The sequence below is a fragment of the Paraburkholderia sp. 31.1 genome (assembly GCF_014397645.1).
In the GTDB taxonomy this organism is placed as follows: domain Bacteria; phylum Pseudomonadota; class Gammaproteobacteria; order Burkholderiales; family Burkholderiaceae; genus Paraburkholderia; species Paraburkholderia tuberum.
The window spans coordinates 57672-106587 of the sequence record NZ_VZQN01000030.1 but is presented as its reverse complement, the minus strand read 5'-3'; the positions used below and the strand labels follow the sequence as shown (position 1 = coordinate 106587).

Sequence of the window (48916 nt, the reverse complement as noted above, 5' to 3'; positions counted from 1 at the left end):
CTGTGCGTGCAGGTGAAAGCAATGCTTGCCAAGATCGATTCCAATCAACGAGATGGTGTCCATGACGATCTCCCATAAGGAAACAGCCCGATCAGCGTAAGCCGATCGGGCTGTTTCGGTCAGGCTGTTTCGGTCAGGCTGTTTCGGTCAGGCTGTTTCGGTCAGGCTGTTTCGGTCAGGCTGACCATCTCATTAAAGCCCGCAAAGCGGGCTTTTTCACAAACGTCATCAACTAATTGATCTGGATCTATTTTTATGGTGCCCAAGAGAGGACTCGAACCTCCACGGTGTTGCCACCGCTAGGACCTGAACCTAGTGCGTCTACCAATTCCGCCACCTGGGCACGTCTTCAAGCTAGACCGCTATTTTAGCAAGATGATTAAGTTTGTCAATTCCTGCTTCAAACAAACTTGCTTTTCTCATCCGCTCGGTTGAACGCGCAGCGAAGTAATGCAATCGCTACTGAACCACCGTCCTGCTGATCCGGCAATCGAAACACAAACAACGATTTCGACTACCAGGCCTTACAAAAAAAGAGAGCCGCCAAAAGGCGGCTCTACTTTTGAATCTGGTGCCCAAGAGAGGACTCGAACCTCCACAGTGTTGCCACCGCTAGGACCTGAACCTAGTGCGTCTACCAATTTCGCCACCTGGGCAGGTGATGAACAGCAAAGACCGCAATTATAGCGACAGATTCCGACCTGTCAAGCGATTTGCCGAACGCGATTCAACCTCGCGGCGAGCCCGGCGCACTATGCGTCCCAACCACCGCCGCAGGCCCGCGTGGCGCCCGACACGGGTGTTAGAATGCCTCGCAGTAGTTCGTTGGCACGATGCACATCCGGCGTCCCGACGCGAGTGTCACTTGCGATCAGGCAGACGCGCGTCGGCTGGCGTCGAACGAGCCGGACCCAGGCAGTTTCCGGTGCAAATCGCAGTGGAGCAGAAGAGCAGAAAGCAGCAGGTGCAATGACCGAGCCAGCGCAGCCGCCGTGCAGATGCAGCCGAGCGCGACTGCGCGCATTACGCAAACGCCTTGCAGGCCGGATCACATTGCCGACCGACGTCCATGCAACGAGAAAAAATCATCGACAAGCCCTTGAGCAAATTTCCGTATCCGATTCCAAGCCGCGAAGAAATCCTCGGCGTGCTGCGCACGAGCGAAATGCCGCTTGCCGCGAACGACATCGCCGAAGCCCTGTCGATCAAGCGCCAGGAGCGCGAAGGATTTTTCAAGCGTCTCGGCGCAATGGAGCGCGACGGCCAGATCCGGCTCGATCAGCGCAATCTCTATCAACTGACCCATCCGTCGAACTTCGTCGCGGGCCGCGTCCAGGGCCATCGCGACGGCTACGGTTTCCTGATTCGCGACGACGGCCAGGACGACCTGTTCCTGCCCAACGGCGAGATGCAGAAGGTCATGCACAACGACCGCGTGCTCGCGCGCATCGTCGGCTATGACCGGCGTGGGCGGCCCGAAGGGCACATCGTCGAAGTCACCGACCGCGCGAACAAGCGCGTGATCGGCCGTCTGCTCAACGAGAACGGCGCGCTGATCGTCGCGCCCGAAGACAAGCGCATCGGCCACGACATCCTGATCACGCAGAACACCCGCAAGGCGAAAGTTGGCCAGGTCGTGGTGGTCGAGCTGACCGATTTTCCGAGCCGTCATTCGCAGCCGCTCGGCCGCGTGGTCGAAGTGCTGGGCGATATCGACGACCCCGGCATGGAAATCGAAATCGCGGTGCGCAAATACGGCGTGCCGCACGAGTTCGGCGAGGCCGCGCTGGCCGAAGCGGCGAAGCTGCCCGACGAAGTGCGCCCGGCCGACATTCGCCATCGCGTCGATCTGCGCGACGTGCCGCTCGTCACGATCGACGGCGAGGACGCGCGCGACTTCGACGACGCCGTCTATTGCGAGCCTGTGCAGGTGGGCCGCGGCGACGGCTTCCGCCTGATCGTCGCGATCGCGGACGTGTCGCATTACGTGCTTGCGCAAAGCGGGCTCGATACCGACGCGATCGAGCGCAGCACGTCGGTGTATTTCCCGCGCCGCGTGATCCCGATGCTGCCGGAGAAGCTGTCGAACGGACTGTGCTCGCTGAATCCGCAAGTCGACCGCTGCGTGCTCGTGTGCGACATGATCGTCACCGCGCGTGGCGACGTGAAGGCGTATCAGTTCTATCCGGGCGTCATGCATTCGGCCGCGCGGCTCACCTACACCGAAGTCGCCGCGGTGCTGAAAAACACCAAAGGCCCGGAAGCGACCCGCCGCGCCGCGTTGCTGCCGCAACTGCAGAATCTGTATGGCGTCTACAAGGCGCTGTTCGCGGCGCGTCAGAAGCGCGGCGCGATCGACTTCGATACGACGGAGACGTACATCGTCTGCAACGCGCAGGGCAAGATCGAGCAGATCGTGCCGCGCACGCGCAACGATGCGCACAAGCTGATCGAGGAATGCATGCTGGCCGCGAACGTGTGCGCGGCGGACTTCCTCAAGCGCAACAAGCATCCGGGCCTGTTCCGCGTGCATGCGGGCCCGAGCGCGGAAAAGCTCGAGAACCTGCGTACCTTCCTGCGCGGCATGGGCCTGACGCTCGGCGGCGGCGACACGCCGCACGCGAGCGACTACGCCGCACTGATGGCGCAGATCCGCGACCGGCCCGACGCCTCGATGCTGCAGACGATGCTGCTGCGCTCGATGCAGCAGGCGGTCTACAGCCCCGACAACATCGGCCACTTTGGCCTCGCCTACGAGGCCTACGCGCACTTCACGAGCCCGATCCGCCGTTACCCCGACCTGCTCACGCATCGCGCGATCTACGCGATCCTGCAGGGCCGTAAGTATCAGCCGCAGCCGCCGCACGGCGTCGAGCTCAATACCGCACTGTCGCCGCGCGCCCGCGCGATGCAACAGGCCGACGAGGAAAAGCGGGGCGCCCGCGGGCGCGCGAACAACGTGGCGATCTGGGAAGAACTTGGGCTGCACTGCTCGGCGAACGAGCGCCGCGCGGACGAAGCATCGCGCGATGTCGAAGCGTGGCTCAAGTGCTATTTCATGCGCGACAAGCTCGGCGAAGAGTATGGCGGCATGGTCAACGGCGTCACGTCGTTTGGTATTTTCGTGCAGCTCGATTCTCTGTTCATCGAAGGCCTCGTGCATGTGACCGAACTCGGCTCCGACTACTTCCAGTATGACGAGATCAAGAACGAGCTGCGCGGCGAGCGCACCGGCATTCGCTACCGGCTGTCGGATCGCGTGCGCGTGCAGGTGAGCCGCGTCGATCTCGACGCGCGCAAGATCGACTTCCGCCTTGTGCGCGATACGCCGATCAAGCCGCCTGCGGCACGTGGCATCGCGGCGGACAAGGGAGAAGGCGCTGGCCCGCGCGTGCGCGTGATGCCGCCGGTGGAAAGTGGCGCGTCGGTGCCGGGTCCGCGGCGCAAGAAGGCCGCGCCCGCGCAGAGCGCGGCGGTCAAGGAAGCGCGCGTGGCGAGGAAGCACGGTGTCGCGACCAAGGCGGCGTCGAAGCAGGCACGCAAGAAGCGCTGAGGCTTTCACAGCGCCGGGACCGCGCGCAGCGGGCACGTGAGCACGTGCCGGTTGCGCGCGGTCTGCCTTTTGGTTTCATATTCATCACAGTGGCGCGCGTTGAATGCGCGCCCCATCAAAGGTTGTTCAGTCATGGCTCGTCATAAGGTCTTATACGGTTTCCACGCAGTGACCGCGCGTATCCGGCACGATGCGTCGACGGTCGAGGATGTCTATTACGACGCGACGCGCAAGGACCGTCGTATGACCGAATTCCTGCAGGCCGCGAAGGACGCGGGCGTGCGTCTGATCGCCGCCGACGAAACGCGTCTGTGGGGCCTCGCGCGCACGGAACGTCATCAGGGCGTGGTCGCGCGCGCGGGCGATCTGCCGCTTGCGCAGAATCTCGCCGAACTGCTCGACGGCATCAGCGGCTCGCCGCTGATCCTCGTGCTCGACGGCGTGACCGATCCGCACAATCTCGGCGCCTGCCTGCGCGTCGCCGACGCGGCCGGCGCCCACGCGGTGATCGCGCCGCGCGATCGCGCGGTGGGACTGAACGCGACCGCCGCGAAAGTCGCGAGCGGCGCGGCCGACACGGTCCCGTACATCACGGTCACGAATCTGGCGCGCGCGCTGCGCGAACTGAAGGACGCGGGTGTCTGGGTGGTCGGCACGGCCGACGACGCGCAAAAGAGTGTCTACGAAACGGAACTCGACGGGCCGGTGGCGCTCGTGATGGGGGCCGAAGGCGAGGGCATGCGACGCCTGACGCGTGAAACCTGCGATGTCGTCATGAACATTCCGATGGCGGGGACGGTGGAGAGTTTGAATGTATCCGTGGCTAGCGGAGTGTGTCTGTTCGAGGCTGTGCGGCAGCGGGCGGTGAAGAAGTAGTTTTGGTGTCGTCGTTCTTATTGTTGGCCGATTGTTTGCGCCCGGAGCGCGGTGGTGGTTCCGGGCGTTTTGTTTTGAGTGCGGAAAATACAGCTATTTGCGCAGGAGGCACTTTGGTGTAGCCCCACATTTGGCGCAAAAGCCAGTGTCGTATTCCCTTTCGAAAGCGGGATCAAGGTCCATCGGGTGCGCATTCATGAATAGATCAATTTCGCCGATCAATTCGTGATGGCGATGGATGATTCCTGTGTCTCAACGTGTCCAATCGTGTCCGGCAAACAAGCGTGGTCCGCGGCACAAAGCCACCCAAACCCGGCCTTCTCCGCGCCACTCCGGTAAACTACGGGTTTTTCACGCTTTCCCCGCCTCTCCCATGACTCAAGACGAACTCAAGCAACTGGTCGGCCAGGCCGCCGCCGATTACGTGAATGCCAACGTGCCGCAAGGCTCGGTGATCGGCGTCGGCACGGGCTCCACCGCGAACTGCTTCATCGACGCGCTGGCCGCCACCAAATCCCGCTATCGCGGCGCGGTGTCGAGTTCGCTCGCCACCACCGCGCGTCTGCAATCGCACGGCTTCAAGGTGCTCGACCTGAATGAGATCGACTCGCTGCCGGTGTACGTCGACGGCGCCGACGAAATCGATCACAGCGGCGCGATGATCAAGGGCGGCGGCGGCGCGCTCACGCGCGAGAAGATCGTCGCGTCGGTGTCGGAAGTTTTCGTCTGCATCGCGGATGCGAGCAAGGTCGTCGAGACGCTGGGCCATTTCCCGCTGCCAATCGAAGTCGTGCCGATGGCGCGCACCGCGATCGGCCGGCGCGTGACGGCGCTCGGCGGCGTGCCCGTCGTGCGTGTGACGAAAGAGGGTGTGCCGTTCATCACCGACAACGGCAACGAGATCATCGACGTGAAGGGCTTGAGGATCAGCGACCCGCGCACGCTCGAGGCGCATATCAACGCATGGCCCGGCGTCGTCACGGTCGGCCTGTTCGCGGGCCGCGGCGCGAGTCTGTGCCTGCTCGGCACGGACACCGGCGTGCAAACGATCACGTACGGCCAGAATTAAGCGAATTGCGTTTCTGTTCGCTCTGACGCGTGTGAGCCGCTCCAACGGTTCACACGCGTTTTTTGTTGCGGTCGTGCCGCACGATCCCGCTTATACCGCCCGCCGCGGCGGCAATCGCGCGCACCCCCGACACGCGCGCGTCGCCGATCATCCGCGCGCCAGGCGCTTCGAAGCGCACGCGCAACGGACCGTCCGACAGCAGCACCACTGCGTCGCGCGCCGTGCAGCGCACGGCGAATTCCCCCAGGGCCGAACCCGGCCCTCCCAACTGACTGCTCAGATCGCCAAACGGCACGCGAGGCACGGCGGCTGTCGAGGTCGCTCGCCCGTCGCTCGCGCAGCGCTCCGATCGTAAAGGTGTGGGCTGGACTGGCGAGCAGGCGTGGGGCGATACGTCAGGCGTAGTGCAGATACGAAAGCGCCGGAATGAAGCCGTGTTTTTGCAGACGCGAACGGACTCTCCGAATTAGTCGCGTACTGTCGCACGTCGAATGTGGGCACGCGCACGCACAGTCAGGAACGTGGCACATACACTCTTCTCTGAGGCCAGGTGGCGATTCGTGACAGATAGGACGGGATATGAAAGTGGCGATCGTGCACGATTGGCTGGTCGCTCCCGGCGGCGCCGAGAAAGTGCTCGGGCAGATCATCGAGTGCTTTCCCGACGCCGACGTTTTCAGCGTCGTCGATTTTCTCGAGGATCGCACGCCGCTTGCCGGTAAGCCGGTCACCACGTCGTTCATTCAAGGCCTGCCGTTTGCGCGCAGCCGTTATCGCGCCTATTTGCCCTTGATGCCGCTCGCCGTCGAACGGTTCGATCTGTCGAGCTATGACCTGATCATCACCAGTTCTTGCGCAGTCGCGAAGGGCGTATTGGTCGGCCCTCATCAGACGCACATCAGTTACGTGCACTCGCTGATGCGATATGCGTGGGATCTGCAGTATCAGTATCTGCGCGAAGCGAATCTGCTGCGCGGGCCGAAGTCGTGGGCCGCGCGGGTATTGCTGCATTACCTGCGCGGCTGGGACGCGCAGTCGACGAATGGTGTCGATCGTCTGATCGCGAATTCGCAATCGGTCGCGCGGCGCATGATGAAAACCTATCGGCGCGATGCCGCGGTGATTCCGCCGCCCGTCGACGTGAACGAATTCGAACTGCGCACCGAAAAAGACGATTTCTATCTGACCGTGTCGCGGATGGTGCCGCACCAACGCATCGATCTGATCGTCGAGACGTTCAACGCCACGCCGCAGCGCAAGCTGATCGCGATCGGCGACGGGCCGCAGATGGCGTCGATCCGCGCGAAGGCAGGACCGAACGTGACGGTCCTCGGCTATCAGCCATTCGGCATACTGAAGGAGTATCTGGCGCGTGCGCGAGCCTTCGTGTGCGCCGCCGAGGAAGATTTCGGCATCGTGCCGCTCGAAGCGCAGGCCTGCGGCACGCCGGTCATTGCGTTCGCCAGGGGCGGGGCGCTCGAAACGGTAGTGCCGGTCGGCGACCCGCACCCGACCGGCGTTTTCTTTGCGCGTCAGACGGCGGTGTCAATGCTCGACGCGATCGACCGCTTCGAGCGGTTGAGCGCGTACATCACGCCGGCGGCCTGTCGCGCGAATGCCGAGCGGTTTTCGGCTCAGGTGTTCCGACGGGCGTTCATGGCCGAGGTCACGCGCACGATTGCGGCGGTCGCTCAGGGTCTGCCGGCGATGGAGCTGGGGGAGCAGGTGAGGTGGGCGCAGCCCGATCTCGCGACCCGGGAACTCGGCATCGCCAGAGACACGGCGCCGAAAAGCGGGTGGAGGCAATGAGGTGAGGGTCTTTCGCTGTTCTCGCCTCGTGGAGTTTTCGATAGGAGAGAAAGAGGTTTTCGTCGTCATGCAGTGATTTCGCAACGGGCAGTAACGAGCCGTTCTGACCAACGCGTCCGGGCGGCTCTTGGTGTGGGCGCGTCCGCTTCGCGCTTTGTGTCGGCAGCGCGTATCGCGTATCGCGCGATAGGCGCCGCGCGTGCAAGGCCAGCCGCGGCGGGTCATTGTCAAGCAAGCAGTATTGGACTTCAAAAAACGACATCGGGGTGCGCGCCACGCGCTATGGGCGAGATATTCGCTGGCGCGGCATGACTCGCGTGGCCATAACGACCTGAAGCAGACGTTCGCTATCGTGATCGCTGAATTTCCTCACTGCGAAGTTCGCCGTGCCGGCAATTCGGCGTGTCACGGCGATTCACTACAACAGGCAGTCGTCATTCGCGCGTCACCGATTAACGCGCCGACGGCTTTTGGACGAGGACGAATTAAAACTCATGAATGCCGATCGCCTTCCGGGACCCTTTCCCGACATCTCCGCAACGTGGGCTGCGCTGAAGAGCCAGTTGCCGATCACGCCGATTCGCACCGAAGAGGATTATCACCAGATGGTGCGAGTCGCCAATTCGCTGTCCGATCATCTAAGCGGCAACGACAACGATCCGCTCGCCGATCTGCACGCGATCGTGACGGAACTGGTCGGTCATTGGCAAGCGCGCAACCTGACGATTCCAAAAGCGGAGCCGCGCGAGGTCCTGCGCCATCTGCTGATCACGCATGGTCTCAAGCAGAAGGATCTGGCCGGCATCGCGTCGCCGACCGTGGTCAGCGATATTCTCGCGGGGCGCCGCGCGATCAGCAAGAAAGTCGCCAAGGCGCTCGCGGTACGGTTTCAGACCGATGTCAGCGCGTTCCTGTAGAGGCGGTGCCGCGCGGCGGACCCGTCCATGACGTGGTCCGTCGCGGCTGCTCATCTTGCGTCAACCACGGCGGCTGTCGAGCGGGCCGCCGGCGTTGGCGCTTCTATTCGCAGCGGCGTGCACGCGTTGTTGCCCGGTTGGGTATTTTTCTCGAATGGAACGCAGGCGCATTCCGGCGATCCTTCAGCGCGCCGCCTTCAGTACCCGCACTTCGCATGCGCCGCAGTGCCGGCACGATGACCGACACTCCCGGATGCGATTGCCTCGATGGCATGGTCAGAACGCGTTGCGGCCAACAAAGCCCTTGAAAATCGTGATGAAGACGATCTTCATGTCGAACCAGAACGACCAGTTCTGGATATAGAAGAGATCGAACTTCACGCGCGCTTCCATCTTCTCGACCTTGGTGGTCGCGCCGCGATAGCCGTTGACCTGGGCCCAGCCGGTGATGCCGGGCTTGATGCGGTAACGGTGCATGTAGCCGTATACCTGGTCCTTGTACAGGTCATCATGTTCGACCGCATGCGGACGCGGACCCACCACCGACATCTGACCGCGCAGCACGTTCAGAAACTGCGGCAGCTCGTCGAGACTCGTGCGGCGCATGAAGCTGCCGAGCTTCGTCACGCGCGAGTCGTTGCGGGTCGCCTGCGTGATCTGGCCGTGCTCTTCCTCGTGCACGGTCATCGAGCGGAACTTGTAGATGCCGAACGGCTGGCCGTCGACGCCCTTGCGGATCTGCCGGAAAAACACCGGCCCCGGCGACGTGAGCTTGATGCCGATCGCAAGCACGGCGAACACCGGCGCGAGCACGATGAGCGCGAGCACGGCGAACAGGCGGTCGAACATCAGCTTGGGCCACATCTGCGGCGACGAGAATGGCGTCGCGCTCAGATTCAGCGTCGGCAAACCGACGACATCGACGATCGCATGATTGAACAGCGACAGACTGCGCACGTCGGGAATGAAGCGCAGATTGACGAAGTCGTGTCTGAAGGTGCGCGTGAAGCGGTAGATCGTGTGTTCCTCGGAAAGCGGCAACGCGAGCCACACTTCGTTCACGCGGTCATTGCGCACCTTCGTCGCGAACGCTTCCAGATCCGTCAGCACGGGTAGGCGGGTCAGACGCGCGCCATACGCGTCGTGGCCTTGCACGCTGGTGTCGAACACGCACACCGGTTTGAAGCCCGCTTGCGGCGCATGCTCGAGATGCGCGAGCAGCGTGCGCGCAAACCCCGGTGCGCCGACGATCGCGACGGTGCGCGCGTTCATGCCGCGGCGACGTACGAAGCGCAGCACCACGTGCATGATGCAGCGTGTCGCGATGATCAACGCGCCGGAGATCAGCGTCGAGTAGCCGAGCCACAGGCGCGACACCGCATCCGTGCGATGCAGCGTGAACGCGAGCAGGAGCGCGGTCGCGACCACCGTGAGCCACGCGGCGGCGATTCGCGCGAGCACCGGCGCGAGCGCCTTGCCGCGCCACGTCTCATAGACTCCGAAGCCCGGAAACAGCAACAGAACCAGCACACACTTGAACGCGATCAGAAGACGCTCGGTATCGGCGAACGCGATCGGTGCGGAAAAGCGCATCCAGTGGGCGAGCAGACCGCCCGCAATCACGAACAGTGCGTCGAGACATCGAGCAGTAATCCTGAACATAGGAAAATCGACCCCGGTCATCGAGCCGCGTGCCGCTTATTCGACGGTCTCGGCCTGGCGCAGTCGCGGCAGAAGTCGATCGAATTCGCGTTTCACGAGGCCGTAGCATTCGCACGCGCGGGCTTCGAGGCCCTTGCGGTCGAGCACCTTGATATGACCGCGGCTATGATGAATCAGGCCTTCGTCGTGCAGCTTGCCGGCCGCTTCGGTGATGCCTTCGCGGCGCACGCCGAGCATGTCGGCAATCAGCTGCTGCGTGACGGTCAGATCGTTCGACGCCACGCGGTCCACCTCGATCAGCAGCCAGCGGCACAGTTGCTTGTTGAGCGAGTGATGGCGGTTGCACGCGGCGGTCTGCGCGACCTGGGTCAGAAGAGCGTGCATATACAGCAGCATCAGGCGGCGCAGAAAGTCGGACCGCGCGAACTGCTGCTTGAGCGCCTGCGCGCTCATCCGGTAGGCGAAGCCCGCGCATTGCACCTGTACGCGGTTGGGCATGGTTTCGCCGCCCGTGAGGACCGGCACGCCGGTCATGCCTTCGCGGCCGACCGCGGCGATCTCGACGGAGCTGCCGTCTTCCATCGTCGAGAGCATCGAGATGATCGCGGTGGTGGGGAAGTACACATGATGGATCCGTTGACCCGAGTCGCATAGCAGTTGCTCGGTGCGCAGATGAACCAGTTCGAGGTGGGGAGCTAGTGCCTGCCATTCGTGCGACGGCATTGCGCCCAGCAGATGGTTACCGTGCAAATCGGATTGAAGTGTCAACATGATCGGTCCTCGCATGAAAGTCGCGCTTCGCGCGACTCTCTCCGTTTATTTGATCCGATGCCCGCATCCTCGGCAGTGGGCTGCCCGGCGGGCAGCCTGGATGAACAGCATCGGCCCCGTTTTAGGCCTGTCTGCCACCGCCTCTGTTGTTGCGCTCGTGTGCGGTGACACTCTGTTGCGTGGAGGTAGTAGCGAGGACCGTGCCAACGTTAGGGAAAACGCCTGCTGATGCGGCGCAGCGAAGAAACCCGGAGCGCGTCGGGAGAGTAAAAGCGGCTTTTTGTTTCAGTTCTGCACACCCCTGCCGGATGGGGAATGCATCGTATGAAAGCTTTGGGTTTGGGCGAATCCCTTGATATCAAAGGCTTCACGGCCAAAAACAGGGGGCTGTCGAAGCTGTCTCAGATTTGAACCTGGCGCCGCATGCACGTTTTGAAGCGCTCTTCGTGAAGTGCCGGAAATGATTCAGAAGTGTTAAATGGAGTGCGTGCGCTGTCGCACGTAAGGCCTTTCAGAACAGGCAACAGTCGCGTTCGAGCCAACAGTGAGCGAGCCGGGCAGACAGTTCGAGACCTGCGAAGCGAGCTTTCGGGCGCTTCGCGTACGTGCGACTAGTTCGGAATGACCACTAGCCGTAGAAGATGGCGGATAGCGCATTGATTGCGCGGACTTCTCCCTGGGGTGTCCCGCATGTTTCATCCACTTTAAAGGCCGCGTTTGATGCAGGTGCAACGAGTTCTTGCGGCGACGCCGCGAAGGCGGTCGGCAGCAGCGGTTCGAGCGCATGCAGCGGCACGATACAGCGCCGGTTCGGCGCGAGATGGAACCAGTCGCGCGCCGCGCGATAACAGGGGTCAATGATATGAACGAAGCGCGCAAAGCGCTTTGTTTCGATCGCAAGCTGCCAGCCGCTGCCGTCGCCATGACGTTCGACCTCGACGGTCATACCGAGGTCATCACGCGTGTGCACGCTACGCTCGGGCAGATGAAACGCTTCGGACACGATCTCGCCATTCGCGGCATCGTAGAGCGTTGCAATCGTGACATCGTGCGCGCGTGGGCCGAAGCGGTACGCATGCGTGAAATCGAAGAACTGGCCCAGATGCGCGGCCGCACTGATGCGTTGCAGGCTGCGCGGGGCAAGCGTCAGCGCGCGTCGCGCGGACGTGAGCTTCACGCTGCCGTCGCGCAGACAGACCAGCTCGAGTTCGCCGCAAAACGTTTGCGCGCGCTCGTTGATCAGATGAATATCGAGGCCGTTCAGGCCTTCGTCGGTGAGCGTGATCTGCAATGGCTGCAGTGTCTGCGCGAAGCCGTGCAGCGCGCTTTTCGGCCGTCCCGTCGCGTCGATCACGCCCCAGCCCGCGCCCGCGCGCAGATCCTGCAACTGCCACACGAGGCCGCCGCCGCACGACGAGCCCGCGCGCCGCCACTCGGCGAACACGTCGCCGATCAGCTCGGCAACCACCGCGCGCGACAGATCGAGATAACGCGCCGCATCTTCATAGCGCAAGCGCGTCGGCTCGACGCCGTAAAGCGCCTGCAAATAATGATCGCGCACGTCGTCGAAATCCCAGCCTGCGCCAGGATCGCGCGGCACGGCGGCTTTCCAGCGCGGATCGTGCGTGTGGATCGTGCCGAGCGCGTCGTGCAGCGTCGCCTCGTCGGGGACGTTGGCGAATGCCAGGCATTCGGCCGCGAAGCGCACCTGCGCGCGGCGCACGTCGGCGAGCGGGCGCTGATACGCGCCGACGCCGTAGTAGTGCGTGACGCCCTCGTTCGTCGAGAACGGCCACGCGCCGCCCGATGGCGAATTGCTGACATAGGGCACGTCCTCACGTTCGCGCGCGACGAGCGCGGGCAGCAGCTCGGTGAACAACGCTTGCGCGCGCTGCGCCGCGGGCAGTCCGAACATCGCCGCCTGCTGGTCGACTTCGCTGCCGCCGCACAGCACCGTGAGCGAGGCAAAGCGACGCGTGCGGCTCAGGAACTGGCTCGCTTCGCGCTCGATCAATGCGCTGAACGCGGCATCGTTCGGGTAGTCGAAATTCGCCAGCGCGAAGTCCTGCCAGATCAACAGGCCGTACTCGTCGGCGAGCGCATAAAACAGATCGGACTCATAGAGCATCGTGCCGCCGACGCGCAGCATGTTCATGCCAGCGGCGCGCGCGAGCTCGAACGTATGGCGCAATTGCGTTTCGGTGCCTGCTAGCGTGACGAGATCGGCGCTGGTCCAGCACGCGCCGCGACAGAATACGGGCACTTCATTCACGCGCAAGGCGAAACCCGCAGCATCGGCGCCGCGGTCCACTTCGATACGACGAAAGCCGATCGAGCCCAGAGACTGAGAGATCACGTTGCCGTCGACGAGCTGCAACGCCAGAGGATATAAAGTGGGCTCTCCATGCGTATGCGGCCACCAGCGTTTCGCGTGGGGCACGCGCACGTCGCCGGTGAGTGTATATGCATCGTGCCATTGCAAAGACGAAACATGGTCGCCGCAAGAAAGTGTCGCGCGGCAGGCCGCGACGTCGTGGGGGCGTACGAAACGTAAAGTCAACGAAACAACCCCATCCTCTTGCTCGAGCCGGCTGGTCAGATCAATCGTGTCGAATGCGTGCGGCGCGTCGCCGAGCATTTCGATCGGACGCCACGGGCCGACCGTCTGAATCGACGGACACCAGCCGGGCATATGGCCGAGCAGCGTGGTGCGCACATTGCGAAGCGTCGGCGGCGACACGAGCCGCGGCCGCCAGCGCGCACGCGAGCGTTTGGCCGCCAACGCTGGCGTCAGTGAGCGAAAGCACAGCACGAGCGTCGCGCGGCCATCCAGGTCGATATCCAGATCATGGGCGATGAACATCGATGCGGAATCGAGCCGCTTCACATCGTCGAGCCACACTTGCGCGAGCGTCGCGAGTCCATGAAAACGCAAGCGGCGCCGCCCCGTACCGATCAGCGTGACGCGATACCAGTGATCGTCGAATGCGAGCGGTGGCGGGTGATCGACATCGAGCAGACCGGCGGCGAGCCGCGCGCTCGCGACGGTGCCGGGCACCTGCGCGGCGAGCCAGCCTTGCGCGGGCAGATCGGCCGGCGACTCATAGGCGTGCGGCGCGGTGCTCAGACAGGCCCAGCCGGTGTCGAGCCGTTGCGGCCATAGCGAGGGCGCGGCGCGGGCAGTGCCTGCATCATGCACTTGCGCGATCGCGCCGGTCGCGCGCGCACGGCCAGCATCGCCCTCGTCAGCGGGCGGATCGAGTGTCGATACGTCCACGGTCAATTCCCGGAAAAACCGCGCGGCACGAAGTGCGCGCAACCACGCATCACCGTATTAGCGCACCAGAGCGGCCAGCGGTGGCAGCGTTTTTTCATAAGCGCTTTCAAGCACGTCGAAGCAGTCTTCGCAGGTATCGCGACGGCCGCGCGCGATCGCGCGAATGAGCCGGAACTGCATCACCATCGACTCCGACGCGATGCTTTGCGCGGCAGCCGGTATCGTCGGCGGGATCTCGAAGCCTTGCGCGGACAGCCACTGCAGATACTTCGACATGAACTCGAAGTTCGCGCCGAGCTGCCGCATCAGATTGAACGAGTACAGATGGAAGTACGCCTCGTCGCGCTCGAACAGCGTATCGAGATGCGCGGGAAACGCGGCACGCCATTGCGAAATCGGATTGGTCAACGGACGCCGTTCCAGATGCGCGCACAGCAGTTCCGCCGACGCCTCCGCGAGCGCGGTGCCTTCGAGCGCGGGCCGCGCCTGCTTGGCGAACTCGACATAGGGAAACAGCAGATCGGGCTGCGCGGTGAAATGCGGCAGCTTGCGAAACACGCCGTCGTAGTCGTCGCCCTCGAGCCGGTGGTAACCGGTGTTGTGGAAATAGCCGAGGCGGCGCGCGGCGGTGTCGACGAAGTCGATGCCGATCGTGGTCTTCGGATGCTCGCGGCGATACGAGGTCGCGCGCGTATCGGGGAGATAGTAGCCGTCGACCTCGACGAGCACGGTGTGGCCGCGCAGCGTCTGCGCGAGCACGCGTTCTTCGAGCGAGTCGTAGATCGCCAGCTCCTGCACCTGGGTGCCATACAGACGTTCGAGATCATCGAGCGGAAACTTGAAGAACGTGAACTGATCGCCTTCGAAATCCTGCGTGACCGTGAACGCGAGCGCCGCGCGCGGATCGAGCCTGAAGCCGTGCAGCAGCTCGATCCACAGATCGACATAGCAGTTGGTCTCCTGCCACACGCGTTCGCCCTGATGCAGCGCGTGCGCTACGTGCTCGCGCAACTGCGTGCCGGCACCGGGCACCGCGTGGGTCTGCTGACGCGTCGGCGGATCGCCTGCGCGTCGCGGCAGCGACGAGTTGGCGAGCGCGCCGGCAAGCGCCGAAGTCGGCGATGGATTCATGCGCGCTCCCCCGGCGACGGTCGCCGTTGGCGTCGCCTGCGTTGCCTGCAGCGCATCGGCGACGCGGGTCTCGGTATCGCCCCACAGCAGCGCGCGCACGTCGTCGGGCCACGCGTCGACGTCGAGCCCATGATGACGGAACAGCGCGAGCGTGATGCGTTCCATGCCGAAGCCGACACAGCCCGTATGCGCGGTCGCGCCGTCTTCGCAGGCGATCTTCCAGATCGCGCCGAAGTGGTCCATGTGATAGTTGAACGACAGGCAGGCCGTCTTGCCGCGCGGATCGGCGAGCGCGATCAGCAACTCGAACTTGAGCGCTTGCGCGCGCTGACTATCGGCGACGATCTTGCCGCCGCGGCCGAAGAACGGATCGTTCGCGAGATCGACTTCGACCGGCAAGCCTAGCAGCTTCACAAGCAGCGAGCCGCGCTCGATCCACATCTGCCGGAACGCCATCACCTGCTCGGGGTTGCCGAGACGCACGTATTCCCGTTGACGGAACATCTGCATGCGGCCCGGATCGAGCGACGGCTCATGACGGAAGCAGTACGACAGCACGTCGACGGTGCGGCCGTCGGCGGGCAGCGCGCCGCGCCGCGCCATCACCGGATAGATCGGATAGCAGGCGGCCGGCGTCAGCACGACGCGCGTCGGTTTCTGTTGCGCGAGCCACGCGTCGCCGCGGTCGTCGTCGCTGTCGGCCATCGCATCGTCGAGCGCGCGCAGCAGACGGTGGTGGCCCATGTCGTCGCCGCGAAACGAATGGATGGTGCCCGCGAGGTTCGGAAAGCTCTTCAGGTATTCACTATCCTCGAAGTCGGTGCGGCGCATCGCGGGCGGAAAACGCAATACTTCGGCTTGCTGATCTTTACCCAGCTGCGTAATCGCGAGGTTCAGTCGCTCGATCACGTCCTCGAAAACCTGGCTGCGGCCATACAGTCCGTTTTCACCGGTATCGATCAGCAGGCCGGCGGCCAGCATCTCGTCGCGCAGCGTGAGCGAAGGCCCCACGTCCGCGGCGGCGGCGGCCGCGGCGATAGCGGCGGTATCGGTCATCAGCTTCATTCAGGGTCTCCCCGGCGTGGCAGGACGTTGCGCGAGCAGCAGACTCGCGGTGTTCTGCGCGATACGGTCGTTATTGATCATCAAGGGCGCCGAGTGCAGGTCGCGCAGATGGCGGCCGACGCTATAGGGCGTGCCGTTCTTGTAGCCCGCCATGCCGCAGATCATCAGCACTTCCTGTACGACCTGCAGCGCGGTGGTCGAAATGCTGGTTTTGAGCGTGTTCATGTCCGACGCGAAACCGAGCATCGCCGCGAGCGGGGCGTCCGCCTGGGTCGCGCCCTCGCGTGCCTGATGCGCGGCGCGCGCGGCCTCCAGCGCGACCGATAGACGCGCCTGCATCATCTGCAGCAGCCCGACCGCTTCGGCGAGCCGCAGGCCCGCCGGCGGCATCGTGCCGGGCTTCGCGCGCGCCTGCGCGCGGAAGAACGCTTTCGCGCGATTGACCGCGTCGACGGCGATGCCGGTCCATACCGACGCCCACAGCGTGTGCGACACGGGCAGCATGGTCTGATCGGCGATGTCGGCGAACGGCGTCGCGAGGATCTGTTCGGCCAGTCCCGTCGCGACCAGCCGGAAGCCCTCGCTGCAGGTGCCGCGCATGCCCATCGCGTCCCAGCCGCCACGCCGCTCGAGCTGCGTATCGGCGCGCAGCGCGACGATCAGCACCTGGTCGGACGCGGCCGCGTCGGCGGTGCGCCGCGCGGTCACGAGGATGCCGTCGGCGTGCGCGCCGTACGAGATCGTCGGTGCGAGCTTCTCGATCCGAAAACGCGCACCATCGAGCTCCACCGAGCACGCGCTCGTGCGCATGTTGCCGCCGATCGTCTCTTCCGACGTCGCCGACGCGAGCAGCCATTGCTGCTCGGCCAGTTGTGCAAGCAGGCTCGCTTGCCAGGCGGAGGCGCCGCGATGAGAGTCGATGCACGCGACCTGGATCTGATGCATCGCATAGATCATCGCGGTCGATGCGCAGCCCTGCGCCAGCGTTTCGCAGATCGCACCGATATCGGCAAGCGACAGGCCCGCGCCGCCGAAAGCGGTCGGCACCATCGCCGACAGCAAACGCTCGGCCTTGAGCGCGTCGAACGCCTCGACCGGATAGCGCGCCTCGCGGTCCACGGCGTCCGCGTACTGCGCGGCGATCGCCGCGCAACGATGCGCTGCAGCACGCCATTCGGGACCGGTATCGAGCGCGCTCAGCGTCCCGGCGGCAGCGCCCTGGCCGTCGCCGGTCCGGGCGTCAGTAGTCGAGTTCGAGGCCGCCCCGCAGGCCGCTGCGGCGGCCTGATCCAGCAGCGGCGCACTCATGCTGCCGCCTTGGCCTGCTGCAACTCCGTCATCGCGGCGGCCATCGAGTCGATGCTCGAGAACAGACGGCGCGTCAGCATACGGTCAGGAATTTCGACGTTGAATTCGTCTTCCATGGCAAGCATCAGATGCACGGTCGCGAGCGATGAGAGTCCGGCAGCATAGAGATCGGCGTCGTCGGCGAGGCTTTCCACCGGGACATCCAGGCGTGCGGATTCGGACAGGATGCGTCTCAATGCAGTTTTCATGCAGTGCTCCCCTTATGGTCAAAGGTCTGCCGATGGGTGCCGAGGTCGAATGACGTCGGCACCTGATTTTCGTGTGTAGTTTCGTGCGGTGCGAAGACCGCGGCGTGCGTTCGCGATGGTGCAGTGCAGTGTTGCAGGCGGGCCTGCGTGAAGCCATCTGCGCTACCGGGCGAACGTGGCAAGGCTGCGCTTCGTTGGCTCGTATTTAAGGATCGTCAACCCCGAGCGTCAGTGCGATGGCGCACGGAAGCACATCTTTAGCGCACGTTACCGTGTAGTCGATGATGAGGGACCGTCATGGATCGGCCTGCCGTCGTGCACGGCAGGCATCGCCGGGCCCGCCGAAAATTTTGACAGCCGGGGGCGTGATGAACTGGAAAACGCTGGAGTTCGATCAGCTATCTGCACGTGAGTTGTATGTCGTGCTGCGTGCGCGCAGTGCGGTATTCGTCGTCGAGCAGTCGCATGTGTGCCTCGACGCGGACGGTCGCGACGAGCAGGCCTTGCATGTGTTCGCGGTCGAAGACATGGCGCGGCCGATGCCGGTGCTCGCCTATGCGCGGGTGCAGCCCGGCGATTCCGAAGATCCGGAAGTGACGATCGACAAGGTGCTGACGAGTCCGCTGCGGCGCGGCGACGGCACCGCCGAGATGCTGATCGAGCGTGTGCTCGAAGCGGTCGCCCAACGCTGGCCGGGCCGCGCCACGCGCGTGAGCGCACCGCTTGGCTTGCGCGGGTTCTACGAGCAGTTCGGCTTTCGCAAGACGGAGGGACCGTACCTCGAACACGGTATGCCGTTCATCGGTCTCACGCGTCAGGTGCGCGGCGCTCAGGCGCGCTTCGGTCTGAGGCGCCGCGAGCGCGACGGCGCATCGTTCGTCAATACGTTCGAACTGTTGTGATGCCGCGTCGGCTGGGTACGTGTTTTCAGCCTTGGCATTCAGGTCCCGACCGTGAACGAGCGGTGGACCGGCGTCATTGATTGCGCGCGCCGGGACTCAGCCTTGTGCCCGTCCGGACGACGGCGCGCAACGCAGCCAGAGCCTGTAAAGCGCGTCGCGCAACTCGCTCGACCCGCGCAGCGACATGCCGAAGTTCGCCGCGCTCAACGCGAGCGCGACGACGATCGTTAGCAGCAACGCGCTGATCGAATCTGCGAGCGCGAGCGCGACGAGCAGAAACGTGAGATGCGCGAGCATGTTGCGCACGATCGTCCATGCATGCAGCCGTGAGAACGCGAGCAGCACCGAGTAATCGAGCAGCACCTTCAGCACGACGACGACCGCGGCGCCCATGATGCCGAACCAGTGGATGCCGCACCATAACGCGCCGGTAAAGAACGGCAACTGAAGCCAGCTGACGCTCGCCACTGCCACGGGATGAGTCTGCGCCTGCAACAGGCTGCCGAGGATGCTCGACTGGCCGCTCAGCCACACGCCGAGGATCAGCACGCTCGCGACCGGCGCCGCGGTGGCGAGCTGCGGTCCGAGCCACAGCAGCAAAAACGGCTTCAGGGCGAACAGCGCGATGATCACGCATGGCGTAAATGCTCCATTGAGAAACGCGAGCGCGTTGTGCGCGAGCGCATCCGCATCCTCGCGCGACGCCGCCGACAGTCGCGGAAACAGGGTGCGCACCATCGCGAGCGGCAGCAGGTTCAATCGATTGATCAGGTTTTGCGGCGTCGCGTAGTAAGTGACGAAGCGCGCGCCGAGCAGTCCGCCGATGAACACGCGGTCGAGCGTCGACGCGATCATGTTGGCGCCGGAAAACATCAGCAGCCAGCGGCCGTTGCGGAACAGCCCGATCATCAAGCGCCATTGCGGCATCCGGATACGGCGAATGCCGAGCGCGCGAATGGCGGCCACGCCCAGCATCAGGCCGCCGACGAAACGCGCGATCACGGCGGCTGGAATCGCAATCGCCAGTGACGGCGAAAAGCAGAGGACCGCCGCGATCGGCAGCAACTGGAACAGCGCGGTGCCGAGCGTCTGGTTGATGTTGTAGCTCGTGAAGCACTCGACGCCGGTAATCGCGCCCGCGAACACCCAGGTCACGTTCGCGATCGGCACAGCGACCGCGATCCACGGCAGGCTCGCCATCACTTCATGCTGGAACGTCGGCTCGATTTTCACGCCGTAGCTGATGTAGACAATGGCTCCGGCATAGATCAGCGCGCCGCCGATGATGCCGGTACCGAGATTCATGAACCACGCACTCCAGAAGATCGGTTCGATCGAATCGTCGCTGGCCGCGCGAGCCTTGGCGATCTGGTTTTCGGTCGCCAGACTGGTGCCCAGATCGAGGACGCTGAAGTAGCCGATCAGCGCCCACACCAGATTGATCACCCCGTAACGCTCGGCGCCCAGCAGATGAATGTAGGTGGGCACGGTCACGAGGGAAACGAAGGTCGGCGCGACGGCGCCGGCAAGGTTGATGAAGATGTTCCTGACGATGCTTCGTTCCATGTTCCATTGCCGGGCCGGTGAGAAGGGCCGCGCGGACATACGCAGCGGCATCAACGCGTCGCAGGTCTTGCATCTTGCCCCCGGGCGCCGCGTGACTGTGTGGGTGGCCGTACAGATAGCCGCGATCGGGAGGGGGTTAAATGGCAAAGCTCATAGGGTAGCGCGGTGGTTGGCCACGAGCCGGCCGCGCGCACCGCATTGCGGAGCATTCCTAAGCGCGCCCGCGCCGTCTCCATCACGTAATGCTCGCGGCACGCTGCACGCAGCCGCCGGCATCGACCACAGCGCATGAGCGACGTGATCCGCCGCGCGTCGGTCCACGCGCGGGGCATGCTGCACTGCACAGCACGCTCATCGACACACGCCAGCGCAGCGCGATTCGGAACCCAAACTAATGTGGCGCGACGCACATATGCGCGAGAGCACCTTTGTTGTAATCATTTGAAAAGGAAGAGTAAGGAGCGGACCGTGAGACCCATCGTCTTCGACGGCAAATTCGGCTGGTTGCATCCAGCGAACGGCCCGGATGGCGTTGTGATGTGTTCCCCGTTTGGCTACGACACGCTGTGCACGTATCGCGGCATGCGCCGGCTCGCCGAGCGCCTCGCCGCGCGCGGCATGCCAGTGCTGCGCTTCGACTACCCGGCGACCGGCGATTCAGCCGGCGACCCGACCGACGCCGGCCTGTGGCGCGCGTGGATCGACAGCGTGAAGCAGGCGGTCGCGCAACTGCTCGAGGCGACCGGCGTCGAGCGTGTCAGCGTGTGTGGTCTGCGTCTCGGCGGCATGCTGGCCGCGCTTGCCGCGCAGGAACTTGGCGATGTGCACGGTCTCGTGCTGATGTCGCCGGTGCTGTCGGGCAAGACTTACCAGCGCGAATTGCGCGCGCATTACCGGCAGTGGTTGAACGATCCGGCCGCGATGGATTGCGTGGTCGAGCCCGATACCGACGAGTTCGTCGAAGCGTATGGCTTTCGCATGTATCGCGACACGCTGCAAAGCCTGCACGCGGCGGATCTGTATCGCGCGACGAGCCGGCCGGCCGCGCGCGTGCTGCTGCTCGATTCACTGAACCCGGCTCGCGCCGGTGCGCTCGCCGCGCATTACAGCGAACATGGCGTCGAGCTCGAGCGTCACCCGTTCGACGAATACAGCCGCTTCATGATGGAGCCGCTCGAAAGCGAAATACCGCACGCCGCGTTCGAGACCATCGAGAACTGGCTGCTGGCGGGGAACGCGCAAACGGCCCAAACGGTGGCGCGCGTGCCTGAGCGAGGCGAAGAGCCGGCGGGCGGCCACTATGTCGAGCCGAGGCTGCACGAGACGCCGGTGTGGCTGAACGAGGGCAAGGTGTTCGGCATCTACTGCCGGCCCGACGGCGCCGCGGCGGCGCGCGCCCCGGCGGTGCTGCTGCTCAATACCGGCGCGGTGTCGCGGATCGGCAATGGGCGTTTCGGCGTACATTTCGCGCGGCGTCTCGCACGCCAGGGGATCGCGTCGCTGCGCATCGACGTCCGTGGTGTCGGCGACAGCATGCCGTCGTGCGACACGTTGAGCCTCGACGCGCTGTACTCTCAGTCGAGTGTCGGCGACGCCGCGTACGCGTCGCGCTGGCTTGCCGCGCGCGGTCATGCGGGCGCGCTGCTGCTCGGCATCTGCTCGGGCGCCTACACCGGCCTGCATGCGGCGATGCGCGAAGCGGCGGTGGTGGGCGCGGTGATCGTCAACGTGCAGAAGTTCAGATGGCGTAACGTCTGCGACGAACACGGCAAGCCGATGATCCCGGTGTCCGCGTTCGGCTCGACGCGCAACTACATGCGCTCGATGAAGCAGCCGGGCAAATGGCTGCGCGTGCTCAAGGGCGAGACGGGCGGCTGGGGCCTCGTGCGCGAGCTGGTGGTACGCCAGCTCGCGCGGACCGGCGAAACGCTGGCCGACCGGATCGAGCAACTGTGTGGCCTCGAATTCGGCGCGCGTGACGAGCGGCATCTGTTCGCGAACCTGGAAGCACGGGGCGTCGACACGCACCTGGTGTTCGGTGTGCTGGACGAAGGCGTCGAGGAGCTCGAGCGCTACTTCGGCGTGCGCGGCACGCGGCTCGCGCGCTTCACGCGCATTCACGTGGCCTTCTGCAAGCACACCGATCACGCGATCCTGTCGTCGGTGGCGCAGGAAAACATCATGTCGTACGTCGAGAACGTCTATCGCGGCGGCTTCACGAAGCTGCGTCAGCCCGACAGCGCGGCGCTCGACGGCGAGCTGCACAGGCACGATGAACATCGCGCAGCGGGGGCGTTGCGTCCGTTCGGAGAAGCATAGGGAGCACGCGGACAGACAGGGGCGCCCAAGCCGCAGTGTGTGTCGCGCGCATACGACTGAACACGCTTGCGACCACGAGGCACTTGCTGGCGTCATGTCGGCCCGTGAACAGGATCTGGATTCGACAGGATCGCAAATGAATCGAATGGTAGAACCAGGTAATTCGCCCGCGCCGCAGGCTGGGACCGCCGCCGCGCTGCGCGAACTGACCGTGCAACCGGTGATTCTCGCGAGCGGCTCCGGTGCGAGGCTGTGGCCGCTGTCGCGCGAACGCAATCCGAAGCAGCGGAGCGGGCTGATGGGCGACCAGTCGCTGCTCGAAGCGACGCTGCGCCGGCTCGACGATGCGTTCGACCCGGCCGCGCCCGACGCGGCCCGCACCACGCCGCCCGCCGCGCCGCTGGTGGTCTGCTGCGAGGAACTGCGGCTGCCGACGCTCGAGCGCGTCGAGCAGTACCGCAAGCCGGTGCGCATACTGCTCGAACCGATGGCGCGCAACACCGCTCCGGCGCTGACTGTCGCGGCGCTCGCCGCGCGCGCGTCGGCCGCGGCCGGCGACGATCCGATGCTGGTCGCGCTGCCCGCCGATCATCCGATCGACGATCAAGCGGCGTTCGGCGCGGCGCTCAACGAAGCGCTCGCGCATGCTTCGCGGGGCGCGATCGTCACGCTCGGCGTGCCGCCGCAGCGCGCGGCGACCGGCTACAGCTATATCCGCACCGCCGCGGCCTTGGGAAACCGGGGCGCGCGGACGATTGAGCGTTTCGTCGAGAAGCCCGATGCCGAGCTGGCCGAGCGCTACTTCGCGTCGGGCGAGTACTGGTGGAACAGTGGCATGTTCGTGGTGCGCGCGTCGGTGTGGCTCGACGCGATCGGCCTGTGCCGTCCGCTGATCGCGGCGGCCTGCAAGGACGCATTCGCAGGCGCGAGCATCGACGAGGCCGGCGCGCTGCATCTCGCGCGCGACGCGTTCGCCGCGTGTCCGTCCGACTCGGTCGACTATGCGGTGATGGAGCGCATCGGCACCGACGCGCGTCTCGTCGGCGTGACGGTGCCGCTCGACGCGGGCTGGTCGGACCGCGGCGCCTGGGACTCGGTGTGGGACGCGTCGAGCAAGGACGGCGACGAGCGCTTCCTGCTGTCGGAGAATCAGTCGACGTTGATTCCGCTGGGCGTCAGGCATCGGCTCGAAAATGCTGGCAAGACGCCGCTGGAAATTATCGAGGTGCATTCGGACGGCGATCCCGGCGAAGACGACATCGTGCGCTTGCACGGCTGATGGACGCCGAGCTGTTCGGCGTCAGCGTGCTGTCGGAGGCGCAGGAGCCGATCTTTGTTCGCCGGAACACGCAGGCGTCCGACCACGTCCGTGCAAATCAGACAATTTCATCACGCCAACGTGCGAATGCGCACAATTCAAACCCCACAACGCAGGCACGCTTTGACGAGCGAGCTTTGTGCCTGGCGAAACAGATGGCGTTACACGAACGAAACAAATCTTCAGAGGGATAACCCTGTCAGGAAGTGTCCCACTGGCGCATCCGTTTCGAAGCTTGCAACGTATCGAAAAACGATTCTATTGGCATAACAGATACGTACGGGCCCTTCAATCAACAGGCCACGCGGGGTCAACACCGCTTCGGGGATATGTCATGGAACACGCAAACAAGGATCGCTCGTTGGTGAGCAAAGTCATGGACGGGCTGGTCAGCGGCATCGTCGAGGAAAAATACGGCGCGATTCTGCCGCCGCAGGATGTGCTGTCGAAGGAATTCGATGTGAGCCGCACCGTGATGCGCGAGGCGCTATCGATGCTGCTCGCGCGCGACATGCTCGACGTGCGGCCGAAGATCGGCACGCGCATCCGGCCGATGAGCGACTGGCGCATGATCGACGAGGACGTCGTCAATTGGCGTTTCCGTGCAAAGCCCGATCCGATGTTTCTGCGTGACGTGATCGAGTTTCGCATGCTGATCGAACCGCGCGCGTCGGCGCAGGCGGCCGCGCGCGGCAGTGCCGCGGAAGTCGCGGCGATTCGCGAGGCGTTCGAGGCGTTTCGCATGATCCGTCCGGGCGAGGCCGGCTATCAGGAAGCCGACGAGCTGTTCCATACGCGCATCGTGATCGCGAGCGGCAACCAGTTCTTTAAGCAGATGGCGGCGATCATTCGCGGCGCGCTGTCGACCCTCAATCCGGTCGTGCACGACCGGGAAGGGCTGTGGGAGAGTGCGATCGCATCGCATCAACGCGTCATCGAAGCGATCGAGCGGCGCGATCCGAAGGAGGCCGAGATCGCTGCGCTCGCGATGATCGATTACGCGGCCGAGGAGGTCGGCGGGCGGTTTTCCGCGGAGCCGCCGGCGCGGGTTTGAGCGTGATTGCGAGCGCGGGCTGAGCGTATCTGTCAATGTCCGGCGGGAGCGGCGGGGTGGGGTGTCGAAGGTCGGTGCGCGGCAGTGATGCCGGATGGGTCGATCGGCCGGGTTCGCCGCGTTCGCAAGCGGCATCGGTGACAATAGCGGCTGTTCCGAACCGCATGGACCTTTGCACACACGATGACAGATACGACAGCGGCACCGCACGCAGCCAGCACCCAACCGACCGATCGGGCAGCGCAGGACACCGCTTCATCGCGCGAGATCCGCTGGGGGATCGTCGGCACCGGCCGGATTGCGCGCCGCTTCGCGCAAGGGCTCGCGTTCGTGCCGCGGACGCGGCTCGCGGCGCTGTGGTCGCGTCGCGTGGAACCGGCCCAGGCGTTCGCCGATGAATTCGGCGGCGCCGTCTGCGACAGTATCGACACGCTGCTCGCGAGCGGCATCGACGCGCTCTATATCGCGACGCTGCAGGACAGTCACGCCGACTATGCGATCGCCGCGTTGCAAGCGGGGCTGCACGTGCTGTGCGAGAAACCCGCGTGTATCAATCGTCCGCAGCTCGAGCGCGTGCTCGACTCCGCGCGCGCTTCGCAACGGCTCTTCATGGAAGCGATGAAGCCGCCGTTCTATCCGCTCTACAGAAGGTTGCGCGAGCACCTCGCGGCCGAGCCGATCGGCGAGGTCGGGCTCGTGCGCGCGGGCTGCTCGGTGCCGGGCGTGCCGGCCGATCATCCGTCGCTGTCGTTCGAGCATGCGGGCGGCGCGCTGCTCGATATCGGCATCTACGAGATGTTTCTCGCGGTCGACTGGCTCGGCGCGCCACGCGACGTGCAGACCTTCGGCCGGCTTGGCGCGACCGGCGTCGATACGTTCGCGAGTCTGAACAGCCAGCACGAGCGCGGCGGTATCGCGCAGCTATTCTGCGGGCTCGATCTGCATGGCAAGGGCGATGCGCTGCTGATGGCCCAAGGCGGTCACGTGACGCTGCACGAGCCGTGGTGGAACCCGTCGCGCGCGACGATCCGTTATGCGGATGGCCGCGTCGTCGAACTCGACGAACCGTTCGAAGGCGGCGGCTTGAACTACGAGACCGCGCACTTTTGCGAGCTGATCCGCGCGGGTGTGCTGGAGAGTCCGCTGATGCCGCACGACACGTCGCGACAGATGATTGCGATGGCCGATGCGGCGCGCGCGGCGTTGGGGCTCAAGTTCGCTGGGGAATGAGCCGCTGGGGGCAACGAAAGGGAGTGGGCGGCGCTCAGTGCCGCGTCGGCAGCGACAGCCGCCGCTCGTACCAGCGCTGTGCCCACTCGAGCACTTGACACAGCACCCAGTACACGGCCGCGGCCGCAAGATAAAGCGGCAGCGGCTGGTAGGTCGACGCGATGATTTCCTGCGCGCTGCGCAGCAACTCGGTCACCGTGATGACGGACACGAGCGAGGTGTCCTTGATCAGGCTGATCAGGCTGTTCGACAGACTCGGCACCGCGATGCGCAGCGCCTGCGGCGCGATCACGTAGCGCAGCGTCTGACGCCGCGACAGCCCGAGGCTGTACGAGGCGAGCCACTGGCCCTGGTGGATGCCCAGAATCGCGCCGCGCATGCTCTCGGACAGATACGCGGCGACGTTCGCCGACAGCGCGATCACGCCGGCCGGCGTCGGATCGAGCGAAATGCCGAAGCTCGGCAGACCGTAGTAAATCACGAAGATCTGCACGAGCAGCGGCGTGCCGCGCATCACGCTCACATAGACGCGCGCGATCCAGTTCAGCGGACGGCTGTGGCTGATGCCCATCAGCGCGAGCATGGCACCGCCGATCAGGCCGAAGATCATCGACAGGATCGCGAACTTGATCGTCAGCAGCGCGCCTTGTGCGAGCACCGGCACCGATTGGAGCAGCAGGGATGTGATGGACATGGGCAGTGTTCTTATTGACGCACAAAGCGCACATCATAAACTTTGGCGCGCGCTCAGGCGCGGGCCGCGCGATGCGGCTTGGGGTATACGCGGCGCGCGGTTCGGCTCCCGCGGCTCCCGCAGCTCGCGTGGGCCGCAAAAAGCGCGAAGGGCGGCATCGTGATCGATGCCGCCCTTCGTTCGACTCCACGCGTGTTACTTGATCGGCTTGCTGACGTCGATGCCGAACCACTTGTCCGAGATCTTCGTGAAGGTGCCGTCCGCTTCGAGCTGGGTCATTGCGTCGTCGATCGCCTGCGCGAACTTCGGGTTGCCCTTTCTGAACGGAATGCCCGACGGGTTGCCCGGGCCGACGTTCGCGCCGGTGCGCAGCGGCAGGTTCGAGTTCTTCAGCAGGTACGCGAGCATCAGACGGTCGTTCAACGCCGCGTCGAGCCGGCCGGCGGCCAGATCACGCAGGTATTCGGGTGCGCCCGGGTAGGTCTTCACGTCGATGCCCGGCACTGCCTTCGCCATGTCCATGTAGTTCGTGCCGAGACCGACGCCGAGTTTCTTGCCCTTCAGGTCTTCGAGCGAGGTGAACTGGCGCGTGTCGTTCTTGCGCTGGATCAGTTGCGCCGCCGAGTACGTGTACGCCGGCGAGAAGTCGAGCGTCTGCTTGCGGGCGTCGGTGATGCCGACCTGGTTGACGATCACATCGAACTTGCCCGCCTGCAGACCGGCGATGATGCCGCTCCACTCGGTCGTGACGAACTCGGGCTTCACGCCGAGCCTGGCCGCGACCGCCTTGGCGATGTCGACGTCATAGCCGACCAGCTCGCCCGACGGCGCTTTCGAGTTGAACGGCGGGAAGGTGCCTTCGAGACCGATACGCAGCGTGCCGCGCTGCTTGACCTGGTCGAGCAGGTCTTCCGCGTGCGCGGTAACGGCGCTCAGCGACGCGCCGATCAGCGCGGTGGCGAGGAGCTTCTTCAGCAGGCCGAATTTCATCGTGTTCCTTGTACGTCTGATGTTTTGACGGTCGAGAGCATAGCAAACAAGCCTATCGCAACCTAAATACCGTTTGTTTATGTCTATATGCGGCGACGCGGATGCCTAGCGCAACGCCTGCGCGCATTCGGCGACGAGCGCCGGACCGCGGTAGATGAAACCAGTATAAAGCTGCACCAGCGACGCGCCGGCCGCGAGCTTCGCGCGCGCATCGTCGCCCGAGAAAATGCCGCCGACGCCGATGATCGGCACCGCCTCGCCGACTTCGGCGCGCAGCTTGCGGATCACCTCGTTCGACGCGTCGAACACCGGCTTGCCCGACAGGCCGCCGGCTTCGTCAGCATGCCGCATGCCGGCGACGGCGGTGCGCGACAGCGTAGTGTTGGTCGCGATGACGCCTTCGAATTTGTGGCGCAGCAAGGTGTCGGCGATCGACTTGATCTGCTCGTCGTCGAGGTCGGGCGCGATCTTCAGTGCGAGCGGCACGAGCTTGCCGTGCATGTCGGCGAGTCTTTGCTGCTTGTCCTTCAGCGCGGCGAGCAGCGCGTCGAGTTCGTCGGCGCCCTGCAGCTGGCGCAGGTTCTTCGTATTCGGCGACGAGATATTGACCGTCACGTAGCTCGCGAACGGGTACACGCGCTCGAGGCAGTACAGATAGTCTTCAGCGGCGCGCTCGATCGGCGTGTCGGCGTTCTTGCCGATATTAAGACCGAGGATGCCGCGATAGCGCGCGGCCTGGACGTTCTTCACGAACTGGTCGACGCCGGCGTTGTTAAAGCCCATCCGGTTGATCACCGCGTTCGCCTGCGGCAGCCGGAACATGCGCGGACGCGGATTGCCCGGCTGCGCGCGCGGCGTCACGGTGCCCACTTCGATGAAGCCGAAGCCGAGCGCCGCCAGACCGTCGATGCACGCGCCGTCTTTGTCGAGGCCCGCCGCGAGTCCGACCGGGTTTCGGAACGTCAGGCCCATCAGGGTGCGCGGCGAATCCGGCACGCGCGACGCGAGCGCGCCGGCGAGGCCGGTGCGACCGGCGGCGCCGAGCATGCGCAAAGTCAGATGGTGAGCGTCTTCCGCGTCCATGCGAAAGAGTTGGGCGCGAACGAGCGGATAAAGGGAGCTGAGCACGGGATGAAGCCGGACGGCCGGAAAATGGGAACCCGCTATTTTACCGGCTTTGGGCTTTGATGAGACTGGTGGGCCGTTGCTGGCGACGAGCAGGACCCGGCAACGACTCGACGGACGGCGCCTCGACTACGGCCTGAGCGGCCCGCGTCGTCCATGCATCGCGAAATCGACCGGCGGCAGGTCGATGCTGGCCGGATCGAGCACGCGCCACGCGCCGTCGATCAAGCCTTCGAGCGGCCGGAAATTCGCCTTGTACGCCATTTTCGGGCTTTCGCGAATCCAGTAGCCGAGATACACGTACGGCAGGTTCAGGCTGCGCGCCTGCTCGATCTGCCAGAAGATGTTGTAGGTGCCGAAGCTCGCGTGCGGCAGGCTCGGCTCGAAGAACGTGTACACCGACGACAACCCGTCGCCGAGGATATCGATCATGCTGATCATGCGCAGCGCGCCCCGCGCATCAGGTCGCCCGTCAGGTCGCCCATCGGGCTGCAGCGGCGCTGGCTCACGAAACTCGACGAGCCGCGAGTTGATCCGGCTTTGCAGCAGGAACTGCTCGTACTGGTCGCGGCTGTCGCGATCCATGCCGCCGCCCGCGTGGCGCGCCGACTGGTAGCGCATATACAGCGCGTAATGCTCCTCGTCGTAGTGCAGCGGCGCGACGGTCGCGATCAGGTCGCCGTGCTTTCTCCATACACGCCGCTGCGTGCGGTTCGGCTGAAAACGCTCGACCGGCACGCGCACCGGCACGCACGCGCGGCAGCCGTCGCAATACGGGCGATACGTGAACACGCCCGAGCGCCGGAAGCCTGCCTTGACGAGGTCGGTGTAGACGTCCGAATTGATCAGGTGACTGGGTGTGGCGACCTGCGAGCGCGCGATGCGGCCGTCCAGGTAACTGCAGGGATAGGGCGCCGTTGCATAAAATTGCAGCGCGGAAAGCGGAGAAAGAGGCAGCTCGTTGGGGTGAGTCACGTTGGCAGCTCTCGAAGCGTCTCTGGTAATGCAAACCCGGCACGCCCGGCGGTTGATGCCGCTATTCGATGGGCGGCGGACCGGATTCGGCCTGATTTTTCCTACGCCGCCCGCGCGAGGATGTCGAGCAGGGCGGTCTTGTCGAAGCGCCACGGAATGGCCGGCGCGCCGACAGACGCGCGAACATGCGCGACAAACGCCTTGCGCGCTATCTCGCGGCCGCCGAGCGACGCCAGATGCGACGTGTTCTGCTGGCAGTCTATCATTTCTATTTCGTGACGTCGCAAGTGGCCGACCAGCGCGGCCAGCGCCATTTTCGAGCCGTCGGTGACGTCGGTGTACATCGATTCGCCGAAGAACATCCGCCCGAGCGACACGCCATACAATCCCGCTACACGCTTGCCCTCGAGCCAGGTTTCGATGCTGTGCGCGTCGCCCAGGCGGTGCAGCGACGAATAGGCTTCGACGACGTCGGCGGTGATCCACGTGCCGCGCTGACCGTGGCGCGGCGCCTGCGCGCAGGCGCGCATCACGGCGGCGAAATCGTGATCGACGCGGATTTCCCACGCGTCGTCGCGCAACACGCGCTTGAGCGTCTTGCGCAGCGATGGCGACACCTTGAACTCGGCGGGGCGCAGGATCATGCGCGGATCGGGGCTCCACCACAACACCGGCTGGCCGTCCGAATACCACGGGAAGATGCCGCGCCGATACGCGTCGATGAGGCGCGACGGCAGCAGATCGCCGCTTGCCGCCAGCAGACCGGGCGCGCCGCTCGCGGCGCCGAGCGCGCGCTCGACGGGCGGAAACGGGTCGTCAGCTCCGAGCCAGGGAACCATGCGCGCCGCTCAGCCTTCGCGCAGGGAGCGGAAGATGTCGCCGGTATGCAGGCCGAAACTGCCGGCCGCGCGGTCGGCGAAAAAAAAGCGCAGCGTCTGGCCGACGGTCGGAAACGCGATCTCGTCCCACGGAATCTCGTGCTCCTCGAACAGCTTCACTTCGAGGCTTTCCTCGCCGGCGACGACGTCGAGATCGAGCAGCCGCGCCATGTAGAACAGATGCACCTGATGCACGTGCGGCACATTCAGCAGCGAAAACAGGTTCTGCACCTCGACGCGGGCGCCGGCTTCCTCGAGCGTTTCCCGCGAGGCGGCTTCGGCCGTCGTTTCTCCCATTTCCATGAAGCCGGCGGGCAGTGTCCAGTAACCGTAGCGCGGCTCGATCGCGCGACGGCACAGCAGCACCTTGTCGTCCCACACGGGAACGGTGCCGACCACGTTACGCGGATTCTGATAATGCACGGTGCCGCAACTGCCGCATACGAAGCGCTCGCGATTGTCGCCCGGCGGAATGCTCAGACTGACGCCGTGGCCGCAGACAGAACAGAATTTCATTGGAAAGGGGACGAGAAAGGGTGATAGGAGTTTATCACCGGGGCGAGGGATTACTGAGGCGCCGACAGGGGCTGCGCGAGACGACGTCCAAGGCGGCGAGCGCCGTCGTGTCTGACATTGATTGACAGTCGATTTTTGGATGCGCTGATGGCATCGGTCCTGATGGTTGCGATGGAGGCCGTCGCGTCCACCGCAGTCATCTTTTCTCTCTTGTACATTGCCCCGTAGCTTGGCGCATCATTCAGTTGACGCGTTTTTTTCGCCTGAGGGTGGGGCGGTCAAGGGGATCGCCAGACCAAGGCCACAAAAACAAAAAAGGGTTACACGCCAATGCGTTGTAACCCTTCAATGATTTCGGTTGGTTGCGGGGGTAGGATTTGAACCTACGACCTTCGGGTTATGAGCCCGACGAGCTGCCAGACTGCTCCACCCCGCGTCCGTCGAAGAAAAGATTATAGACCAGCCATACGACCAGCGCAATAGCCATGTAAGAATTGGCTTCATTGCGCTTCGCTCTGCCCGCGCGACGTCGCCTATCGGAAAGGCTCTGGAAAGCCGTGCGCGGACGCTGCGCTAGAATTCAGATTCTCCACGCGGCTCGCCGGATCTTCACGACGGCGGCCCCTTTGACTCTGATGCCCCGACCCGTTCTGAACCCCATGGATATCGCTCACGACCTGCAGGTCATCGCCATTCAGGAAAAAACCCTCGTGTTTCCCCGCTTCGATGCCGACCGCGCGTGGCAAGTCGGCGCGTATCTGCACGAAGTCGCGAAAGCGCGCGGCATTGCCGCTGCGATCGACGTGCGCACGTTCGGCCAGCCGCTATTCTTCAGCCTGCTCGACGGCGCGACGCCCGACAATGTCGACTGGGCGCGCCGCAAGGGCAACACCGTCGCGCAATTTCGCCGTAGCTCGTACGCGATCGGTCTGAAAATGCAGCTCGCGGGCGCGACGCTCGCCGACAAGCACGGACTGCCGGCCACCGAGTACGCATCGCACGGCGGCGCGTTTCCGCTGGCGGTGGAAGGGGCGGGCGTGATCGGTTCGATCACGGTGTCCGGTCTGCCGCAGCGCGCCGATCATGAACTCGTGGTCGAAGCGCTGTGCGCGCATCTCGGTCACGACTACGGCAAGCTCGCGCTCGCGAAAAACTGACGCAATGCGCGTACCCCCGTATGCGCTGCTCGCGATCGCGATCGTCGCCGAAGTGATCGCGACTTCCGCGATGCGGGCCTCGGACGGCTTTTCACGGCTGCTGCCGTCGATGGTCGTCGTGCTCGGCTACGGCATCGCGTTCTATTGCCTGTCGTTGACGCTCCGAAGCATTCCAGTTGGCATCGTCTACGCGATCTGGTCCGGCGCGGGCATCGTGCTGATCACGCTGGTCGCGCTAGTGCTGTACCGGCAGGTACCCGACGTGCCGGCGATCATCGGGCTGGGATTGATCGTCGCTGGCGTCGCGGTGTTGAATCTCTTTTCGAAGATGCAGGCGCATTGAGCGCCCGCGCCAGCCGCCGCGATTGCCGCCAGGCACGTAAATCGACTTACTTGCAGCGCACGATCATCGAGCGGCCCTTCACGTTCGCCGACGCCACGTTCGTGACGCTGCCGCCGGCGGTGCCGCCTTCGTCGTTGTCCTTCGACACGATGTCGTAGCCGGTCGCGCCGCAGGCCTTACCCGCTTGCACGTAGCACGAGGCCCAACTCGAGCCGGCGTCGGCGCCGCTGCAGTTGACCGCGAAGCCGGTCTGGCCGTTGGGCAGATTGATCAGCGTGGTCGTGTTCGACGACGCGCAGCCGCCCAGTCCCGCGGCGAGCAGCAGCGCGGCGGGCAAGGCGGCCGACAGCGACGCGCGACGCACGAGGGCAAGCGCGGCGCTGGATCGGAGGCGGTGGAATCGGCCGGCGCGTCGCGGTTGCGTCGTGAATTGCATCGTGTTGTGTCCTTTCATTCAGATAGAGGGGGGCTGCCGGGCCGGGTCGGCCGCTGTGGAGCGCGAGGGCGCGCGTCACGGCTCAGGTCATTTCGACCGTGATGCCCGCCGCGTTGAGGAGCCGCCGGGCTTCCGCGCCTTCTTCAGTGGCTGCGTCTTCCCAGATGCCGATCGCTTTCGGGATGTCGATGCCGTGACTTTCGGCGTACTCGAACCAGCGGTTCGCCGCATCCGGCTCGGGCAGTTCATGATCCTGCAGAAAATATTTTCCCATATTGCGCTCGCTGGCCTCGAAATGGCGTCGTAACAGGTACCGTGCGACGGCATGGAGCATGCCGGTATGGACCGTTCGACCAGCGCGCGCGGCTGAAGTGCGGCGCGGCTCTTCGGCGCGGCTCTTTTGGCGCGGCGCGGGGGGCGCGTCTCGCGAGCAGAACTTATCGCGCTGCAACGCGCCTTATCGTTATGGGACGGGCCGCCCGCACACACCCAGTGCAGCGGCGCGCCGCATGCTGAAGCATCAGGGCGGCGCCGTTGCGACTGGCGCCAGCTCTGCAACCGCAACAGGAGGACGAAGATGGCTGAACGGGTCAGTGGCCCTTATCGCGGCTATTACATCAGCGCCGCCGCTCGCCTCGTGCCAGGGGGCAGCACGTCGGGCCCGTCGGGCGACGCGCACACCAAAGCGGACGGTACTTACGTCGGCACGGTCAGCCTCGCCGAGCTCGGCCCGGACGATCCGCACCGGATGGAAACGCTGCTCGAGCTCGGCGACCGGCAACGCTTCGACAGTGAAGAAGAGGCGCTCGCGTTCGTCGAACGGGCGGCCCGCGAGTATGTCGACCGATTGCTGGATGGGCCGTGAGCGTGTCGGCGATTTCCGTGCAAAGGGCCCGCCGATGGGCTCGCCAAGGCAGCGCGCGATGCCCTGAATCAGGCGCTCGCGCGCGCTGGACCGTGATCCGGCGGCGCGAGTACCATAGCGGGACTTGCGAGGATCGGCGGCGCGCAGGGCCTTCCGCGCAAGCTACGTTCCCGCCGCCAACTTCTGACGAGGCGACCATGAAAATCCGTTTTCCCGAAGACGCGCCTGCTTACCGCGACTCCAACCTGACCGTCGTGTTTTCCGCGCTGGTGGACGGTGAGCCGGTGCCGTGCGCGATCTCGGTGGAAGCGCTCGAGGATCATTTCGGCGCTTACAGCGAGGACCTCGACGGCTGGCTGCGCGCGTTCGATGCGGGCCGGCCGCGCATCGAGGCCGTTGCGCGTGAGCATCTGCAGATCAGTAACGGCACACCCGTGCTGCTCAAGAGTGGCCACTTTCCGCCGGGGCAGATGGCAGGCTAAGCGGACCTGCCGACGGACCGTTGGCGCCAGAGGCCGGGTGCAGGTCCATCTCTGCGGTTTTCATTTCACCTACGCATCGCCAACGCCTTGCCGCTAATTCATGTCGCGTGCCGGCACTACCTCGCGCGCCGCTTCGAAGCACCGCCTGATCCCTTCCTGATACGACGTCTTCCTGAGCGGCCCGATCAACGTCGCCAGCGCCGAATCATCGAGCACGACCGGCTCGGTCATCAGATAGTTCATCTCGACCAACTCGCGCATCAGCGGATTGAATAACCCGAGCACGCGCAGCATGCCCTTGCCGGCCACCATCAGCTTCGGCCCGGAGCCCGCGAGCGCGTAGGCCTCGCGAGCCACCTCGCGCTGCGTGATCGTGCCGGCGCCCGCGAGATGCCACCAGCGGCCGTAGGCTTCGGGCGTGCGCGTAAGTCGTTCGACCACGGGACCGACATCCGGCAGATAGATGAATTCGTGCGGTACGTCGACGGGACCGAGCACCTGCGCGCGCTTGCCGGTAGCGGCGCCAACGAAGACACCGTGCAACAGGCTGCGCTCGACCCCCGGTCCGTAGAAATCGGGCAGTCGCAATACCAGCGTTTCGAAACCTTTCTGGCCATGCGCGGCCAGCACGAGCTTTTCCTGTTCAAGCCGCATGCGGCCCTTGAACGTGTGCGGCTCGCGCGGATGATCTTCGCGGACCGGGTTGCCGCGCGCGCGGCCATACGGATACACGGTGCCGATCAGAATGAAGCGCTCGACACCGGCGGCCGTCACGCCAGCCAGCGTTTTCTCCATCAACCGCGGGTGCTGGGCGAACTGGTCGTAGGGCACGCCGACGAGGTAGATCACGGTCTGCAGACCGGCGGCCGCGGCGCGGATCGAGGCGGGGTCGTCGGGGTTCCAGGTGACGATCTCCGCGTGCGGGTCGTCACCGAAAGTCCGTTGCAATACCTCGCGCGAGCGGCCGACCACCCGGTAATCGCGGCCCGCCGCGCCAAGCGCCGTCGCGATACTTTGACCCGCAGCGCCCGCTGCACCGAATAAACCGACCTTTCCCGTGGTTTGCATGACGACTCCCTCAGATGGCGGCGCGACATCGTCGCGCGCTCGTGGCTGCTCGATTTGACATATGAAAATTTAATGAACATTGTTCAGTAAACGATGTTCAGTTTAAATTGACTTTTCAGTTTGTCAATCTGAAAATTGCGAGTCATGGGAATCGCCGAACGAAAAAACCGCCAGAAGCAGGCACTGCGCGAACGCATCCTCGATGCCGCGCGGCGCATCGTCGTGGGCGAGGGCTTTGCCGCGCTGTCGATGCGCAAGATCGCTGACGCGATCGAATATTCGCCCGCCACGTTGTATCTGCATTTCGCGAGTCGCGACGACATCGCGCGGGCCTTGTGCGCCGAAGGCTACGCGCAGTTGCTCGCGACCTTCGTGCCGCTCGTGCGGATCGCGGACCCCGCCGAACGGCTGAAGGCGCTCGGGCGCGCGTACGTCGCGTTTGGCGTCGAGCATCCTGAAACGTACCGGCTGATTTTCATGGAGGACCCGAGCTATACCGGCGCGGCACTCAGGGGCGGGGTTGGCACTGGCAAACACGACGGCAACACGGGCGACACAAGCGCGAACGCCGGGACCGCTGGTTCGACCGCCTCCCTGGGCAACGCCGCCGGCGGCGTTGCCGACGACGACCCCGACGAGGCCGCGCTGCACATCATGATCGACGCGCTCGACGAGTTGCGAGCAGCGGGGCGTCTGTCGGCGTCGGTCGCATCGATGGAGCCGGCCATCTGGGCCGAGGCGTTGTGGGCGAGTCTGCATGGCATCGTCGCGCTGAATCTCACGTGCCCGGTGTTTCCGAGCGCGCCGCTCGAGACGCTCGTCGGCGTGACGCTCGACGCATGGCTCGGTGTGCCGCAGGCCGTGGCGGCGGGCGCATCGAACAGCGCCGCAGTCCGCGGCAAAAAAACCGTCGCGCGGCGCCACGCCAAGTCGGCCGGCTCCACGGACCCGGCCCCCGAGCTCCCCACCAAACGCAAAGCGGCAGGCCCGTGATAACGTTCGGTTCCACCTCATGCCGCGCCGCCGCGCCCAGTTCTCCATGTCCACGTCCGCCTTGCCCGCCACTAGCGACGAAATCGCGACCCACGTAGCCAACCGCATCGGTCTCATCGAACTGGAGCGGCCGAAAGCGCTGAACGCGCTGTCGACCGGCATGATCCGCGCGATCCACGCGGCGCTCGACCAGTGGCGCGAGAACCCCGAGGTGCTGGCCGTCGTCGTGCGCAGCCGGCACGAGCGCGCGTTCTGCGCGGGCGGCGACATCCGCTTCATGTACGAAGCGGCGCAAACCGGCGACCAGGAGGCGCGCGATACGTTCTTCAGCGAGGAATACCGGCTCAATCACGCGATCTTCGTGTATCCGAAGCCGTATATCGCGTTGATGAACGGCATCGTGATGGGCGGCGGCATGGGCATTTCGCAGGGCGCACATCGCACCGGCGGCCTGCGCGTCGTCACGCAATCGACGAAGATGGCGATGCCCGAAACCCGTATCGGCCTCTTTCCGGATGTCGGCGCGAGCTGGTTTCTCGCGCGCACGCCCGGCGCGATCGGCCGCTATCTGGCGGTGACCGGCGCGACGATCGGCGCGGCCGACGCGCTGTACGCGGGCCTCGCCGATGCCTACATCGACGACGCGGCGTTGCCCGCGCTCGTCGATAGGTTGAGCCGCGAACCGTTCGAGCGCGGTGCTGATGTGGTTGCGTGCGTCGAGCGCGAGACGCTCGCGTATCAGGTCGCGCCGCGGCCCGAGGAGAGCGCGCTCGCGAAGGCGCGGACGTTGATCGACCGGCATTTCGCGCTGCCCGACGTCGCGCGGATACTCAAGTCGCTCGAACAGGAACGCGAGCGCGGTGGCGACGCGGCGGAGTGGGCCGAGCAGACGATCGCGGTGCTGCGCGAGCGCTCGCCGCTGTCGATGGCGGTCTCGCTCGAAGTGGTCACGCGCGCGGAAGGGTCGATGGCCGACGTGCTGCGCACTGATCTCGATCTGACGCGCTCGAGCTTTCTGCGCGGCGATACGGTGGAAGGCATTCGCGCACGCATCATCGATAAGGACAACGCGCCGTGCTGGCGTTTCGCGCGCATCGAGGACGTCAACCGGGCCGATGTGGAGCAGATGTTCGACAGCCCGTGGCCGGCGAACGAGCACCCGCTGGGCGCTCTGCGCGGGTGAACGCGCGGCCTCGCGAACCCGTCCGCGCGAATCTACGCGTTGCGCGAATTCATGTTAGCCGCGCTTATTCCTCTGCCTCGCTCGCCATGAACGCGCGCATGAACACGAGCGCACCCCAGCCCCACATCGCGTTCGCCGTGAAGCCCACCGCGAGGCGCGGCAGCATGTTGCCGCTCGGCCAGATGCCGCGCAGCGGATCGACGACGAACACGCTCGCCGCCGTCAGCACGATGCCGCCGAACACGAACGCGGGTACCCACGGCGCGCGCCGATGCGGCGCAACGCGCAGCAGCCAGGCCATCAGCACGGCCCAGCACGCGCTCCAGATTGCGTTCGCGATGAACTCAGGCAGGCCGAGCGGCAAAAACGGCGCGGTCGAAAAACCGCTGGGGTCGATCATGCCGGCAGCGTGCATCAGCGCCAGCGTCGATTCGCGAAAGAACAAAGAAGCCAGAAAACCGGCGACGAACGGCAGAATAATTTTTTGCATGCATTGCACCGGCAACGTACAGGCGACTCGCAAGACCTGTACCGGGTGATTGGAAACGAGCGCCATTATATCGACCGGGGTTGGGCGGCCGGGGCCGCGTGTATAAAGCGCAACAACCGTATGCGGTAGAACCGGGCTAATCACGAAAGCGGAAATCCTAAGCTCAATAAAATCGTTCAAAAGCCGCGGACCGCTCCATAGACTGTTTCCTCATGCAGACGGCTCGGGTGTCGCCGTCATCCGATAAATCGAGCGCATCACGCGCACGTTGGTCGAGGAAAGCCGTCGCAATGTCGAGCCTCACACCGAATCTCCGTTGTCGCAGGGCTCACGCGCGGTCGTGTTCGCGGTGTCGTCCGCCAGGCGCATAGCCTTCATCGATTTGACGCAGTTGCCGATGGCCTGAGTCCATCGTCCGTTTCTCAATCCTTCAACGCGTCGCAGCGCCTTGCCGGTTGCCGGCTCGATGCGCGCGGCCGGCGCTCGCGCTCACCGTTTTTATTACGTCAGGGACAGACAGGAGTAACAACATGAATGTGTTCTGGTTCATTCCGACTCACGGCGACAGCCGCTATCTCGGTACGTCCCAAGGCGCACGCGCAGCCGACTACGACTACTTCCGGCAGATCGCCGTCGCCGCCGACACGCTCGGCTACGAGGGCGTGCTGCTGCCGACCGGCCGCTCGTGCGAGGACGCCTGGGTCGTCGCGTCGAGCCTGATTCCCGTGACGCAGCGGCTGAAGTTCCTCGTCGCGATTCGCCCGGGGCTGTCGTCGCCGGGACTCGCCGCGCGTATGGCGGCGACGTTCGACCGGCTGTCGAACGGGCGTCTGTTGATCAACGTGGTGACGGGCGGCGACGCGGCCGAACTGGCCGGCGACGGCGTGTTCGTCGATCACGACACGCGCTATGAAATCACCGACGAATTCCTGCATATCTGGCGCAAGCTGCTCGCCGCGTCGCACAGCAACGAAGCGATCGATTTCGACGGCAAGCATTTGCGGTCGAAGGGCGGCAAGGCGCTATATCCGCCGGTGCAAAACCCGCATCCGCCGCTGTGGTTCGGCGGCTCGTCGGCGGCCGCGCACGATATCGCGGCCGAGCACATCGACACCTATCTGACGTGGGGCGAGCCGCCCGAAGCGGTCGCGAAGAAGATCGCCGACATTCGCGCACGCGCCGCGGCGCGCGGCCGGCAGATTCGCTTCGGGATCCGTCTGCACGTGATCGTGCGCGAGACCGAGGAGGAAGCGTGGGCCGCGGCCGACAAACTGATCAGCAAGCTCGACGACGACACGGTCGCGCGTGCGCAGGCGTCGTTCGCGAAGATGGATTCGGAAGGGCAGCGCCGTATGGCCGCGCTGCACGGCGGCAGGCGCGGCGGGCGCGAGCAACTCGAAGTCTATCCGAACCTGTGGGCGGGCGTGGGGCTCGTGCGCGGCGGCGCGGGCACCGCGCTGGTCGGCAGTCCGGAGCAGGTGGCCGCGCGTATGAAGGAGTACGCGGCGCTCGGCATCGAGACGTTCATCCTGTCGGGCTATCCGCATCTCGAGGAATCCTACCGCTTCGCCGAACTCGTGTTTCCGCTGCTGCCGCAACGCTTCAGCAAGGTTGCCAACGGGCCGTTGTCGGGGCCGTTCGGCGAAATCGTCGGCACGAGCTATCTGCCGAAGGCGGCGAGCGCGAGTTGAGTGCGCGCATAGCGTGGGTCGCGCGGCTTGCGCGACACGCGCACGACGATCGACAGGCAAGGAGAAAAGCCAACATGAGTGACACCACTTTGGGCGCGGGAACGGCGGTAACCCCGCAGCCCGCGTCCACGGCGCGCGCTGCCGCGCTGCGCCGTTTCGGCGCGCACCTGCTGCCGTGGCTCGCGCCGATCGCGATCCTGCTCGCGTGGGAAATCGCCGCGCGCAGCGGAGCGCTGTCGACGCGCGTGCTGCCCGAGCCGCTCGCGGTCGTGAAGGCCGCATGGTCGCTGATCCAGTCCGGCGAAATGTGGGCCGACGTGAAGGTCAGCAGCTGGCGCGCGGTGTCGGGCTTCGGGATCGGCGGCGGCATCGGTCTGGTGCTCGGACTGGCGACGGGTCTCTTCAAACCCGCGGAAATCGTGCTCGATTCGACCGTACAGATGATCCGCAACATTCCCGCGCTCGCGATGATTCCGCTCGTGATCCTGTGGTTCGGCATCGAGGAACAAGCGAAGGTGTTCCTCGTCGCGCTCGGCGTGTTCTTCCCGGTCTATGTGAACACGTTTCACGGCATCCGTTCGGTCGACGCGAACCTGACCGAGATGGCGCGCAGCTATGGCGTCAAAGGTTTCGCACTGTACCGCCACGTGATTCTGCCGGGTGCGCTGCCGTCGATTCTGGTCGGCGTGCGTTTCGCGTTCGGTCTGATGTGGGTCACGCTGATCGTCGCCGAGACCATTTCCGCGCAATCGGGCATCGGCTACATGACGATGAACGCGCGCGAATTCCTGCAAACCGATGTGGTGGTGGTCGGCATTCTGCTGTACGCGGCGCTCGGCAAACTCGCGGACATGCTCGCGAAGAGCCTCGAGCGCGTGTCGCTGCGCTGGCATCCGGCCTATCAGCGAGGAGCAAAAGCATGAGCGCAACGACGCTATCGACGACGTTCGGCGGTATCGCGGGCAGCGATCTCGAGACCGAACTCGCGCAGCCGCGGCTCGCGGATCACGACGCGAACGAGGCTGCGCTGGTTGAGCGGGACGGGGCGGCGGTGGCGCATTGCGGCTCGCAACCGAGCTTGCAACCCGCCACCGCCCTGGCCCGCAGCGACGCGCGCCCCGCGAGCGACTACGCGGTGCAATTGCGCGGCGTCGGCAAGCGCTATGGCGAGCGCGAGGTGCTGTCGGGCTTCGATCTGTCGATCGAGCGGGGCAGCTTCGTCGCGATCGTCGGCCGCAGCGGTTGCGGCAAGTCGACCTTGCTGCGGCTCGTCGCGGGTCTCGAAGAAGCCAGCTCGGGTGTGCTCGAAAAGCGCGCCGGGAACGGCGGTCCGCTCGACACCCGCATCATGTTTCAGGATGCGCGTCTGCTGCCGTGGAAAAGCGTGCTGCAAAACGTGATGCTCGGCCTCGGCCGTGGCGCGCGCGACGATGCGCGCGCGGTGCTCGCCGAAGTCGGCCTGCTCGAACGCGCGAACGACTGGCCCGCGCAACTATCGGGCGGTCAGCGGCAGCGCGTCGCGCTCGCGCGGGCGCTCGTGCGTCGTCCGCAATTGCTGCTGCTCGACGAGCCGCTCGGCGCGCTCGATGCGTTGACGCGCATCGAAATGCACACGCTGATCGAAAGGCTGTGGCGCGAGCATCGCTTCACCGCGCTGCTCGTCACGCATGACGTGCACGAAGCCGTCGCGCTCGGCGAGCGGATTCTGCTGATCGAGGAAGGCCGCATCGCGCTCGATCAGCCGGTCGCGCTCGCACGTCCGCGCGCGCGGGCGTCGGCGGGCTTCGCCGCACTCGAAGACCACGTGCTGCAACGCGTGCTGAGAAACGCGCCGAACGACGACACGCTGGCGCATCGCGCGTATCAGCCCTATGACCCGTATGGCTTGCCCGAACCCGGTCGTCTCACGCGGCCGACCGAAGTGCGCTGGGCCGTCTGAGTTTTCCTGGCAAATCGATCCGATCCGTTATCAACTGCTTCTGTGGAGTGATCTGAAATGAGCATTTCCGCCATCAACGTGCGCAATCAGTTCAAAGGCAAGGTCAAGGAAATCATCCGCGGCTCGGTGGTGTCCGAGGTCGACGTAGAGACGCCGTTCGGTATCGTCACGTCGGTGATCACGACGCGCTCGGTCGACGAACTCGAACTGAAAGTCGGCTCGGAGGTGGTCGCGCTCGTGAAGTCGACCGAGGTGTCGATCGCGCGGCTTTGATGACGCTCCGCCAATGCGAGCGGCATGCGCAACGGCTATTTCGCGTTTGCGCCGCTGGCGGGCGGCTCGTGCGACATGTGGTCGTTGGTTGGCTTCGCCGGCCGCTTGATCGGCATGTTGTCCGGGTTGCTCGAACTGCCGGCGCCCGATGCCGCCTCGGGCGGTTTGGCCATCGGCGCATGGCTGTCCGGCGGCGCGCTGGGCGCCGTCTGCGCGACGGCGCTCGCGCCGCTCGCGAAGAGCGCCGCCAGCGCGGCGGCGGTGGCCGTCAACGTGGCCCAATTGCCTCGCTTCATGTCGTTCTCCTTCGATGTCACGTGCCGTCTGCAGACACGCGGCTGTGTGCACGATTAGCTAGTAGCAGGCCGCGTTCCGGGGCCGCTGCTGGCGCGTTGAGGCGTGCTCCTAACGGTCACGCCGGTTTCAGACGCCAATTGCCAGGCTCGACGCTCCGGGGAGCGGGCTCGTCAGGCGCACACCTGCATCCGCCGATGAAACTTGCTACGATGAATTGAGCATTCCGACGGAGACGGCCATGTCGAAGTCCTTGAGTCCTGAAGCGGTCGAAGCGTTGCGGCGTCTGAACGACGTCGGCGTCGGACAGACGGCGCCCGAAGTCGCGCAGTCCGTTGCGGCGGAGTTGCTGGCATGCGACCTGGTTGCCGAAGCGGGCAGCGGTGGGGTCGAAATCAACTGCAACGGCCGGCAGTATCTTTCCGGCGATTGCAACTGATCCGCTGATCGGCGGCCGGCCGCACGGCCGGTGTGTAGAGCGAGGCGGCGCGTCGCGGGTGAGTCGCGAGCAGGTGATTGGCCAGCGCGACGCCAGCTGGACGCGCGTGTCCGGCTACCCGCGATCAGCGAAACCACGGAGACGAGCATGGAGCCGAAGGGCGTCGACATGGGCGACTATCAGGCGCGCTATGGCGACTACGACATCGAGGTGGCGGTGGAACAGGTACTGACCGGCGTCAAGGCGCATTTCCGGGTGCTGCGCGACGATTCGACGGTGGTCGACTGGCAGCTCGTGCATATCGATAGCTTGTGGTCCACCGAGCATGCGGCCGCCGAGGCGGCTTTTCGCGCGGCGCGCGAATTGATCGATGCGGGGCTGGCGAGTTAGACGCGGATAGCCGCGTCGCGACGGAAGGGGACGCCGTGTTCGGATGAGGCAAGGAAGCGGCAGGCGCACGAGACAACGGTTGCAAACCGAACGCTAGCCGGGCAACGTACCGGGTACCACGGCTGCCGTAAATGCAACTGGGCGCCGGCATCGATACTGCATGCGCGGCGCCCAGTTTGATCGCTGCTTTCAGAGGCAGCGGATCTGACGGTACTGCTGGCGGCTTAGTGGCCGAAGAACACCGATTGCGGACCCGACGTGGGTTCGCTGCGCGTGCCCGATTGCGTCGACACGCTATTCACGCCGCCGTATGCATTCGATTGCGCGTTGGCGCGTTCAGCAGCGACGGTCTGCGCGTTCTGGCCTTGTTGCGAAGCCGGCGCGCCAACCGACGGACGGTAGTACGGTGCCGGACCGTAGCCGCTGGCGAAAGCGGGAGCAGCGATCGAGGCGGAAGCGGCAACCAGCAGGGCGGCGATAAACTTGGTCTTCATGGTAGGACTCCGATAACGTTTCGACAGCATTTCAGGAAGATGTTGCAGGAGCCAGTGAACCAGGTGTCTGCAACGTCGATGGAAGCCAGTGTATACCCCTACTATTGAAAATTTGTGCCGATAATCTGAAATTACTATTCCCAACGAAGAAACAATCGTTCAGACGTACGCGCCGCAAGGCTGACCGGTGAACCGGCCCTGTTGGCCAAGCGGTTTTTGAGAGTCGGGAGAAGGCGGGAAGGGATGATTGCGGGGCGGAAAACCGCACAGACATCGTGGAAAACGCAGAAGGCCGTCAGCAAAACAAAAACGGCGTTGTGATTGCTCACAACGCCGTTTGCTTGAATTCTGTGGGGTGGCTGATGGGACTCGAACCCACGACGACAGGAATCACAATCCAGCGCTCGAAGTGCCTCGAACCCGCGCCCTATAAGGCTTTTATGAATTAAATTCGGAACGAACCTGCACGTTCACCGACAGTAGCGCGTGGGTTTGCGCGGAGACGTTCCGAAAATGTCGTGCCGCAAAGGGGTATCCGGCTTGATCGTCTATGCCAGGGAAATCGGGGCTGTCGGGCCAGAGCAGTGCAGGCAGACCTTTCGAGTCTGTCGATGGCAGACAGTAAATGGTCGATCGTGAGCGGCTTGGAGAGCGTCAAGCAGCATGGCCGGTCGTGTTGCCTCATCGAAGCCGGACGTGGCGTCCGTCCCGAAGCGCAGTCTGCTTTTTTAGAGGTCAGTTCAAAAAGGCTGCTCCGTACGCCTGAAGCTGTTCCAGCAGACGCGGGCGCAGCCGAATTTCAAGAATGCTTCGTGAATGTCAGCTCGACGATCGAAGCGTATGCGAAGACGACGGAAGTTGTGGAGCCACAAGTGAGTCCGTTCAACGACCCAACGGAATTTGCCCAGATCACTCCCATGTTCAGTGCGGCGCCTTGCGATCACCGGTTTGATGCCGCGTTCGCGCAATCGTTGACGATGCGGATCGGAATCGTAACCACGATCGGCATAAATGACCTTGGGTTTCTGAAGTGGTCGGCCGCGCGCGCCGCGGATCGGGGGAATCGCGTCGACGAGCGGCAGCAGCTGGGTGACGTCGTTGCGGTTCGCGCCGGTCAGGATGGCGCTGATGGGAACGCCATTGGCGTCTACGAGGATGTGGTGCTTGGAACCGGGTCGCGAACGATCCGTGGGGTTCGGGCCAGTTTTTCGCCCGCCCCAACAGCTCGTACCGACGAGGAATCGACGGCAGCGTATGAAAGATCGATCTGCCCGGCCTCGCGCAACTTGTCGAGCAGCAGTTCGTGCAGTCGATCCCATACTCCTGCTTTGCGCCAGTCGTTCAGTCGTCGCCAGCAGGTCGCGCCGGAGCCAAAGCCCAATACGGTCGGCAGGTGGTTCCATCGCAGTCCGGTTTTCAACACGAACAGGATGCCATTCAATGCCGCCCGATCCGATACGCGTGGGCGACCAGGATGCTCTTTGCGCCGGGGCTTGGGCGGCGGCAGTAACGGTTCGAGCAGTGTCCACAATTCGTCATCAATGATCGGCGCTTCCATCCCTTGTCAAGCAATTCCTTGGCCTCTTGCAAGTCGGTGGTGTCGAAACCCTCCTTAAACCCGCCATAAACCTCGGACAGCGCTTGCCGGGCCTCCGCGATTTTGCCCTTGCGCTGCCAAAGCCGGGCCAAGCTCAATGCCGCGCGCAATTCCAGCGATCTCGCACCCTGATGGCGAGCCAATGCGATCGCTGTGGCGGTGCATCGCCTGCTGCATGCGCAGCGCCGCAAGGAGCGCGCGCTGCGGATGGCCTTCGTGCGCGATGGGCGCGCCGAACAAAGCGAGGATGCCGTTGCCCAGCGACTTGGCCACGTAGCCCTCGTAGTAGTGCACGGCTTCCATCATCAGGGCGGTGACGGGCTCGATCAGTCGATGAGCCTCTTCCGGATCCATGTCGTGGATCAACGCGGTGGAACCGGCCATGTCGGCGAACAGCGCCGTAACCGTTTTGCGTTCACCGGCGGCCTCACCTCTCGCTTCCATGGCCGCCTGCTCGGCGCGGATGCGTTCGGCGAGATGGTGTGGCATGTAATGAACCGGCGCTCTGGGTGGCTCTGTAACAGGCTGCGGACGCGGAGATGACGCGGCCGGCCCCTCGGGGAGGGGAGAGCCGCACTCATTGCAGAATCTGGCGGAAGGCGTCGCCTCGTGGCCACAGCGAGGACACGCGCGCGGCAGAATGGCTCCGCACGTTTCGCAGAATTTGGCTCCGGTGAGGTTCTCGTATCCGCAGATTGCACAGTGCATAGCAACATTTCCCTTGCCAGGCGCCGCATTTAAGCATTGTGCGCCGTGGGTCGGCAATCGATGTCGCTTGCCCAGACGGCGCGAATGCCCTATGGCCTGGAGAGGTCTTGTCGCGAAAAGGCGAGCCGCTATGCTGGCCGCGTGAAGGCGAACACTTTGATCAATGAAACAGAACCTGAATCCGGCCGTTGCAAAGGTGCTCAATCGCTTGCACTATTCGCTCGACGTCATCCTGATGTGCGTGCGGTGGTCGGTGGCCTATCCGCAGAGCCTGCGCCATCTTGAACAGATGATGGTCGAGCCCGGGATTGCGGTCGATCAGAGCGGGGAAGCCAACACCTTGACGATCGACCGGAGCGCCGCCAATCTCGCTGCGCTCGAAGCGATCAATGTCGATCGTGAAGCGACCATCAAGATCCGCCAGTCCATATATCTCAACACCGTGGTCGAGCACGACCATCGGGCGATCAAGCGACGCACGCGGTCCATGCTCGGGTTCAAGTTCTACGCTGTGCTCGGATCCTGCTGGCTGGCATCGGACTGATGCATCTGTTCCCGCAATGGCCAACGCCGTGTCAAAACGGTCTGGCACGATCCGGCGCCTCCGTTTCATTTGCAACACTCCCACCGCTCATGCGGCTTTCATTGTGTTGCATCGACCGGTTGAATCCGCCAATGGCAATGGAGACATAGGTTGGTTCTCGAATCCGACAGACTTCGCAAATATCGTGGACCGAATTCACGATTGATGCGATCGAATCTCGCATCAAATCGAGCCGCAAAACGAATCGTCGTTCGGGTACCAACTTCGCAAGTGTCCATTGTTTAGCCCGCCAATGGAGCGCGATTGTGTGATCGGCCACGCATATTGCTGAAATGCATTGAACCCCATCGCTTGCGCGCTTCATTGCTTCGAGGTTCCTGAGTCGGGCTGCAGGTTCATGGCGCTTTGCGCGCGGTCGCGTATCGCGTGCACATCGTTCTCCCATTGCTTTAGCTCCTGCACGGATTTGCCGACGTCAAACTGAGTGCTGTTGCTGGTTACGCCGTTCGCCAGGCTGTCCTTGCCGCCCTCCGCGAGCGTTACTGCATGCTTGGTCGCGAGAAAGCGCTTGCTGGGCCGGTCGTAGTCAACGGTCCAATAATGAAGCTGGCCGGGTCCTTGCGGCGTGCCGGCGCCGGAAGGATCCGCGTTGATGCTGGTACGCTTCGCCAGCGCGTCGCTGCCACTTGCCTGCTGCTTCAAGCCGAACTCGATCGTGACACCCACCTGAGCGAGGAACTTGTCGCCCGCGTTGAGTAGCCGCAGACCGCCTGTCAGACTCTTGTCGACGCCGTGCGTTTTCGCAGCGGCAATCATCGCATTGGTGTCGACGTCCAGCTGAGCCTTGTGCGCCATCAGATTGATGACGTAGTTGGACAGCGTCCGCAACGCACCTGCATAGGCGAGCCGCTTCGCTTTCACGTCGCTCGCCACACTGGCGGCCTCTTTGAGATTGCCGTCCTCATTTGCCGCGTCGATATCCGCCTGAAGACGGTCGATCTGGGTTTGCTCCAGCATCGTGATCGCCGCGGTCAGCATTTTGTCGGGACCTCCGAGCGCGCTGAGACCCTTCGCCCCCAGGCTTTTTGCCGTATCGATGGTCTGCGACGGCATCAGATACGACCGCGTGTCGTTGGGTTTGCCAAGCCCGTCTTCAGGTTGTGCGATACCGTGCGGATTGAGATCGGTCCCCGGTGTGGCGAATTTGGACACGTCCGGTGGCGCCAGTGACGGCGTGGCAGGCACGGGGTTGGCGGGCGCAATCTCGGGGTTCGATTCGATGAGCTTATTCATGTCGAGGCCACCCTCACCGAATGCAAGCACTCCCGAGGTCGCAGTCGCGGCGATTTTTCCGACCGTCATGATCGTATCAACCGCACTCTTGATGTTCGCATTCAACGTATTGAGTTCGGTCTGCTTGCTCTTGGCCGCCGCCTGAGCCGCCATCTTTCCCACCGCATAGAGCACCTGGTTGAGCTCCTCGTTCTTTTTCTGCTTATCGCCAATCGCGCCTACAATCCCGGTGCGATCGTCCACCAGGTTGTTGCGCACCGCCTCCATCGCAGTGCGCGCGCGCAGGAACTCCGGGTCTTTGGACAACGCGGCGAGTTTGTTCGATAAGCCCTTCCCAAGCGCGCCGCCCCCGGCCTGGAATGCGCTCCACAAGGCCATGAACGCACCGTAATCCTTCTTCGTCTGTATGTACGAAGTCGCATACTCTGACTGAAAGTCCCCTGTTTCGCTCACGCCCGCCAAATATTGCTCCAGGACGAAACGGGCCTGATGGTTCTCCACGAGATACCCTTTCATGGGGCCGATAGGCGAAGCGTCGCCCGCTGTCCAACTGACGTCGGGATTCCTCTCGACCATCTTCTCGGCGTCATCGATTTGCGTGAGCATTCGACGCGCCTCGTTTTCATCTGCCGCGGTCGTATGGCCGATGATGACCTGCACTTTGATATCGCTGGCGCCAGCGTTCCCACCGGCCTGCGCGGCGTCCTGCATGTTCTGATCGAAATCGCGAGCGGCGATGCGCTCCTCCACAACCCGTTGCACGAACCGGTTGCCTCGCGTGTGTTGCAGAGTCAGGAGTTCCGCCGAATCGCCGCGGAGCGGTTCAATCGACCGCAACTCGGGCGCCTGCGCGATGCGCGCCTGCGCAACCAAAGGCAGCTTCTCTGATTTGTGCTCGTGCATGTCTTTTCTCGCACTGGATTGTCCGGCATGCCGCCCAGCGCACTCGGCTCGTTGCGGACTCGTGCCGACACCACCTCGACG

Annotated in this window: 45 protein-coding genes, 3 tRNA genes and 3 pseudogenes; 24 read left to right on the top strand and 27 right to left on the bottom strand. The window is 64.4% G+C overall.

The window, feature by feature from the left end; all coding sequences use genetic code 11:
- Positions 1 to 256: 256 nt before the first annotated feature.
- Together F6X37_RS23095 and F6X37_RS23090 are read right to left on the bottom strand one after the other, a co-directional pair.
- Positions 257 to 343: transfer RNA gene (locus F6X37_RS23095), tRNA-Leu, on the bottom strand.
- Positions 344 to 569: 226 nt separating this feature from the next.
- Positions 570 to 656 (bottom strand) — tRNA-Leu (locus tag F6X37_RS23090).
- 413 nt (positions 657 to 1069) lie between these two features.
- Between F6X37_RS23090 and rnr the strand changes: the two genes are divergently transcribed.
- The 3 genes from rnr to rpiA all read left to right on the top strand — a co-directional run bounded on the left by rnr (position 1070) and on the right by rpiA (position 5498).
- Positions 1070 to 3553, top strand: a complete 2484-nt coding sequence (gene rnr, locus F6X37_RS23085) for a ribonuclease R (protein ID WP_184044026.1) — start codon at positions 1070 to 1072, stop codon at positions 3551 to 3553.
- Between the two features lie 132 nt (positions 3554 to 3685).
- The gene (gene rlmB, locus F6X37_RS23080) at positions 3686 to 4429 is read left to right on the top strand and encodes a 23S rRNA (guanosine(2251)-2'-O)-methyltransferase RlmB (RefSeq protein WP_026225426.1); all 744 of its coding nucleotides are present in this window, start codon (positions 3686 to 3688) and stop codon (positions 4427 to 4429) included.
- Positions 4430 to 4802: 373 nt separating this feature from the next.
- Positions 4803 to 5498, top strand: coding sequence for a ribose-5-phosphate isomerase RpiA (gene rpiA, locus F6X37_RS23075; protein WP_187612884.1), 696 nt, complete (start codon positions 4803 to 4805; stop codon positions 5496 to 5498).
- Between the two features lie 49 nt (positions 5499 to 5547).
- Here the strand turns inward: rpiA and F6X37_RS23070 are convergent, their stop codons facing one another.
- The gene (locus F6X37_RS23070) at positions 5548 to 5793 is read right to left on the bottom strand and encodes a hypothetical protein (protein WP_187612883.1); all 246 of its coding nucleotides are present in this window, start codon (positions 5791 to 5793) and stop codon (positions 5548 to 5550) included.
- Between the two features lie 284 nt (positions 5794 to 6077).
- Here F6X37_RS23070 and F6X37_RS23065 point away from each other — a divergent pair, with 284 nt between their 5' ends.
- Together F6X37_RS23065 and F6X37_RS23060 are read left to right on the top strand one after the other, a co-directional pair.
- Positions 6078 to 7307 (top strand): glycosyltransferase family 4 protein, encoded by a 1230-nt coding sequence (locus F6X37_RS23065; RefSeq protein ID WP_187612882.1) that lies wholly within the window; start codon positions 6078 to 6080, stop codon positions 7305 to 7307.
- A gap of 494 nt (positions 7308 to 7801) precedes the next feature.
- Positions 7802 to 8224, top strand: a complete 423-nt coding sequence (locus tag F6X37_RS23060; protein ID WP_026225425.1) for a type II toxin-antitoxin system HigA family antitoxin — start codon at positions 7802 to 7804, stop codon at positions 8222 to 8224.
- A 276-nt stretch (positions 8225 to 8500) separates the two neighbouring features.
- Here the strand turns inward: F6X37_RS23060 and F6X37_RS23055 are convergent, their stop codons facing one another.
- The 7 genes and pseudogenes from F6X37_RS23055 to F6X37_RS23025 form a co-directional block, all read right to left on the bottom strand.
- Positions 8501 to 9886 (bottom strand): undecaprenyl-phosphate glucose phosphotransferase, encoded by a 1386-nt coding sequence (locus F6X37_RS23055; RefSeq protein ID WP_187612881.1) that lies wholly within the window; start codon positions 9884 to 9886, stop codon positions 8501 to 8503.
- Positions 9887 to 9922: 36 nt separating this feature from the next.
- Entirely contained in the window at positions 9923 to 10657 is a 735-nt protein-coding gene (locus tag F6X37_RS23050) for a Crp/Fnr family transcriptional regulator (protein ID WP_187612880.1), read from the bottom strand.
- Positions 10658 to 11285: 628 nt separating this feature from the next.
- Positions 11286 to 13976, bottom strand: coding sequence for a glycoside hydrolase family 2 protein (locus tag F6X37_RS23045; RefSeq protein ID WP_187612879.1), 2691 nt, complete (start codon positions 13974 to 13976; stop codon positions 11286 to 11288).
- A gap of 15 nt (positions 13977 to 13991) precedes the next feature.
- Positions 13992 to 15065 (bottom strand): DUF1839 family protein, encoded by a 1074-nt coding sequence (locus tag F6X37_RS23040; RefSeq protein WP_187612887.1) that lies wholly within the window; start codon positions 15063 to 15065, stop codon positions 13992 to 13994.
- Positions 15066 to 15083: 18 nt separating this feature from the next.
- A pseudogene (locus F6X37_RS23035) lies at positions 15084 to 16130 on the bottom strand (amino acid--[acyl-carrier-protein] ligase); the annotation flags it as partial.
- Positions 16131 to 17438: an acyl-CoA dehydrogenase family protein gene (locus F6X37_RS23030; RefSeq protein ID WP_187612878.1), complete on the bottom strand. Its 1308-nt coding sequence runs from the start codon at positions 17436 to 17438 to the stop codon at positions 16131 to 16133.
- Positions 17435 to 17686, bottom strand: a complete 252-nt coding sequence (locus tag F6X37_RS23025; protein WP_013089253.1) for an acyl carrier protein — start codon at positions 17684 to 17686, stop codon at positions 17435 to 17437. Before F6X37_RS23025 ends, F6X37_RS23030 begins: the two co-directional genes overlap by 4 nt.
- Positions 17687 to 18054: 368 nt before the next feature.
- Between F6X37_RS23025 and F6X37_RS23020 the strand changes: the two genes are divergently transcribed.
- Entirely contained in the window at positions 18055 to 18588 is a 534-nt protein-coding gene (locus tag F6X37_RS23020; protein ID WP_184029325.1) for a GNAT family N-acetyltransferase, read from the top strand.
- Positions 18589 to 18684: 96 nt separating this feature from the next.
- Here F6X37_RS23020 and F6X37_RS23015 read toward each other — a convergent pair whose 3' ends face one another.
- Positions 18685 to 20154 (bottom strand): oligosaccharide flippase family protein, encoded by a 1470-nt coding sequence (locus tag F6X37_RS23015; RefSeq protein WP_187612877.1) that lies wholly within the window; start codon positions 20152 to 20154, stop codon positions 18685 to 18687.
- Between the two features lie 468 nt (positions 20155 to 20622).
- On the opposite strand from F6X37_RS23015, the gene F6X37_RS23010 reads away from it, so the two are divergent.
- The 5 genes from F6X37_RS23010 to F6X37_RS22990 all read left to right on the top strand — a co-directional run bounded on the left by F6X37_RS23010 (position 20623) and on the right by F6X37_RS22990 (position 26075).
- Positions 20623 to 22473 (top strand): alpha/beta fold hydrolase, encoded by a 1851-nt coding sequence (locus tag F6X37_RS23010; RefSeq protein ID WP_187612876.1) that lies wholly within the window; start codon positions 20623 to 20625, stop codon positions 22471 to 22473.
- Positions 22474 to 22609: 136 nt separating this feature from the next.
- A complete protein-coding gene (locus tag F6X37_RS23005) occupies positions 22610 to 23752 on the top strand; it encodes a mannose-1-phosphate guanylyltransferase (protein WP_187612875.1) in 1143 nt (380 codons plus the stop codon).
- A complete protein-coding gene (locus F6X37_RS23000) occupies positions 23752 to 23985 on the top strand; it encodes a hypothetical protein (RefSeq protein WP_090804338.1) in 234 nt (77 codons plus the stop codon). The genes F6X37_RS23005 and F6X37_RS23000 overlap by 1 nt, the downstream gene beginning before the upstream one ends.
- Before the next feature lie 140 nt (positions 23986 to 24125).
- The gene (locus tag F6X37_RS22995) at positions 24126 to 24845 is read left to right on the top strand and encodes a FadR/GntR family transcriptional regulator (protein WP_090804340.1); all 720 of its coding nucleotides are present in this window, start codon (positions 24126 to 24128) and stop codon (positions 24843 to 24845) included.
- Positions 24846 to 25028: 183 nt separating this feature from the next.
- Positions 25029 to 26075 carry a Gfo/Idh/MocA family protein gene (locus F6X37_RS22990; RefSeq protein WP_222944913.1) on the top strand — a complete coding sequence of 349 codons (1047 nt, stop codon included), beginning with the start codon at positions 25029 to 25031 and terminating at the stop codon, positions 26073 to 26075.
- A 34-nt stretch (positions 26076 to 26109) separates the two neighbouring features.
- Here F6X37_RS22990 and F6X37_RS22985 read toward each other — a convergent pair whose 3' ends face one another.
- The 7 genes from F6X37_RS22985 to F6X37_RS22955 all read right to left on the bottom strand — a co-directional run bounded on the left by F6X37_RS22985 (position 26110) and on the right by F6X37_RS22955 (position 31689).
- Positions 26110 to 26769, bottom strand: coding sequence for an amino acid ABC transporter permease (locus F6X37_RS22985; protein WP_090804344.1), 660 nt, complete (start codon positions 26767 to 26769; stop codon positions 26110 to 26112).
- Between the two features lie 195 nt (positions 26770 to 26964).
- Positions 26965 to 27759, bottom strand: a complete 795-nt coding sequence (locus tag F6X37_RS22980; RefSeq protein WP_090805719.1) for a cystine ABC transporter substrate-binding protein — start codon at positions 27757 to 27759, stop codon at positions 26965 to 26967.
- A gap of 105 nt (positions 27760 to 27864) precedes the next feature.
- The gene (locus F6X37_RS22975) at positions 27865 to 28887 is read right to left on the bottom strand and encodes a quinone-dependent dihydroorotate dehydrogenase (RefSeq protein ID WP_090804346.1); all 1023 of its coding nucleotides are present in this window, start codon (positions 28885 to 28887) and stop codon (positions 27865 to 27867) included.
- A 126-nt stretch (positions 28888 to 29013) separates the two neighbouring features.
- Positions 29014 to 29859, bottom strand: a complete 846-nt coding sequence (locus F6X37_RS22970) for an arginyltransferase (RefSeq protein ID WP_184029302.1) — start codon at positions 29857 to 29859, stop codon at positions 29014 to 29016.
- Between the two features lie 101 nt (positions 29860 to 29960).
- A complete protein-coding gene (gene aat / locus F6X37_RS22965; protein ID WP_184068639.1) occupies positions 29961 to 30698 on the bottom strand; it encodes a leucyl/phenylalanyl-tRNA--protein transferase in 738 nt (245 codons plus the stop codon).
- 9 nt (positions 30699 to 30707) lie between these two features.
- Positions 30708 to 31253 (bottom strand): NUDIX hydrolase, encoded by a 546-nt coding sequence (locus F6X37_RS22960; RefSeq protein WP_090804352.1) that lies wholly within the window; start codon positions 31251 to 31253, stop codon positions 30708 to 30710.
- A 359-nt stretch (positions 31254 to 31612) separates the two neighbouring features.
- Positions 31613 to 31689 (bottom strand) — tRNA-Met (locus tag F6X37_RS22955).
- Between the two features lie 223 nt (positions 31690 to 31912).
- Here F6X37_RS22955 and F6X37_RS22950 point away from each other — a divergent pair.
- The gene (locus F6X37_RS22950) at positions 31913 to 32410 is read left to right on the top strand and encodes a heme-degrading domain-containing protein (RefSeq protein ID WP_184043993.1); all 498 of its coding nucleotides are present in this window, start codon (positions 31913 to 31915) and stop codon (positions 32408 to 32410) included.
- A 4-nt stretch (positions 32411 to 32414) separates the two neighbouring features.
- A complete protein-coding gene (locus tag F6X37_RS22945) occupies positions 32415 to 32753 on the top strand; it encodes a DMT family transporter (protein WP_184068636.1) in 339 nt (112 codons plus the stop codon).
- Positions 32754 to 32799: 46 nt separating this feature from the next.
- Here F6X37_RS22945 and F6X37_RS22940 read toward each other — a convergent pair whose 3' ends face one another.
- Together F6X37_RS22940 and F6X37_RS22935 are read right to left on the bottom strand one after the other, a co-directional pair.
- A complete protein-coding gene (locus tag F6X37_RS22940; RefSeq protein ID WP_090805720.1) occupies positions 32800 to 33189 on the bottom strand; it encodes a hypothetical protein in 390 nt (129 codons plus the stop codon).
- Between the two features lie 82 nt (positions 33190 to 33271).
- Positions 33272 to 33463 (bottom strand): hypothetical protein, encoded by a 192-nt coding sequence (locus F6X37_RS22935; protein ID WP_184029291.1) that lies wholly within the window; start codon positions 33461 to 33463, stop codon positions 33272 to 33274.
- A 303-nt stretch (positions 33464 to 33766) separates the two neighbouring features.
- Between F6X37_RS22935 and F6X37_RS22930 the strand changes: the two genes are divergently transcribed.
- Both F6X37_RS22930 and F6X37_RS22925 read left to right on the top strand, forming a co-directional pair.
- Positions 33767 to 34054 (top strand): hypothetical protein, encoded by a 288-nt coding sequence (locus tag F6X37_RS22930; RefSeq protein WP_090804360.1) that lies wholly within the window; start codon positions 33767 to 33769, stop codon positions 34052 to 34054.
- A 197-nt stretch (positions 34055 to 34251) separates the two neighbouring features.
- Positions 34252 to 34536 (top strand): DUF1488 domain-containing protein, encoded by a 285-nt coding sequence (locus F6X37_RS22925; protein WP_184029285.1) that lies wholly within the window; start codon positions 34252 to 34254, stop codon positions 34534 to 34536.
- Between the two features lie 93 nt (positions 34537 to 34629).
- Here F6X37_RS22925 and F6X37_RS22920 read toward each other — a convergent pair whose 3' ends face one another.
- Complete coding sequence (locus F6X37_RS22920) at positions 34630 to 35604, bottom strand: NAD-dependent epimerase/dehydratase family protein (protein ID WP_187612874.1); 975 nt, start codon at positions 35602 to 35604, stop codon at positions 34630 to 34632.
- Between the two features lie 144 nt (positions 35605 to 35748).
- Here F6X37_RS22920 and F6X37_RS22915 point away from each other — a divergent pair, with 144 nt between their 5' ends.
- Positions 35749 to 36597, top strand: a complete 849-nt coding sequence (locus F6X37_RS22915; protein ID WP_187612873.1) for a TetR/AcrR family transcriptional regulator — start codon at positions 35749 to 35751, stop codon at positions 36595 to 36597.
- A 46-nt stretch (positions 36598 to 36643) separates the two neighbouring features.
- Positions 36644 to 37780, top strand: a complete 1137-nt coding sequence (locus tag F6X37_RS22910) for an enoyl-CoA hydratase/isomerase family protein (RefSeq protein WP_187612872.1) — start codon at positions 36644 to 36646, stop codon at positions 37778 to 37780.
- A gap of 64 nt (positions 37781 to 37844) precedes the next feature.
- On the opposite strand, the gene F6X37_RS22905 is transcribed toward F6X37_RS22910, so the two are convergent.
- On the bottom strand, positions 37845 to 38270 hold the full coding sequence (locus F6X37_RS22905) for a hypothetical protein (RefSeq protein ID WP_090805723.1): 426 nt from the start codon (positions 38268 to 38270) through the stop codon (positions 37845 to 37847).
- 530 nt (positions 38271 to 38800) lie between these two features.
- On the opposite strand from F6X37_RS22905, the gene ssuD reads away from it, so the two are divergent.
- The 4 genes from ssuD (at position 38801) to F6X37_RS22885 (ending at position 42173) form a co-directional block, all read left to right on the top strand.
- Positions 38801 to 39961: an FMNH2-dependent alkanesulfonate monooxygenase gene (gene ssuD, locus F6X37_RS22900; RefSeq protein WP_187612871.1), complete on the top strand. Its 1161-nt coding sequence runs from the start codon at positions 38801 to 38803 to the stop codon at positions 39959 to 39961.
- 74 nt (positions 39962 to 40035) lie between these two features.
- Positions 40036 to 40884: an aliphatic sulfonate ABC transporter permease SsuC gene (ssuC, locus tag F6X37_RS22895; protein ID WP_187612870.1), complete on the top strand. Its 849-nt coding sequence runs from the start codon at positions 40036 to 40038 to the stop codon at positions 40882 to 40884.
- Positions 40881 to 41900, top strand: a complete 1020-nt coding sequence (locus F6X37_RS22890) for an ATP-binding cassette domain-containing protein (RefSeq protein WP_187612869.1) — start codon at positions 40881 to 40883, stop codon at positions 41898 to 41900. Before ssuC ends, F6X37_RS22890 begins: the two co-directional genes overlap by 4 nt.
- 57 nt (positions 41901 to 41957) lie before the next feature.
- Complete coding sequence (locus tag F6X37_RS22885) at positions 41958 to 42173, top strand: molybdopterin-binding protein (protein WP_008922916.1); 216 nt, start codon at positions 41958 to 41960, stop codon at positions 42171 to 42173.
- Positions 42174 to 42208: 35 nt separating this feature from the next.
- On the opposite strand, the gene F6X37_RS37045 is transcribed toward F6X37_RS22885, so the two are convergent.
- On the bottom strand, positions 42209 to 42469 hold the full coding sequence (locus F6X37_RS37045; RefSeq protein ID WP_090804375.1) for a hypothetical protein: 261 nt from the start codon (positions 42467 to 42469) through the stop codon (positions 42209 to 42211).
- Positions 42470 to 42708: 239 nt separating this feature from the next.
- Here F6X37_RS37045 and F6X37_RS22875 point away from each other — a divergent pair, with 239 nt between their 5' ends.
- Positions 42709 to 42906, top strand: a complete 198-nt coding sequence (locus F6X37_RS22875) for a hypothetical protein (protein WP_013089281.1) — start codon at positions 42709 to 42711, stop codon at positions 42904 to 42906.
- Positions 42907 to 43053: 147 nt separating this feature from the next.
- Positions 43054 to 43296, top strand: coding sequence for a DUF6566 family protein (locus tag F6X37_RS22870; protein ID WP_018418205.1), 243 nt, complete (start codon positions 43054 to 43056; stop codon positions 43294 to 43296).
- A 224-nt stretch (positions 43297 to 43520) separates the two neighbouring features.
- On the opposite strand, the gene F6X37_RS22865 is transcribed toward F6X37_RS22870, so the two are convergent.
- The 3 genes and pseudogenes from F6X37_RS22865 to F6X37_RS22855 all read right to left on the bottom strand — a co-directional run.
- Positions 43521 to 43790, bottom strand: a complete 270-nt coding sequence (locus F6X37_RS22865) for a hypothetical protein (RefSeq protein WP_018418204.1) — start codon at positions 43788 to 43790, stop codon at positions 43521 to 43523.
- Between the two features lie 740 nt (positions 43791 to 44530).
- A protein-coding gene (locus F6X37_RS22860; RefSeq protein ID WP_187612867.1) for an IS5 family transposase occupies positions 44531 to 45348 on the bottom strand; the annotation gives its coding sequence in 2 pieces (ribosomal slippage) (positions 44531 to 45000 and positions 45000 to 45348; 819 coding nt in all).
- A gap of 126 nt (positions 45349 to 45474) precedes the next feature.
- Positions 45475 to 46095: pseudogene (locus F6X37_RS22855) on the bottom strand (zinc-ribbon domain-containing protein); the annotation flags it as partial.
- 163 nt (positions 46096 to 46258) lie between these two features.
- On the opposite strand from F6X37_RS22855, the pseudogene F6X37_RS22850 reads away from it, so the two are divergent.
- Positions 46259 to 46647, top strand: a pseudogene (locus tag F6X37_RS22850) (DDE-type integrase/transposase/recombinase); the annotation flags it as partial.
- A gap of 352 nt (positions 46648 to 46999) precedes the next feature.
- On the opposite strand, the gene F6X37_RS22845 reads toward F6X37_RS22850, so the two are convergent.
- A complete protein-coding gene (locus F6X37_RS22845) occupies positions 47000 to 48835 on the bottom strand; it encodes a hypothetical protein (protein WP_187612866.1) in 1836 nt (611 codons plus the stop codon).
- Positions 48836 to 48916: the final 81 nt, after the last annotated feature.

What these genes read in the sequence shown, in the direction of transcription:
- F6X37_RS23060 (WP_026225425.1), top strand. Translation starts at nt 7,802, where the DNA reads ATGAATGCCGATCGCCTTCCGGGACCCTTTCCCGACATCTCCGCAACG.
- F6X37_RS22945 (WP_184068636.1), top strand. Translation starts at nt 32,415, where the DNA reads ATGCGCGTACCCCCGTATGCGCTGCTCGCGATCGCGATCGTCGCCGAA.
- aat (WP_184068639.1), bottom strand. Translation starts at nt 30,698, where the DNA reads ATGGTTCCCTGGCTCGGAGCTGACGACCCGTTTCCGCCCGTCGAGCGC.
- F6X37_RS22915 (WP_187612873.1), top strand. Translation starts at nt 35,749, where the DNA reads ATGGGAATCGCCGAACGAAAAAACCGCCAGAAGCAGGCACTGCGCGAA.
- F6X37_RS22925 (WP_184029285.1), top strand. Translation starts at nt 34,252, where the DNA reads ATGAAAATCCGTTTTCCCGAAGACGCGCCTGCTTACCGCGACTCCAAC.
- F6X37_RS22920 (WP_187612874.1), bottom strand. Translation starts at nt 35,604, where the DNA reads ATGCAAACCACGGGAAAGGTCGGTTTATTCGGTGCAGCGGGCGCTGCG.
- F6X37_RS23025 (WP_013089253.1), bottom strand. Translation starts at nt 17,686, where the DNA reads ATGAAAACTGCATTGAGACGCATCCTGTCCGAATCCGCACGCCTGGAT.
- F6X37_RS23065 (WP_187612882.1), top strand. Translation starts at nt 6,078, where the DNA reads ATGAAAGTGGCGATCGTGCACGATTGGCTGGTCGCTCCCGGCGGCGCC.
- F6X37_RS22845 (WP_187612866.1), bottom strand. Translation starts at nt 48,835, where the DNA reads ATGCACGAGCACAAATCAGAGAAGCTGCCTTTGGTTGCGCAGGCGCGC.
- F6X37_RS22905 (WP_090805723.1), bottom strand. Translation starts at nt 38,270, where the DNA reads ATGCAAAAAATTATTCTGCCGTTCGTCGCCGGTTTTCTGGCTTCTTTG.
- F6X37_RS23050 (WP_187612880.1), bottom strand. Translation starts at nt 10,657, where the DNA reads ATGTTGACACTTCAATCCGATTTGCACGGTAACCATCTGCTGGGCGCA.
- F6X37_RS22910 (WP_187612872.1), top strand. Translation starts at nt 36,644, where the DNA reads ATGTCCACGTCCGCCTTGCCCGCCACTAGCGACGAAATCGCGACCCAC.
- F6X37_RS22930 (WP_090804360.1), top strand. Translation starts at nt 33,767, where the DNA reads ATGGCTGAACGGGTCAGTGGCCCTTATCGCGGCTATTACATCAGCGCC.
- F6X37_RS22865 (WP_018418204.1), bottom strand. Translation starts at nt 43,790, where the DNA reads ATGAAGACCAAGTTTATCGCCGCCCTGCTGGTTGCCGCTTCCGCCTCG.
- F6X37_RS22990 (WP_222944913.1), top strand. Translation starts at nt 25,029, where the DNA reads ATGACAGATACGACAGCGGCACCGCACGCAGCCAGCACCCAACCGACC.
- F6X37_RS22875 (WP_013089281.1), top strand. Translation starts at nt 42,709, where the DNA reads ATGTCGAAGTCCTTGAGTCCTGAAGCGGTCGAAGCGTTGCGGCGTCTG.
- F6X37_RS22985 (WP_090804344.1), bottom strand. Translation starts at nt 26,769, where the DNA reads ATGTCCATCACATCCCTGCTGCTCCAATCGGTGCCGGTGCTCGCACAA.
- F6X37_RS22890 (WP_187612869.1), top strand. Translation starts at nt 40,881, where the DNA reads ATGAGCGCAACGACGCTATCGACGACGTTCGGCGGTATCGCGGGCAGC.
- F6X37_RS22980 (WP_090805719.1), bottom strand. Translation starts at nt 27,759, where the DNA reads ATGAAATTCGGCCTGCTGAAGAAGCTCCTCGCCACCGCGCTGATCGGC.
- F6X37_RS22950 (WP_184043993.1), top strand. Translation starts at nt 31,913, where the DNA reads ATGGATATCGCTCACGACCTGCAGGTCATCGCCATTCAGGAAAAAACC.
- F6X37_RS22995 (WP_090804340.1), top strand. Translation starts at nt 24,126, where the DNA reads ATGGAACACGCAAACAAGGATCGCTCGTTGGTGAGCAAAGTCATGGAC.
- ssuD (WP_187612871.1), top strand. Translation starts at nt 38,801, where the DNA reads ATGAATGTGTTCTGGTTCATTCCGACTCACGGCGACAGCCGCTATCTC.
- F6X37_RS23005 (WP_187612875.1), top strand. Translation starts at nt 22,610, where the DNA reads ATGAATCGAATGGTAGAACCAGGTAATTCGCCCGCGCCGCAGGCTGGG.
- F6X37_RS23020 (WP_184029325.1), top strand. Translation starts at nt 18,055, where the DNA reads ATGAACTGGAAAACGCTGGAGTTCGATCAGCTATCTGCACGTGAGTTG.
- F6X37_RS22885 (WP_008922916.1), top strand. Translation starts at nt 41,958, where the DNA reads ATGAGCATTTCCGCCATCAACGTGCGCAATCAGTTCAAAGGCAAGGTC.
- rnr (WP_184044026.1), top strand. Translation starts at nt 1,070, where the DNA reads ATGCAACGAGAAAAAATCATCGACAAGCCCTTGAGCAAATTTCCGTAT.
- rlmB (WP_026225426.1), top strand. Translation starts at nt 3,686, where the DNA reads ATGGCTCGTCATAAGGTCTTATACGGTTTCCACGCAGTGACCGCGCGT.
- ssuC (WP_187612870.1), top strand. Translation starts at nt 40,036, where the DNA reads ATGAGTGACACCACTTTGGGCGCGGGAACGGCGGTAACCCCGCAGCCC.
- F6X37_RS22870 (WP_018418205.1), top strand. Translation starts at nt 43,054, where the DNA reads ATGGAGCCGAAGGGCGTCGACATGGGCGACTATCAGGCGCGCTATGGC.
- F6X37_RS23040 (WP_187612887.1), bottom strand. Translation starts at nt 15,065, where the DNA reads ATGAATCCATCGCCGACTTCGGCGCTTGCCGGCGCGCTCGCCAACTCG.
- F6X37_RS23000 (WP_090804338.1), top strand. Translation starts at nt 23,752, where the DNA reads ATGGACGCCGAGCTGTTCGGCGTCAGCGTGCTGTCGGAGGCGCAGGAG.
- F6X37_RS22960 (WP_090804352.1), bottom strand. Translation starts at nt 31,253, where the DNA reads ATGAAATTCTGTTCTGTCTGCGGCCACGGCGTCAGTCTGAGCATTCCG.
- F6X37_RS23015 (WP_187612877.1), bottom strand. Translation starts at nt 20,154, where the DNA reads ATGGAACGAAGCATCGTCAGGAACATCTTCATCAACCTTGCCGGCGCC.
- F6X37_RS22940 (WP_090805720.1), bottom strand. Translation starts at nt 33,189, where the DNA reads ATGCAATTCACGACGCAACCGCGACGCGCCGGCCGATTCCACCGCCTC.
- F6X37_RS22935 (WP_184029291.1), bottom strand. Translation starts at nt 33,463, where the DNA reads ATGGGAAAATATTTTCTGCAGGATCATGAACTGCCCGAGCCGGATGCG.
- rpiA (WP_187612884.1), top strand. Translation starts at nt 4,803, where the DNA reads ATGACTCAAGACGAACTCAAGCAACTGGTCGGCCAGGCCGCCGCCGAT.
- F6X37_RS37045 (WP_090804375.1), bottom strand. Translation starts at nt 42,469, where the DNA reads ATGAAGCGAGGCAATTGGGCCACGTTGACGGCCACCGCCGCCGCGCTG.
- F6X37_RS23055 (WP_187612881.1), bottom strand. Translation starts at nt 9,886, where the DNA reads ATGTTCAGGATTACTGCTCGATGTCTCGACGCACTGTTCGTGATTGCG.
- F6X37_RS23030 (WP_187612878.1), bottom strand. Translation starts at nt 17,438, where the DNA reads ATGAGTGCGCCGCTGCTGGATCAGGCCGCCGCAGCGGCCTGCGGGGCG.